Consider the following 57671-nt stretch of genomic DNA (forward strand, 5'->3'; position numbering starts at 1 on the left):
TGCTAGATGCTAGATGCTAGATGCTAGATGCTAGATGCTAGATGCTAGATGCTAGATGCTAGATGCTAGATGCTAGATGCTAGATGCTAGATGCTAGATGCTAGCTAAGGCTTCCTTTTATAAACAAGAAAGGTACGAAGCTTAGTCTTTAAATTGATTCAGTATCAATGTAGCTTTTAAGCCGCCCATCGAGCTTTCAGCTAGTTCGAGGCTACCACGGTAACTGTGCGCCATTTCATTCACGATATTCAAACCTAAACCCGTTCCAGGAGTGGTTTCATCGAGTCTCACACCTCGCTTAATGACTTGTTCAAGTTGTTCTGGAGGTATGCCTGTTCCGTCATCTTCAATAATGAGTTCAATGTTGCCATTTTCAAGATCTGTTGAATGAACTCTGATAATACTGTTTGCCCACTTATAGGCATTTTCTAATAAGTTACCGACCATTTCGTCAAGATCGGTCTGATCAACAGTGACTTCCAGTTCAGAATCTAGTTCATTAATTAATGTGATGTCATTGGCGGCATACACCTTATCAAATGCCATTGAAATCGCGTCTATGCGTTCAGAAGGTGAAGACTTTACCGATAGGATATTCATGGCGCCTGCCATACGAGCACGGCCTAAATGGTAGTCGATATGATCTTGCAATTGATTGGCGGGCTGTGACAGTTTTTGTTGCTTTTCTTCAGGTAGTGCAGCAATTTCATTTTTTAACACAGAAAGCGGTGTTTTTAAGGCATGTGACAAGTTTCCCGCATGGTTTCTGGCTCGTTCCAGTAATTCTTGATAATGGAAAAGGAGGGCGTTTAGGTCGGAAACTAGTGGAGAAATTTCTTTAGGGTAATTACTGCTAAGTACTTGTTGCTCTCCTTTTCGAAGCATAGCAAGTTCGCGCTGCATTTTATTTAAAGGTAAAAGAGACCAACTTACCTGTATTCCGATCAAAAGCAGTACGCCAATAAAGAGCAAACCTAAGATTATCCATACCTGACCCGTAAGTTTATGCAGTGTTGACTCAAGAGGATCTTCATCTAGACCGACAATTATAGTGACAGGGTCACTTAGTTCGGGTAGGTAAATGTTTTGTTCAACATAGATCAGGCTTTCACCTTTTGCTCCCTTAATAATCTTACGGATAGGCTTGTCAGTGACAGATAGGTTTTTATCCCATAAAGATCGAGATCTAAGAGTTTGATCTTGTGTGGCTGCGCGCCAGTACACACCACTATAGGGTTGATAAAATCTTGGGTCAGAAAGACGTTCAAGCATGACTAACTGGTTGTTTTTATCGACTTCAATATTGGCGGTTAATTCATCTAAGGTAAGATTCAGCTGCTGTTTAACATCATCAATCAGATAATCATTAACAAGCTTAGGTATACCGATACCTGCCGCTAAGATCATTGCCCCAAGCCAAAAAGCCGCTGCGAGAAGCAAGCGGCTTTTTAAGCTGATATTTTTTAAGTTTGGTTTACTGAGGGTGGCTTTCGGCACGATGAATCCTCTTAATCAGCGCAGAAGATAGTGAGTTATTGAGACCAATGAGCGCAATGTATCTATACGCTCACAGGTAATATCAAAACGGAATTTTTAAGCTTATTACTTTTAATCAACGTTGAGTTGATAGCCAAGGCCACGAACGGTTTTAATCACCTTAGGTGCAATCTTTTTACGGATACGACCGATAAAAACTTCGACGGTATTAGAGTCACGATCAAAATCTTGCTTATAGATATGCTCAACTAATTCAGTTCTCGAAATGACCTTGTCAGCGTTGTGCATAAAATAAGCAACCACTTTATATTCTAAAGCCGTTAAGCTTACCGCCTGACCTTGCCATAATACTTTTGAACTTCTTGTATCTAAGCTTAAATCACCCATTTGAAGAATAGGGGAAGCGTTACCTGAAGCTCTGCGTAATTGCGCACGGATACGGGCAATCAGCTCAACCATTTCAAACGGTTTAGTCAGGTAGTCATCAGCACCAGCATTGAGACCTTCAACACGTTGAGTCAAAGTGTCACGAGCACTTAAAATGACAACCGGGGTATTGATGTTTTCGTCTCGAATGCCTTTTAGTACAGTAAGGCCGTCAAGTTTTGGAAGACCGAGATCAAGAACAATCGCGTCCCACTCTTCAGAAGTCGCACGATAAAGTGCATCAATCCCATCTTGAGACAGTTCAGGTACCCAGTCAGCACCTTCCAGCGTTTTTATAATTTGTTGACCTAAACTTGGGTCGTCTTCAACTACTAAAATTTTCATATTCTTACCATTAATTATTGCTGATTGAGCTTTATTTTTATCGCTGATGGTTACGTTATTTTTTAATTACGTCTTGTAAATTTCGACCTTTGATTTCGAGCATTTCTAACGTTGTCGCGTTGTATTCGACTTTAATTACGTTATTGTCATGAACTAATTTGAGCTCATAAACCCATTCGTCATCATCTTCTTCTAGTTCAACTCGAATTACTCGCCCATTCAACTGAGATTCAATCGTTTCATAAAGCTCAGAAAAAGGTTTGATTAAGCCATCTTTGACGGCGTCATAGACTTCATCTTGATCTTCATCGAATTCAATTCGTGTACCTTCTTTATATACATCCTGTACGAGTTCATGACCATTATTATGATCTTTAGCCATTGCTAGGTTGGGAAACAGCAAAGCACAAAACAAAGATAGGGTCGCAATCATTAGCTTACTTAACATAGCTGATCCAAGGTTAGGTCGATATCCATTAGTATAAAAGAGCTAAGATGAATAGAAAGTGAATCTAGTCAGCTTAACGGTCTTGAAGCTCGTCTTCAAAAATTTTGTCTCGCATTTTCCAAAAACGTCCAGCTTTTCGTGCAATCACAAACTGGGGTGGGCGGAACCTGTGTTGGTTTGCAGCCACTTTACTTGGAGAAGACTCTTCAAAAGGTCGATGCCTGTCGGCTAAGTGTGGTCGAACGAATTGATCTTTGAAGTTCTGCTTTTGTTTTTTTGTTGTAAGTGACCAGAATTCATGAACTTGAGCTTGGTTTTCTCCTCGGTAGGTCACTTTGAGCTGCGACTTTCCTTTATCATCTTTGAAGACATTCAAATCCATCTCTAAGCATTCGAACACTAATGCGTCTTTTAGGTTTAATGCTTCTTTCAGCTTTTTATCAGGGTCGACTAAGGTTGCATCACATTCGTGACATATTCTTGCCGCGATGTCGTTATCGGCGCCACACTCATTGCAGTATTTGGCTCGAAATCGGTAGCCACAATGTTCACGTTCACCTGTATCTTCATCAGTAAAGTAACCTTGGCATTTTCGACCAAAGTGCTCTAACAAAAAGCCATTATTGTCTAGCTTTCCCCAGAAATTATTGTTGAAACCACATGCAGGGCAAGGGATGGTAATTATCTCGCTGTCTGAATCTGGCTTAGGATCACCAACTTCAGGTTGATATAAGTCGTAGCTGTTGCCTGCATAATCGAGTACTAAACATTCTTTTTTACCTTCCGAGAGCCTCAAACCACGACCAACGATCTGTTGATATAAACTGATTGACTCTGTTGGTCGTAAAATGGCGATAAGGTCAACGTGTGGGGCATCAAATCCAGTGGTCAATACGGATACGTTCACCAGAAACTTGATTTTACGTTGCTTGAAATCATTGATGATCTGGTCACGTTCCAGTGTAGGTGTATCACCTATAACAATCGAGGCTTCACCTTCAGGCAATAAACTCAGGATTTCTTGCGCATGTCGGACTGTGGCTGCAAATACCATAATGCCAAGTTTATCTTGAGCGAGGTGAATGATTTGATCGACGATTTGAGGAGTAGCTCGTTTAGACTGCTCAATCACCATATCCAGTTCAGCTTCTTTATATCGCCCTGTACTTGCCGGTTTTAATTGAGAGAAGTCATAACTTAATACTGGTGCGTCAACCATGCGTGCAGGGGTAAGAAAGCCTTCATCGAGAAGATAGCGAATGGGTAATTCAAAAATGCAGTCTTTGAAGAAGCGAGGTTCTTCACTGCGCACTTGCCCACGAGTGTGGTACTGATAAATCCAACCCATTCCCAGTCTGTAAGGGGTGGCGGTTAACCCAAGCACTTTGATTCCAGAATTATTTTCTCTTAAATGGCTGATGACTTTTTGGTAGCTACTGTCTTTTTCATCTGGCACGCGGTGACATTCATCAATAACAAGTAGTGAAAACTGGTTTGAAAATGAATCTAAATTTCGAACAACAGACTGAACAGAGGCAAAGACAACTTGTTGGTCAGTTTCTTTCCGACCAAGACCGGCTGAAAAAATAGACCCTTTTAAATCATACCCTTCATACTTTGCGTGATTTTGTTCAACCAATTCTTTTACGTGAGCAAGAATTAATACTCGCCCTTTGGCTAGGCGTGCAAGTTCAGCGATGACCAAGCTTTTTCCTGCACCTGTCGGTAAGACTAAAACAGCAGGCGTTTGGTGTTTTCGGAAGTAGTGAATAACCGATTTAACAGAGTCAGCTTGGTAAGGTCGAAGAGTGTACATACAGTATCTTGTAAGGTTGTTGGCAAGGCGATCAACAAATAATGTGAAATCGCTCAACTATTTCGGTAAAGGTGACTATAATACCTCACTTAAATCAGATGAGGTATTCATGCGTTTAGATAAATTTTTGTGTGATGCACTAGGTGCAACCCGAAGAGAAGCAACAAAAACATTACACACCAAGACAGTGACGGTTAACGGCGTCATGGTGAAAAGTGGTGCAACTAAGATCACTGAAGAGTGTGTAGTAGAGTGGCAGGGTAACGAGCTACGAGTCCATGGCCCGCGTTACATCATGCTTTATAAACCAGAAGGTTTTGTGTGTTCACATGAAGATGGTTCAAACCAAACTGCATTTGAATTGCTCGATGAAATCAAAATGGACAAATTGCATTTTGCTGGTCGACTTGATGTAGATACTACTGGTTTAGTTTTAATTACAGATGATGGTCAGTGGTCGCACCGTATAACTTCACCTAAGCATAAATGTCAGAAGACATATCGTGTATGGTTGGTTGAGCCAGTTGAAGACGACTATGTTGAAAAATTCAAAGAGGGCATTCAGCTTAAAAGTGAAACAGGGTTAACACTGCCTGCTCACTTAGATGTTAGAGCTGAGAAAGAAGTCTTGCTGACAATCCATGAAGGTAAATACCACCAAGTAAAACGTATGTTTGCGGCACTAGGTAACAAAGTGGAAGCATTACACCGTGAGAAAATTGGTGAGATTGAAATGGATGAAGAATTAGAGTTGGGTGAATATCGCTACCTTACTCAAGAAGAAGTCGATTCTATCTGGAAGTAAATGGTTTAAGTCTAAACCTTTAACGCCAATGATTAGTTGGGTGAGCAATTGTAAGTTTGATGCGATCATCAGTTATATGCACTTACAAGTTAGATAACAGTGACTCCCCAACTTTTTTATCAAAGTTTTTAACTGAAAGAATCTTGTTTTATTAAAGATACCTCTTCGCCTTATCAAGCCGACCAAGGATAGCGTCGGCTCGTGTTATTTGACTGGTACTAGGAAAGTCTCAGCCATTATGAATACCCGATACTCCATTGGGTTCTAGTATTTAGTCGGAGCTATATGCAAACATCGAATCAAAACGTTGCTTCTCAGCCTCAGCAGCCCCAATTAGGTTTGTTGCTATTCTTGATCTTAGGTGCCATTGGCGCACTGACTCCACTCGCCATTGACATGTATTTGCCTGCAATGCCAACGATTGCAAAAGATCTCGGTGTAACAGCAGGCGAAGTGCAAATAACGTTAACCGCTTACACTGCTGGTTTTGCTCTTGGGCAATTGCTGCACGGACCTCTAGCCGATAGTTATGGTCGTAAACCTGTATTAGTCATCGGTGTTGTGTTGTTTGGCATTGCATCGGTGGTCAGTGCGACAACTCAAGGCATCGATGCTTTAACCTATGTGCGCGCTGCTCAAGGTTTTGCAGGTGCGGCTGCGGCGGTAATCATCCAAGCTGTTGTACGAGATATGTTCGATCGTGAAGATTTTGCGCGAACCATGTCATTCGTGACGCTAGTGATGACAGTTGCCCCATTGATTGCCCCAATGATTGGTGGCTATCTTGCTTTATGGTTCGGCTGGCGTTCTATTTTTTGGGTTCTGGCAATTTTTGCTGTGATTGTGATTGCCGCGGTTGTTTGGAAGATTCCTGAAACGTTACCTGTAGAAAATAGGCAGCCGTTGCGCTTTAAAACGACCATGCGTAATTATTTCCGTTTGTGTCGTAACCCTGTGGCGATGGGACTGATTTTTTCAGGTGCCTTTTCGTTTGCTGGTATGTTTGCATTCTTAACGGCCGGCTCGTTTGTTTATATTGATGTCTATGGAGTCAGACCGGATCTTTTCGGTTACCTATTTGGCTTAAATATCGTTGCAATGATTCTGATGACAAGCATCAACGGGCGTATCGTTAAAAAAGTAGGCTCACATGTCATGCTTAAGGCGAGCTTGACTATTCAGCTACTCGCGGGGTTAGGTCTATTTGCTGGCTGGTATTTAGATTTAGGCTTATGGGGAATTGTACCTTTCGTCATGTTATTCATTGGTACGCTTTCGACGATAGGCAGTAACTCAATGGGGCTACTATTAAGCGGTTACCCAAATATGGCAGGTACAGCATCATCTTTGGCGGGTACATTAAGGTTTGGTACGGGTTCTGTTATTGGTGCGGTGGTTGCTATGTTACCAAGTGATAGTGCAGGCCCCATGGCTATTGTGATGGCGATATGTTCTATATTGTCAGCATTGTTATATTGGACATTAGGAAAGAAGGCATAATGTCGAACTATTATATTGAAATTCAAAGACTCGTGAACTCTGCACTAGGTGAACTAGCGGAGCTACACAAATCTAAAAAAGCGGTCGACGCACCCATTGCAAACAACCATTATTTGGTGCGTTGGGTAACGAAAGCCATGAAATCTCAAAGCTTTGATCGCAGTATCGTGGCTGATTTAACCCGCTGGCAAAAACAAGGGCGATCTAAAGGGAACAAAGCTGATTTAATGTTCACTTTTAAACGTATTTCTGCGTTTTATGCGCGATTCTTCCCAGTGGGTGAAGAACCGAAAGCGTTGAAAGACAGTGATGTTGAAGCCTTCATGGATAAGATGTATGAAAAAGGCTGGAGCGTTTCAAGCGAAGATGAATTAACAACAGGTGGAAAAATACAGTTTTTCACTGATGGTGACCATTCTTTCGCCTTATGCGCAAAGCAATGTGACGATTCATTTGATGGCGAAATCATGGCAAGACCAATGAATTGGTTTGTGCGAGGAAACCACCAAGAGTTTATTGAATCGGCTATGGAAGCTGGTTTTATGCTTCACAAAGTAACGGATTATAAATCAGCGGTTAAATACCATGGTGAATATATTGTTTACCCTGAAAATCGCGGTAGTCAATTGGCAGAAATGCCTCTCAGTTTAACTGGGAATTAAATAAAAAATATAAAAGTGCCGTTCGTTTGAACGGCACTTTCAAGCTTAAATCTGTTTCTGAACGGCTTTGGCTTGTTTCTCTATAGCTTTTACCATGCCTTTAAAAATGAATAGGTGTGCTGGCATCATCGCGAACCAATACATTAAACCCATGAAACCTTTAGGGTGCCACCAAGCGGTAATCGTTAACTCTCGGTGTTCTCCTAGATCCGTAATGGCAAGCTCTAATCGACCGAGCCCTGGACCTTTCATTCCAAAAAAAAGCGAAAGAAAAGCGTTGTCTTCAAATCGAATGACTTTCCAAGAATCAATATAATCTCCAACCTTTAGATTAGGTCCTTCAGGGATTTGTCTTATCGGACGTCCGCCACCAAAAAATATATCTAACCATTCTCTAGTCCGCCATAAAGCGTTAGCAAAAAAGTAGCCTTGTTTTGGACTACCAATTTGCTGAGCGATCTTCCATAAGTTTTCTTGGGAGACTGAAGTTTTGATTGTCGCCCCTGTTTTTTTGGGATAATAACCAAATCCAGCCTGCCAACGAGAGAAAGCGGTCGTGTCAAACCCCCATACATTACTTTTAATGAAAGTCCCTTCGGCGTTGATGGCTTTCTCCACCATACTTTCAAAGCTGACTAATGGTTGTGGGTACTTCTCTTGTATTGCTGTGGAATTGGCAATGAAATCGTGCTCTAAGCCTGCTAATAAAGCTCTACCTATACTTGAAGGTACAGAAGTTACTACGCCTAACCAGTAAGACGCCATTTTAGGTGTGAGTAGGGAAGTTGACCACAAACGAAGGGGGCGCTTGGCTATTTTAGCGATATGTTTGAATTGATTTCGGTATGAGACAATATTGGGTCCTCCGACTTCAAAAGTTTGGTGTTTTGAAGGCGGGTCTTCAGCCAAGCACAGTAAATAATGGTTTAGATTTGCAAGTGCAATAGGGTTGGCTTTGGAATCTACCCACTTAGGTGCGATCATTATTGGTAAGTTGTAGACAAAATCTCGCATTATTTCAAAAGCGGCAGAACCTGGTCCAATGATGACTCCAGCTCTTAACTCTGTGATTGGAACGTCTTTAGATCTCAGTACTTCACCTGTTTTTAAGCGAGCTTGTAAATGTTCAGATTGACCCGTTTGTGGTTGGAGAGAACTTAAATAAATGACATGTTTGTTTTTGGGACCCAACGCAGCAGCGAAGTTATTGGCTAATGTCAGTTCGTAATCAATAAAATCATGTCCTTCAGCCATGCCGTGAACAAGGAAAAAGATAAGATCAAAATCTGGGACTAAATCATTTGTTGCAGCTTTGTTTTCCAGATCAAGATAGATAAGCTCTAGATTTTTATGTGGAGTGGTGCGAGCTTTTAGATAGTCGATATGCCGAGCTGCTGCCGTTACTTGATAACCTTGCTCAAGTAGCAATGGGAGCAGTTGCGAGCCGACATAACCTGAAGCCCCTAAAACAAGAACTTTCTTCATATTTGCCCCATTTAGTCATGTGGTTAAAAAGCATTCGTTGATATAATAGCTTGAAAATTTTCTTTTATCATCAATGTCTTCCGTTAGGGTGATGCGCTCATGCTGCTTTCCAATATTCTTTATCACACCAGAGGCGATTTCCTACGCCGTCTTATCGCGATCGCGTTACCTATTACCCTTCAAAGTATTATGTTTTCCAGCCGAGGTTTGGTTGACGTATTAATGCTTGGCCAGTTAGGTGAAGCTGATATTGCAGCTGTTGGCGTGGCAAGCCGAGCGATGTTTGTTACAACTATTATGCTAGTTGGAGTGACCACAGGTGGCGCCTTGCTGACGGCTCAGTATTGGGGGGCAGGGGATAAACAAGGCGTAAGAGAGAGTACGGCATTAACTTGGATTGTTGCCATGTTTTTTGCTGCATTAACGGTCGCTTTTTTTGTGTCATTCCCTGAACAAGTTATGTCTTTAACAACCGATTCTGCTGAAGTGATCAGCTTAGGTGTTGAATACATGGTGATTACGTCTTTGAGCATGTTTGCTGTTGCCTGTGTGAGTAGTATGGCTGTTGGCTTACGAGCGATGCACAGACCAGGCTTAAGTACTTTCTTCAGTGGGATAGGGATCCTGTCTAATGTTTTACTTAACTGGGTGCTCATTTTCGGTAACTTAGGTGCGCCTGCGCTTGGAATTAAAGGGGCGGCGATTGCTACGGTACTAAGTGGGGCAATCGAAGTTGCGTGTTTATTCGGCTATTTATATTTTAAGAAGCACTTACTTGCTTTTCGTTTTTGTGACATCAACGCTGCGGCAACGATAGAAAAGGTAACGAGATTTTTGAAGTTGTCACTGCCAACAACATTCAACTTTTTAGCGTGGGCTGGGGGGTTGTTTGCATACCACGCCATAATGGGACAATCAGGTGTTCAAGGTTTGGCGGCCTTGTCTGTGATGACACCTGTTGAATCTATTTCTTTAAGCTTATTGATCGGAATGTCTAATGCTGGAGCGGTGCTAATTGGGAATCAGCTGGGTGCAAAACAGAATGAAGCTGTCTATTACCAAGCTTTAGGTATAAGTATTATCAGTTTCTTAACCGCTATTGTGGTTGCGGTTGTTCTGTACTTTATTCAAATTCCAATTTTGAATGCGTTCAGCGCCTTAACAGAAGAAACGAGAGCTCTTTCTGAAAAATTCATCGTTGTGCTAAGTATCGGTATTGTTATCCGTTCTATACCAATGACTGTGATTGTTGGTGTGCTTAGAGCTGGCGGTGATGTGAAGTTTTGCTTGTATCAGGATTTGGTCGCTCAGTGGCTCATTGGTATTCCGTTAGCTGCCGTTGCTGCTATGTACTTTGGGTTCAAGCCTGAATGGATTTACTTGTTGTTTTTAACCGAAGAAGTGATCAAATGGTTTGGCTCGTTGTACCGTATGAAAAGTAAGCGATGGATTAAAAACTTAATTGAAAATTAGAAGGAAAGCGTATAAACGGTGCAACATTATGCTTATGGTGTGATCTATCTGCCAAATTGCTTCCTACTAACAGTGAATTAGTGTAGATTCTCACTCCAAATTCTAACTAATGTGAGCTGTTTAATGTTAAAGCTGTCAGACCTATGTAAAGGCTATGTAGATGGGGGAGAATTCCACCCAGTTTTACAAGGTGCTGAGCTGACATTAAACCAAGGTGACCAAATTGCATTAATGGGTGAGAGCGGATCTGGTAAGAGTACCTTATTGAACCTTATTGCTGGGTTAGACATGCCAGATTCCGGTGAAATCGCGTTCTCTCATTTCGAGATGCACAGCTCATCTGAAACAAAGCGTACGGCTTATCGCAGAAACAACATTGGTCATATCTTTCAGCAGTTTAACTTGCTACCAACTCTTAATGTCGCAGATAACATTCGTTTTTGTCGCCAGTTAAAAGGTTTACCTGAAGACAAGGGATTATGGCGTCAAATACTGTCAGCTTTGGACTTAATGCCATTACTAGGGCGTTATCCTGAAGAAGTTTCGGGCGGGCAACAACAGCGAGCGGCTATAGCGCGAGCGCTTTATATGGAGCCTAAGCTATTACTTGCGGATGAACCGACTGGTAGCTTGGATGAACGTAATGCTGAAGCGGTAATGCGCTTACTTACCTCGCTGGCTCGCGAGCTAGAATGTACACTTTTTTTAGTGACTCACAGTGAAAAAGTGGCTCAGCATATGGATGGTAAAATCCGTCTTCAAGGAGGGCAACTGCATGTTATGGCCCGTAGTTAAAGCGCTATTAGGTCATTACCGTCGTCACCCTTTACAAATTATCCTTGTTTGGCTTGGTCTTACTCTAGGTGTTTCTTTACTTGTTGGCGTAACGGCAATTAACCACCACGCTAAGCAAAGCTATACCCATGGCGAAAAACTCTTTTCAAATCCTCTTCCTTACCGAATTCGCCCAAAACATAATGCAAATAAGATCCCTCAAGGCTTTTATATTCAGCTGAGAAGAGAAGGCTTCCAGCAGTGTGCACCATTTGATAACCATCGTGTTACTGCTGAGAATGGTTCAAATCTAATGCTTGTCGGGTTAGATCCTGTTGCCATGCTTCAGCTTCAGCCTGGAGTTGCACTTAAGGAACTGACGACTTTACGTTTAATGCGCCCACCTTACCCAATTCTTGTCAGCGATGACCTTGCTGAATATATGGATTGGAGTGATGGTAGCTATATTGATTTAGCTGATGGTTCTCAACTTGGACCGGTCGTCGTCGATCAGCAAAATCTGATCAATGGTACTCGCTTAATTGCGGATATTTCTTTATTAAGAATGCTGCAAAGAAGTTCAGGTTTATCCGTTATTGCATGTGGTCACATGTCTGCTGAAAAGTATGAAACGTTGAAAAATATGCTGCCTAACGGGCTTACAATTACGCGAAACTCTAAAGCTGAGCTTGAATCATTGACCAGCGCATTCCACATGAACCTGACTGCGATGGGTATGCTTTCATTTGTGGTAGGTCTCTTTATTTTCTATCAGGCGATGTCTCTCTCATTCATTCAAAGACAGCCGCTAGTTGGCATTCTTCGCCAAACGGGTGTCTCTGGCTGGCAATTAGCGAAAGCTTTATGTTTTGAACTTCTGCTTTTAGTCTTCATAAGCTGGATTTGCGGTAATGTGTTTGGTGTTATGCTAGCCAACCAATTGTTGCCAGCGGTATCGGCAAGCTTAGGTGACTTATACGACGCGAACGTAGGTTTGTCGATTGAGTGGAGTTGGGTTTGGAGTGGTTATAGTTTACTTATGGCTCTGACTGGCGCTTTCTTAGCGTGTGTATGGCCGTTAATTCGTCTTCTGCAATCCCAACCTATTCGTTTGTCTTCTAGGTTATCAATACTGCGTTTTGCTGGTTCGGAATTCATTTGGCAAGCGCTTATCGGTTGTGCATTTTGTGTTGCAGCTGTTGCGGTGTACCAAGCCCCTCAAACTCAAGAATCTGGTTTTGCGATAATTGCGCTCATGCTTGTCAGTGTGGCGTTGTTTACACCATTTATTATGTGGAAATTATTTAACAGCCTTTCATACTCATTACGCTGGGTTCGTGCTCGTTGGTTCTTTGCAGATGCTGCAGCCAGTATGAGCTACCGCGGCGTAGCAACGATGGCATTTATGCTTGCTCTTACGGCAAATATTGGTGTTGAAACCATGGTTGGCAGCTTTCGTGATACGACTGATAAATGGCTTACACAGAGATTGGCCGCTGACTTATATATTTACCCAACGAACAATGCAGCTGCTCGAATGAGTAATTGGTTATCTGATCAACCAGAAGTCGATTCTGTGTGGTGGCGCTGGGAGAAAGACATAGCAACACCTAAAGGCAGTGTTCAAGTTGTCAGTACTGGTCCTTCAGAAGGAGAGCTTGAGGCGCTTACGATTAAACTAGGTATTCCTAATTATTGGTATCAATTACACCATTCAAAAGGCGTTCTAATCAGTGAATCTATGTCTCTCAAGTTGAATATACGCCCCGGCGATTATATCGATCTGTATGATAATTTAGGTAATGGTTGGCAAGTGGTGGGTGTTTATTATGATTATGGTAACCCTTACCATCAGGTCATGATGTCTCACCGAAATTGGCTGTATGGATTTGCCGGGCGAGGGAATGTAGGTCTTGGTGTTGTAATTAAAGATGGCATAAACCCACAAGGCTTACGGGATCGTCTTGAGAATGTATTCAGGTTAAGCTCTGAACGCGTTTTCGATAATAATAATATTCATAACCAAGCCATGCGAGTGTTTGACCGAACTTTTGCTATTGCAGATACTCTTGGCAATATTACGTTGATCATTGCTGTCTTTGGTATTTTCTTTGCGACAGTTGCAGGTGAGGTTTCTAGGCAGCGGCATATCTCACTTCTACGTTGCCTTGGTATGTCTGGAAAAGAACTTATCTTAGTCGGTAGTTTACAGTTACTTGTTTTTGGTCTCATTGCATCTTTAATTGCTGTGCCGTTAGGTTTAGCTTTGGCGACCTTGATTGTTGATATCGTTATTAAGCAATCATTTGGTTGGTCTTTGGGCATTCAAGTGATTCCTTGGGATTACTTTGTTACCTTTGCGTGGGCAATGGCAGCTTTAATGCTGGCTGGAGCCTTACCCGTTATTAAAATGGTGAGAAATACGCCGATGAAATCTTTGAGGGATGCGCTTTAACTATGTCTCAACGATCTAAGTCTCAACGACCAAAACTCCGTATTTTATCTTACCTATTTGTGATTGTTTTCTTTGGAATCCTTCTCGGTATTGGTATTTATTATTCTTACTATGCTCAGGTTGGCGAGAAAGGCGTTAACGAAATTAATGCCGTCTTAATGAGCGAAAATAAGAAGGTATTCGAACCAGTTTTACCCGATCGCAATATATCATTACCTCAAGACTTCCAATTCCACCCAGATTTTCAGCATGAATGGTGGCACTACTTTGCTAACGTTGAAGATGCTAGTGGGGAACAGTACTCTATTCAATGGAGCTTCTTTCGAATAGCAACTGATGAAAGAGAAACTACAGGCTGGCAGAGTCCACAACTCTTTATCTCCAATGTTGTGATCACATCTAAATCACAAGTTTGGAAAGAGCAACGTTTAGCCCGAGGTGGCATTGGTCAAGCTGGAATGAATAATCGACCGTTTAGGATTTGGATTGATAATTGGAATTGGCGTACGCTGGGCTCTACTCCTTTCCCTGGTCGCTTGAGTATCAACACAGATACTTTTGGAATAGAGCTCAACAGCATAACCAAAGGTCCTTATGTCTTAAATGGAGAAAACGGATACCAAGAAAAGCATGACTTACTGCCCGTTGCTTCTTATAGTTTCAGCGCCCCATTTTTATCTTTGAATGGTTCACTTACATTAGAGGGTGAAACTAAGACTGTATCGGGCACTGCTTGGTTACAAAAGGAGTGGGGTAGCGGTTTACTGGGAGAAGGTCAACAAGGATGGGATTGGTTTGTCTTTAACTTGGAAGATGGATCTGCTTTAAGTATCAATCGTTACCGCCATAATCAGCAACTGCCTTATGTATTTGGTACCTTAGCGACACGTTCAGGTAAGGTATTCCAGTTGACGGAATCCGATATTGAGATCACGCCATTGAACAACACAACGTTGCTCAATGGACGTCGCTTACCGTTACAATGGATTATCAATGTACCAGAGCACCAAATAAACCTGACGACTCGAATACAACGGCGAGACATGTGGTTGCCTTTTGTCATTCCATATTGGGAAGGACCAATAATGGCGAGTGGTAGCCATGAAGCTAAAGGCTTTATGCAGCTCACCGGTTACTAATTTTTAAGGCCTTCTTTTAAGGCCTTTTTTGTTTCTGTTAGAAACGGTTACTTACAGTCTTATGGGCCTAAGCGGCACATTTCTCTTCTATACTTAGGCTATAAGTTGGATAAAGTGATAGTAAAAACGTTGTATTGTTTAGTATTTGTAGGAAAAACCGAAGTTAAACCTCTGAAGAAATGATTATTTCTTGGTATGAGTTAGCTATAGACTCTAGTCTATTCTTTGTTATTCGTTTATTTAAATAATAAATATAAGGGCGAAATCATGAGCGATGTCATTCGCGACTTTTTTAAAATGGAATCTGCTGGCGGTATTTTACTCGTTATTGCAGCAGCAATTGCGATGTTTGTTGCAAACTCTCCGATGAATGGTATGTACCAGGAGTTCCTTCATACATACGTGTTTGGTATGTCAGTTTCCCATTGGATTAATGATGGCCTAATGGCGGTCTTCTTTTTGTTGATCGGCCTTGAGGTGAAACGTGAGCTTTTAGAAGGCGCACTTAAATCGAAAGAAACAGCCATTTTCCCAGCGATTGCAGCTGTTGGTGGTATGTTAGCTCCTGCACTCATCTATGTGTTATTCAACTCAGGTGATCCAGCAGCAATTCAAGGTTGGGCTATTCCAGCTGCAACTGATATTGCCTTTGCACTTGGTATTATGGCGTTACTTGGTAAACGAGTACCTGTGAGCTTGAAAGTATTCTTACTTGCTCTTGCAATCATCGATGACCTTGGCGTTGTTGTTATCATTGCACTGTTCTACTCAGGCGATTTATCAACCCTAGCACTGACCGTTGGTTTCATTGCGACAGGTGTATTATTCATGCTTAATGCTAAGCATGTAACTAAGTTAAGCGTTTTCTTAGTTGTGGGTGCTATTCTTTGGTTTGCGGTATTAAAATCAGGTGTTCACGCAACTTTAGCTGGTGTGGTAATTGGTTTTGCTATCCCACTGAAAGGGAATAAGGGTGAACATTCGCCGTTGAAACATCTTGAGCATGCTCTGCATCCATATGTTGCGTTTGCGATACTTCCAATATTTGCGTTTGCTAATGCAGGTATCTCTCTTGAAGGTATTTCTATTTCAAGCCTAACAGGTATGTTGCCTCTTGGTATTGCACTAGGTCTGCTTCTAGGTAAGCCTCTTGGTATCTTTACCTTTAGTTGGGCTGCTGTGAAATTAGGCTGGGCTAAATTACCTGAAGGCGTGAACTTTATTCATATCTTCGCCGTGTCTGTGTTATGTGGTATCGGCTTTACTATGTCTATATTCATCTCGTCACTAGCATTTGGCTCTGCCAATGTTGAGTACGACACGCTGGCTCGCTTAGGCATCCTAATGGGCTCTACAACAGCAGCTATAATTGGTTATGCTTTATTAAGTGTTTCATTACCGAAAACTGGTGCAGCATCAACAGCTAAAACAGTATCGTAGTTTAGGTATAGACAATTTGTCTTAATGATAAAAAGCCGTGATAGAATTTATTCTTATCACGGCTTTTTTGTATTCTATTTTCATAGTTCATAGTTCATAGTTCATAGTTCATAGTTCATAGTTCATAGTTCATAGTTCAAGCGCAGGTGAAAATTTTTAAGCAGTTTGTCACTTCTTTAACGTAGTAAAAATTGTCCATTCTTCAGCGACTTCTTGGCTGAGCCCAATGACCGTTGCGGTAACTTTTCTGTTCAACGCATGGCTGATTAGATCATTATCTGATGCAGTTTGCTTTGTATCGCCATACCCAATCACTCGAACTCGCTTAGGGTTGATACCATAGTAAATTAAGCGGTCCTGAACACTATAAGCTCTCTCTTTGGATAAAGTTAAATTGTGTCTAGGAGAACCTGTCTTGCTGGCATACCCTTGAATCTCAATGGATGCGGCTTGGTAAGTGTTAAGGAAGTTTGCCATTGTTTTAATTTGTTCTACGAAAATTGGGTTAATTTCGGCAGAATTATTAGGAAACAGAATGTTTAATTGCCTTATTTCTTCTGATTTTAAAATCTCCCCGCAGCCGTCGTTGTCCACCTTGGATGCTCTTGGTGTATTTGGACAGGCATCTCTCGCATTTATTACTCCATCAAAATCTTCATCCTGCAGATCAAAACTTTGTTTCGATACTGGTACTTTTATGTAGGTTTGCTCTGTGTAGGCAAAGGCTTGATTAACAAAAACGGTGATTATCGCCACCATCAAAAATAGTATTCTCATTATCAGTACTCCATTTTTTGAGTCCATTCTTTTGGAATTTCTACAAGTAAGGCGTCAAGTAAAGAGCCTGTGGCATTGAGTACACGGTATTTTGCGTATTGCTCTGCGTAGTGGGCATCTAAATAATCTTTACGGGCTTCAAATAGCTCGTTTTCGGTATTTAATAAATCGAGAAGCGTTCGCTGACCAATCCTGTATTGCTTTTCATAAGCAATGACTGTTTCAGATGAGGAATCGACGTGATCAGACAAAAAATTCTTCTGTTGAAGAGTCAGGTCTAAAGCGCTCCAGGAAAGTCTTAATCCTTCCTCAACTTGTCTGTAAGCGCGATCTCGCAGATCTTTAGATTTATTTAGTTGATACGCTGCGCTATCGGAATTAGCACTGTCAGAACCTCCGTTGTAAAGGTTATATCTCATGCGGAGCATCGCTAACGTTTCTTGGCTAGAGCCCTTATTTCCAGCAGCATCTTCACGCCATGTTTGTGATGCTTCAATTGAGAAAGTAGGGTAATTCACCCCTTTAGATTGCTTATATTGAAAGTGAGCTGAATCTACATCGGCAAGAGATATCTTGATTACTGGGTGGTTTTGGAATGCATACACCACAGCATCATCGACAGTAAGTGGGATTTTTGTAATATCAGCTTTTGGGTAGACAAGACCAAGAGGAGCTTGACCCACTAAACGTTTAAATTGGATATGTGTGTCAAATAAATTATTTTGAGCCGCAAGAAGGTTACCGTGTGCCTTCGCTATCCGAGCTTCAACTTGAGAAAGATCTGCTGTAGATCCTAACCCTGACTCCGCTCTGCGTTTTATATCTTTAAAAATTTTCTTGTGTACAGATAGATTGCTTTCAGAAAGGGCGAGAACTTCATTTGCCTTGACTGCATTTAAGTATATCTGAGTGACCTCTAAAGCTTTGTCTTCTGCATCTGCGATTAGCTGAAGCCTAACCGATTCCGCTTCAGCAGCGGTTCGGTCTGTATCATAAAGAGTAGAAGATCCATCCCAAAGCAGTTGGGTCAAAGAGATAGTCGCTTCTTTTCGGGTTAAGTCGGTATTTGAACCATTGCCAGGGGCTGGGTTTATTCCTTCATACCCAATGCCTGCGTCAAGATCGATACTGGGTTTGTAAGCTCCTCCCGAAGCATCATGTTGATTCTTTACACTCATGAATTCATTAAAAATACTTTTGATTTCAGGGTTTGAGGAAAGAGTGGCAGCCACAGATTGCTCTAAAGATTGAGTCATTACTGGGGGGCTAGTCGCAATGAAAAAGCTGATTATGGACAAATTAAATAATCTCAAAGCAGTACTCCTTTCCGTTTAAGTTATAAGCGTACTTAGCCCCACTGCTATTTATTGCACCACTCTTTATTGATGGTTTGATTAGTAAGAAGAGTAGGTCATTAAACAAAAAGTGAAAATGAAATTAAAAGGCAAGAATAATACAAATATGAAGGCTTCATAGTGGTGATTCTACTGACTATTGTGCTTGTTAATGTTCGAATGACGGAGCAGGTAAATGCAATTCATAGATACTTACTTACTGTTTTTTATGTGAAAAACTAGTGTGTATTTTTTGATTGGTATAGTTTTATTTGAAACAGTCTAGCAGCGGAAATTTGGAAATTACATGTTTGAAACAAACGTTTGGTTTCAATGGTTATTGCATTGCTGTCTCATTGTTGAGACTGAGTTTTACGTGTGTGGAGGCTATTTTTGAAATGTAGGTGCTGGGTTTTATATGAATAGTAGAAGACCAGTTTTTAAGTGTTTTTTATGAGGAGGGGGACGTAAAAAAAAGCCCAAACCAAAACGGTTTGGGCGGATACAAATATAGGAGTTAATAAGGAAAAAGCAGTAAATAAAAAACAGATAGAAACAAGTTTGACGACCTGTAAAACCTCTAAATACTCTGTTTTCTATACTAAGTATGACCTACCATTCTGTATTCAGTTCCATTAAAAATATTATTTTTTAAAACTTTCCAGCAATTCTTTTTAATTCATAAGGTTGAGAAACCTAATTTCCAACTGGTTGGACCAATCTTTCAAAGTGTGATGTTGCTTGCTTGTTAATTAAATGTTTCGTGCGTATATTTCAAACAGTTGTTTAATACGAGTGATTAGAATGGCACCAAGAAGTAATACTAAAGAAAAAATCTTAGATGTTGCAGAGGCTTTGTTTGCAGAACATGGCTTTAACGACACTTCGCTAAGAACAATCACGAGTAAAGCGAACGTAAATTTAGCATCAGTGAATTACCACTTTGGCGATAAAAAGACACTAGTTCGTGCTGTATTAGATCGGTATTTAGAGGCTTTTATGCCCGCATTGCATGATGCATTGATTACTTTGAATCTAAATGAAACCTACACAATGGAAGATGTGTTTGAATCTTTGCGCATGCCTTTGAGGTCATTGAATGACGTAAGACCAAACGGGACAAGTCGATTCATGTTGTTGATTGGGCGTGGTTATACCGATGTTCAAGGTCACTTACGTTGGTTCATTACGACTCGCTACAGTGAAGTACTCACTCTATTTACCGATTCAACGTTAAAGGCAAACCCAAACTTAACGCCTGAGCTTTTATTTTGGAGACTCCATTTTACGTTAGGTACTTGTGTTTTCACCATGGCTTCAAGTCAAGCTTTAGCAGAAATTGCAGAGAATGATCACGGGAAACAAGTGGACGCCAAAGCTGTGGTTGATCTACTCATTCCATATTTGTCGGCTGGCATGTCGGCAGGTGAATAAAATTAGTAATTAGAAAAAACCGAATAATTAGAATAAATAAAAAATAATCACACCAAAATAGTGAACAAAAGGATCTGAACTATGAGCTCTCTAAGACAAAAATATGTAAGTGACCCAGCTTTTAAATTCTTCAAAAAAGTACTGCCACCACTTTCCAGTACTGAGAAAGAAGCAATGGAAGCGGGTAGCGTATGGTGGGATGGAGAGCTGTTTTCAGGAAAGCCTGATTTTAAAAAGCTCCATCACTATCCCAAGCCTCAATTAACCAGTGAAGAGCAGTCTTTCATTGATAATGAACTTGAAACTCTTCTGGCTATGCTGGATGACCATAAGATCGTAAAGGAAGATCGCGATCTTCCTGAAGAAGTTTGGTCATTCCTGCGTAAAGAGCGCTTTTTCTCACTGATTATTTCTAAGGAATTTGGTGGTAGAAACTTCTCTTCTTTAGCTAACTCAACAATCGTAACTAAAATTGCGACTCGCAGTATTAGCACTGCTGTGAGCGTAATGGTGCCTAACTCGTTAGGTCCAGGTGAATTGCTTTCTCACTACGGCACACAAGAACAAAAAGACTATTGGTTACCACGTTTGGCTGATGGTACCGAAATTCCTTGTTTCGCATTAACTGGACCTGAAGCGGGTTCAGATGCTGGTGGTATTCCAGATGTTGGAACGGTTTGTATGGGCATGCATGAAGGCAAAGAAGTCCTTGGTATTAAGCTTAACTGGAACAAGCGATACATTACTTTAGCACCCGTCGCTACTGTGTTGGGACTAGCATTTAAACTTCATGATCCGGAAAAGCTACTGGGTGATAAGGAAGATGTAGGAATTACTTGTGCACTTATTCCAGCTGATCACGAAGGTGTTGTGATTGGCGAAAGACATGATCCACTTGGTCTTGCATTTATGAATGGACCAACTCGAGGTCATGATGTGTTTATTCCGATGGAGTGGCTAATTGGTGGTGCAGACTATGCCGGTAAAGGTTGGCGTATGTTGGTTGAATGTCTTTCCGCGGGGCGTGGTATCTCGTTACCAGCACTAGGTACAGCGATGGGGCATTTAACTGCGCGTACAACGGGTGCTTATGCATATGTGCGTAAACAATTTGGAATGTCTATTGGTAAGTTTGAAGGCGTAGCAGAAAGCCTTGGTCGAATTGGTGGTCTTACGTATTTACTAGAAGCTACTCGAACCTTAACGACGACATCATTAGATATGAAAGAGAAGCCGGGAATTGTTACGGCTATCGCTAAATATCATATGACAGAAATGGCGCGTACGATATTAAACGATTCCATGGACATCCACTCAGGTCGCGCTATTCAAGATGGACCGATGAACTACCTTGTTGCGCCATACCTTGGCATTCCAGTCGCGATTACAGTAGAAGGTGCAAATATCCTTACTCGTAATTTGATGATCTTCGGTCAGGGTGCAACTCGTTGCCATCCATATGTTTTAAAAGAAATGGAAGCGGCTGCTAATCCAGATGAGAAGCAAGGCGCGAAAGAGTTTGATGAGCTTTTGTTTAAACATATTGGTCATGCTACGAAAAATACATTTGGCGCATTTGGTGCTGCATTAACAGGTTCTCGCTTTATTAAAGCTGACATGAGTGGACCAACTAAGCACTATTACCAAGATTTAACTCGATTGAGCCGAGCGTTAGCCGTGAGTGCCGATTTCGCAATGTTGAGCCTTGGTGGTGAACTGAAACGTAAAGAACTTATCTCTGCTCGTTTAGGTGATGGTCTTAGCTATCTATACATGGCTTCTGCGGCTCTTAAGAAATATGAAGATGAAGGTCGCCAGCAGTCTGACTTAAACTATGTACATTATGCGGTTCAACATTGTTTCTATCATGCGGCTAAGTCTTTACAAGAAGCGTACAGAAACTTCCCAAGTAAGTTAGTTGGTCGTACATTAAAAGCGCTTATCTTCCCACTAGGGAATAAGTTTGAACAACCAAATGATGATCTTACGGTTGCACTGGCAGAAAGCTTAATGACTCCAGGGGCTCATCGTGAGCGTCTAACTCATCTTTGTTACATTGGTAAGGAAGAAGACGATAGTGTAGGTCTAATGGAAGAAGCCTTTAACGCAATGTATAACGTGAAAGGGCTTGAAAGAAAGCTAGTACGAGCAGCGAAAGAAGGGAAAGTGGCGAGAAAAGGGCTACTTGCCGATAAACTTGCTCAAGCATTGGAAGCCGATGTGCTAACTCAGGCTGAAGTAGACCAGATAGTTGCAGCGGATAAGTTGAGATATACCGCTATCCAAGTGGATCACTTTAGCCATGACTTTAGTGAAACGCTGACGAGAAAAGAGCTTAAACCAAAGCTGAATAGCGTCGCTTAGTCACTTATAAACGGCTTAATTCGAGAAAGGTTAATACCTGTCTTTCAAATCTTGGCTGTTTAATCGATAAATAAACTTAAAGGCTCCTATTGAGGAGTCTTTTCATTTTTTATTGAGAGTAATTCTCTTTTTAAAGGGGAAATTACCTGATAGTGCTCCAACCACTTGCATTTTCACGACAAATTTAAAGAAATTAGATGCCTTTCGCTTACGAAACTTTTATCCTACGGAAGATTTTTTAAGGAAGTTGAATATGATCATCAAACCTCGAATTCGCGGATTCATCTGTACTACAACACACCCTGTTGGTTGTGAAGCGAACGTAAAAGAACAAATTGCTTACACTAAAGCTCAAGGTCCAATTGCTAACGCACCTAAGCGCGTGCTTGTTGTTGGTTCTTCAAGTGGCTACGGCTTGTCTTCTCGTATTGCGGCTGCATTTGGTGGCGGTGCTTCGACTATCGGTGTCTTCTTTGAAAAAGCGGGTACTGAGAAAAAACCTGGCACAGCTGGTTTTTACAACTCAGCAGCTTTCGATAAGCTAGCTAAAGAAGAAGGTCTATATTCAAAGAGCTTGAATGGTGATGCTTTCTCAAATGAAGCTAAACAAAAGACTATTGATCTGATTAAAGAAGATCTTGGTCAAATTGATATGGTTGTGTACTCACTGGCGTCTCCAGTGCGTAAAATGCCAGAGACTGGCGAAGTGATTCGTTCAGCTCTTAAGCCTATCGGTGAGACTTACACATCTACAGCTGTAGATACAAACAAAGATGCGATCATTGAAGCAAGCGTTGAGCCTGCTACTCAAGAAGAAATTAATGACACTGTTACAGTAATGGGCGGTGAAGATTGGGAACTTTGGATCAATGCGCTTTCTGAAGCGGGTGTATTAGCTGACGGTTGTAAGACTGTTGCTTACAGCTACATTGGTACTGAGCTTACATGGCCAATCTACTGGGATGGCGCTTTAGGTAAAGCGAAAATGGATTTAGACCGTGCAGCAACGGCTCTAAACAACCAATTAAGCCAAACTGGTGGTTTAGCAAATGTTGCTGTTCTTAAATCAGTTGTGACTCAAGCAAGCTCGGCAATTCCTGTTATGCCTCTTTACATCGCAATGGTATTCAAGAAAATGCGTGAAGAAGGCATTCACGAGGGCTGTATGGAACAAATCTTCCGTATGTTCAGCCAACGCTTGTACAAAGAAGATGGCAGCGCAGCAGAAGTTGATGAAGTGAACCGTCTACGTCTAGATGACCTAGAGCTACGTGATGATATTCAAGATCACTGCCGTAACTTATGGCCTCAAATCACAACTGAAAACCTGAAAGAACTCACGGATTACGTTGAGTATAAAGAAGAGTTCTTGAAACTGTTTGGTTTCGGTGTTGAAGGTGTTGATTACGAAGCGGACGTTGAAACTCTAGTTGAGTTTGATGTAGCGGATATCTAAACCAGTTTATCTTAAAGGTATTAAAAGAGGCGCTCATTTAGCGCCTCTTTTTTATTTGTAGCTTTGATAATCGAGCAGTTAATCAGTTAATCAGTTAATCAGTTAATGATTATGATAAACGTACCCGCAAGGGTCATTAATATATTGGCTATAGCATAAGTACCGGCATAACCTAGTGCTGGAATCGTTGACTTAGCGTAGTCGTTTACAATGTCCATTGCAGGGGCGCAGGTTCTTGCTCCGATAATCGCACCAAATAAGAGTGCACGGTTCATTTTTAGAATATAGGCACCAACTAAATAAGCGAAGATTACAGGTACCACACTGACCACTAGAGCAATGCCTAGTACCTGAGGACCTACTTGAGTCAGGTGCTCAAAAATTTTCCCACCGGCGCTTAGTCCAATTCCGACCATGAAGAACATCAAGCCAAGGTCTTTCACCATATTCAATGCACCCTGAGGTACATAACCGAAAGTAGGGTGGTTCGCTCTGAGGAAGCCTAAAGTGATCCCTGAAAGTAGTAGCCCGACAGCGTTGCCTAGCCCAAAAGAAACTTGACCAAATGTCATAGTGATCAGACCAAATAAAATACCTAGAATGAAAAAGCTACAAAACGCCATAAGGTCAGCCATTTGGCTATGAATCGAAATGAAACCAATTTTTTCAGCTAAGCCATGAACTCGGCTTTTTTCACCACTAACTTGTAGAACGTCACCTTTAGCTAGAACGATATTCAGGTCCATCGGCATTTCAATTTGAGCGCGTACTACTCGGTTTAAGAAACAGCCATATTCCGACATGTTTAGGTCTGATAAACGCTTGCCTGCAATGTTGTCACTTTTAACGACAATTTCTTCTTCGACAATGCGTAAATCAAGTAGGTTACGGTCGAAGACTTCTTTTCCGTTTCTAAAGCTAGGATCAAGTCGAGCGTGGCTATCAGGGAAACCAACCAACGCAATTTCATCACCTTCTTGCAAAATAGCGTCACCATCAGGGTGGGCTAGAATACCGTTTCTACGAATTCGCTCAATGTAGCAACCTGTTTGACGATAAATACCTAGTTCACGCAGGTTCTTACCATCAGTCCATGAAATCAGTTCTTGTCCGACTCGATAGGCTCTAATGATAGGAAGATAAACTTTACGCTGCCCTGAAGTACCAAGCCCACGTTCTTGTGCAATTTGTTCTGCAGAATCGTGAAGGTTTACTTTCTGTAGTTTTGGGATAAGACGAGCAAACATAATCATGCTAATTAAGCCGACTAGGTAAGCCATGGCGTAACCAACCGAAAGGTTCTCAATCACTAGTCCTAAATCCATATTTCTAGGGACTTCGGCTAAACCAGAGTTTAAGGCGTCTTGAGCACCCACCAGAATAGGTGTCGCGGTTAAAGCTCCTGCCATCATGCCTGCGGAGAGACCATAATCTAAACCAAGGTAGTGGCTACTGAAATAGGTGAGAGCCAACGCCGTAGAAAGAACCACTAAACTCAATATGAGATAGTGCTTACCATCTCTAAAAAAGATACCAAAGAAGTTAGGACCAGCTTCTATCCCTACACAATAGATAAAGAGCATAAAGCCAATGGTTAAAGCATCGGCATTAAAAGAAAAGCCTAAGTGCCCCATAACGAGTGATGTAATAAGAACACCAATTGAGTTACCAAGCTGTAAACTGCCAAAGCGAATTTTACCAATGGCAAGCCCTATCGCTAAGACAACAAAAATGAGAAGGATGGGGTTTTGTTCAAGCAAATAAACGACGTCGATATTCACAACAGCGGCTCAATTTAATCTGAGAAAGTAGAAAGGATGAGTGGTGAATTGTATCGGAATATTTCGAAAAGATAAGTGTTATTTCGATATTTTACTTTGAATTAACTTTTATCATTTGTACTTAAAAAAACAGCCCGCATTTACTAATGCAGGCTGTAAGAAATACATTTAAATCTAGCTCAATCAAATGAGCCAAATTGGGCTTAATCAAAAAGACCTAGGTTTTCTTTTGCGTAAGCTTCAAATTCATCACAGCCACCAATGTGGTCTTGGTCGATGAAGATTTGTGGCACTGTTTCAACTGGCTTACCAACTGTTTTTTCTAGGTCAGCTTTGCTGATGCCTTCTGCGTGGATATCTACATAGCGGTAGTTGAAATCATCACGTTTTGCTTTAAGAGTTTCAGCATGCTCTTTCGCACGAACACAGAATGGGCAAGCAGGACGACCAAAGATAACTACAAACATTTCATTTCTCCTAAATACGGGATGAGGCGCCAACAAATATTCTTCATGAATATGGCCTAATAATTCTTGAAACTAACTATGCCTTAATGCATTCGGGAAATAAAGGCGGAATTGCCTCTTAATGTAATAGGTAAAACCTATCAGATTAAATTGTAACCATAGCGTGGATTAATCGTTTCGAATTATTTGAGAAGCTAAAGAAGACAACGATAATGTTATTAGGACGACTTAACAGAGCATTGTGAGGTAACACTAAGATTCAGTAATAAGTAGGCACTTTTATGTCACAAGTTGCACCGAGTCAAAACATCAAATGGAAGTTGATGCCATGTTTGAATGTAGTATTAAGTTTGAGGTGAGTAGCCTCGATTTTCAGTTGTATCAGCAGAGTCAGTGGTATCGTTTGTTCTGTAGAGTAAAGGGAGAGGCTCCAATGTTTCAATTCATGACATCGACAAGGATTATATTTGGTGAGGGTGCACTTGCTTCATCGCTCTCTGTAATCAATCAATATGGTTATAGTGTTTTGCTTGTAACAGGCAATACATATACAAGAGCTTTACCCATTATTAATCACCTTGAATCCCAGAGCATGCGTTATCAGCATATGGCAGTCACAGGTGAGCCCAATATAAAAATGGTCGAAGAGGCCGCATTATCTGCTAGGCGTTTTAAACCCGATATGGTGATAGCCATTGGAGGAGGGAGTGCTATTGATTTAGGTAAGGCACTAGCTGCGGTTATTCCCAATCAAGGTGATCTCTATGATTATGTTGAAGTAGTGGGGCGTAATGTACCTTTAAAAACAAAACCACTGCCTTTCATTGCAATCCCTACAACGGCAAGTACTGGCGCTGAAGTGACTAAAAATGCAGTCCTTAAATCTGGTCAAGATCAGGTGAAAATCAGTTTACGCAGCCCTGATATGCTAGCCGACGTTGCGATCGTTGATCCAACGTTAACGTATAAGACCGATCTGTATACATCAGGTAGAGGAGCAATGGACGCTTTTACGCATTTGATGGAAGCGTATGTTTGTGGTGAGCCTAACTCGTTAACTGACATGATTTGTGAAGAAGGACTAAGACGCTTAAGCAACTCGGTATTAGCGGCTTGTATAGATGACGATAAAAAGGCTCGATCAGATATATCCTTTGCTGCAATGCTTGGTGGGATGGCGATTACTAATGCAAAATTAGGAGCCGCGCATGGATTGGCTTCTGCATTGGGAGGAAAACTCAATGCGCCCCATAGCGTAATTACCGCAAGATTGGCACCACTTGTCATGCAGGAGAACATGGATGTTGCAATGGAGTCCAAGAGAGTGGATATACTAGCTCGATACGAAAGAATTGCACAAATTGTCACTGGTGATATGGATGCGAAGCCTGACGATGGAGTCGTGTGGATACTCCAGATCCTGAATAAATTATCAATACCTTCGTTGTGCGCGTTTAAATTCAATGAAGTGAATCAACAGGAAGTTGTGAATGATGCTCTTAAATCAGTGGCAATAAAAGGTAACCCACTGCCATTAAACGAAGAAAGGCTCTTCCATATTCTTTCTCAAGTTGGTGCCGATTTACCTGGATTACACGCCCAAGATGAAGCAATAGAACCTCACTTATCTATTATTAATTCTTATGCATCGGAGAATAGTGTGGCTGAAAAAGGTAACAGTTGGACAATCTAGTTTTGCATGTTCAGATCTGGATTTTTAAATTTCATATGAAAAAACGGAGCGCTTAGGCTCCGTTTCTAGTGAGTATACACACTCATAGTTAACTGTTAGGCATAACTAAAACTGAGAATACTTTTCATATCGCGAATCTTTAATTGATTCTTTCACTCGTTTCAAATTCTCTCTGAAACCAGTCCCACGGCGTAGGGTAAAGCCCGTTGCTAAGACGTCAATCACTGTCATTTGAACAACACGACTCGCCATTGGCATATAAACGTCAGTATCTTCTGGCACATCCAAAGAAATAGACAGAGAACTTGCTTTATCCAGTGGTGAATCTTTCGCTGTAATCGCAATAACTGTCGCGCCATTTTCACGGGCTAAATTAGCAATCTCAACTTGGCTTTTCGTCCTACCAGTATGAGAAATCAAAACAATTACGTCGTTATCACTACAGTTAATGCAGCTCATTCGTTGCATCACAATATCTTCAAAGCAAGTAATTGGTATATTAAAACGAATGAACTTGTTTTGTGCATCTTTTGCAACAGCAGAGGATGCGCCTAAACCAAAGAATGAAATTCGTTTAGCTTGGGTAAGTAGATCGACAGCTCGATTAACTTGCATAGCATCTAAGCTGTTCTTGGCTACATCTAAACACGCCATAGTAGATTCGAAAATCTTATGTGTGTAAGCGTCCGGTCCATCATCCTCTTCAACATTACGGTTCACATAAGGTGTGCCGTTTGCCAAGCTTTGAGCAAGATGAAGTTTAAAATCCGGAAAGCCTTTAGTATCTAAACGGCGGCAGAAGCGGTTAACAGTGGGCTCACTTACATCAGCCATTTTAGCTAATGTAGCAATGCTAGAGTGAATAGCAGTTTGAGGGGATGCCATAATTACTTCGGCAACTTTGCGCTCAGACTTACTGAAATTTTCTAGATTTTTTTGTATTTTTTCTAATGTATTCATAGTGTTCACAAGGGTATAGAGAACAACTTGCTAATCAATATCTAATGACTTCGGGGTAATGCCTGAAAGAACAAAAACAGTTAAATTTAAGCTCCTATTTAAATAGGTTACTCAAATCAATACTGCAGCTCTAAATAGATATAAGCTAACTAGCACCATGTACTTAGTATAAACCTATCAGGCGCTTTGCTAACACTAAAAGCAGGGATGAATGCTTAAGAATTTGACAAGCCTCAACAAATTTTTAGAAAACTACAAAAATGGAAGTGTTTTGAGGCGGAAATAGCCAATATTGAAGATAAATTGATAGGGGAATTACACCAAAACGAAATTAATTTTCATTTTGGTGCAATTTTTATTCATTTATGAGGTGATTGAATCCGCTAAAGTATTTATTGCTCGCATTAAGTTTGGAGCGAGTTTAGAAATTTCGCGTTGCTCATCAATAATAGCGTTGAGTATATCATGCCCTGTTAGAGGGTTCGCTAATACAACTCTAAATACGATAATTGGCTGGTGGTTCCATTTCTCAGGTGTGAGCTGAGTTCTAGACACAAACGACTTACCTGTTTCACGCTGTTTTTTCTGAATGAACTTAGTGAGCTCGTTGAGTAACTCGTTTAATTTCACTTTATCGTTAGAGTTAGCTTGTTCAAGGGCTTTTTGAACATGCTCCGGTATATAGCGATAAGTAAGTAAACAAAGCTCAGGCTCAGATACCAATTCGAAATCACTTTGCTCAGTGATCAAGTCAGCGAAATAACGTGCTTTATCAAGACTCTCATCGATTAATAATTCATAGCCTGGTCTGCTAATGATATGCATGCTTGCATAAACGAGCATAGCCATACCTGAACGCGAGCCTTCTAAAGTTCGGCTGCCTAAATCTTTAGAACCTTTACGCAATATATATTGAGCATGGTGTTCGATGGCAGTCATGGCGTCTGGATTTTTGAAAAGCACCATACCTGCACCCATTGGCACATAAAGTTGTTTATGTGCATCAATCGTGACAGAGTCAGCAAGCTCAATACCATTCAGAAGGTGACGATGGTTATTCGACATTAAAGTCGCGCCGCCCCAAGCTGCATCAACATGGAAATGACAATCCGTTTGTTGACACACCTCTGCAATCGCTCTCAATGGGTCAATATTGCCAGTTTCAGTGGTACCCGCCACACCTATCACAGCGAAAGGTTTTATGTTCGCTTGCTTAAGTTGCTCAATCTTTAGTTTGAGGTCGTCTGTACAGATGCGGTTATTGTTGTCAGTTTTTACCGCGACAAGACTTTCTTGGCCAATACCGAGTACATCAGCCGCTTTTTTCAAAGAATAGTGACCACGTTCAGAAACAAGAATCGCTAGACCTTCATAGCCATAATGTTTCATTGCTTTGAACAATCCTTCCTTCTCAACACCTTCGAATGCACCTTCCGCTTTAAGAGCGTTATTCCTAGCAACCCAAAGCGCTGTAATATTAGCAATGGTTCCGCCGGAGCAAAAAGCGCCTAAAGAGTGGTTAGCACTGTGCATCCAGCGAGAATAAAACTGGCTATTATCTTGATAGATAAGGCGATGGAGCATACCTAACACTTGGCGTTCAAGAGGCGTAAAAGCTTTCGACGTTTCAATTTTTACTAAGTTCTGATTAAGAGCAATCATGATCTTAGAAAGGGGCATTAAAAAGTAAGGGAGGGCAGACGTCATATGACCAATGAAGCTTGGTGATGATGTATGCACAGAGTGTGACACCAGAGAATCAAGTAGATGCTCGGTGTGTTCAGAGACAAACTCTGGCTGCTCTGGAATTTGAGCATTAGAGAAGTCTTTCTCAATTTCACGAAGGGGCTTTTCTTCAGCCACGATATGTTCGCGTAAGAATTGATTTAAGTTCTGAGAGAGTTTGTCTTCGATTTGAGTCAGGGTTGAATCCGGACCTTCAGGTACCGTAAAGATACGTAGTAGGCTTTCAAAGCTGACATCTACTGTTTTTTGTTCCGTAACCATAGCAAGCGAGTTGTTTTTCTAATATTAACGCGAGCGGGATAATCTAAATGAAAACGGGCACAAAGTCCCGTCTTAATTATGAAATCCAACTTTGCAAAAAGGGCACAAATAACAGGGTTATTTGCATTTAATAGTCTCAAGCTGGGCTATTGATTGGTTATAACGCTGAAGTGCGGTGTCGATTTCTTTCGGGTGACTCAGAAGTTCAGCTAAAGCTGAACGTAATTCATAGTTCTGCTTATGAGGCGTTGATTGGCGATCTTCAAACGTTGCTCTCGCAGCTAATCCTAGTTCGTCATCTCGAGTTGATAGTTCTTTAACATCATGCTGCTCTAACTGTAGCCAAGCTTCTACAGGCTGTGATGTTGCAACTTTACTTGAATCATTATCTAAATAGTAATGAACAGCAGCACGGTTTAGTTCAAAGTGATGCTTACGACCTTCAAGAAACCAAGCACTTACTTCAGTCAGATCTGGATATTGCTCAGAAGTTAAGGCTGCTAAGTCTGAATACCAAGTTAATGAAGCGTCGACATACGCATCATATTTTCCAGATAAACATTGGTTGTCAGCGGCTAGAGACACGGTCGACGTAGAAGCTAGCAGTAAAGCGACACAAAGGCGTTTCATAAAGGTTCCTTTTAGATATTATTCTTGTTAGAGCACTTCTCTTTTAGAAGCTTACCGTGGTTTCTGTTTATTGAGCAATAACAGATAATCTATTTTTTATACGGTAATTGTATGGGCATGCATTCTAGACTATGTGATTCACTAATCCTGCGATCTAGCTAGCTAATTCAATGAAATCTAATATACCAAAGTGTTAATTGGTGAGTGATACAAAGAAAAGCATTAACACGGGAACTAAGATACTCAAAATAAAGCCACTAACGATCGCAACAGGTACACAACGAACTCCACCAGTAGTCTGAATCACGGGCAAAGTGAAATCCATAGCAGTTGCACCTGCATAACCAATAGAAGTAGCAGGGTGAGTTCTGATTAATAGAGGGATGACAACAAGAGCGACGAGTTCTCGTAGCAATTCCAACATAAAAGAAGCGCCGCCATAAACGGGACCGAAAGCATCTCCCATCAATATTCCTGCCAATGAATACCAGCCAAACCCAGATGACATTGCTAGAGCATTGAATAGAGGAATATCAAGAATGAATGAGGCAATTACTCCTCCTAGCAGGGAGGTAATAATAATCGTTGCAGCGATAACCATTCCGTGTTTATTCAGAAGGATTTGCTTAAGTGTTAAACCACTGTTTCTTAACTGGATACCAATAAAAAACAAGAGGATAAACAGGATCCATTCACTTGCAGAATCGACCCAATGGAGTTCGAAAGGTAGCAATAAGCCGATGATAAGACCTGAGCCAACTACTAGAATTAATTTTGCGGATTCTAAAGCCATGGAAGATAGAGGCAACTTATTTTGGCTGCCATCGGTTTTTAAAGGCATGGCTTTATCGATCAGAGGCAAAGCCAATAAGTTGCAAGTGCTCAGACAAATAAAAAACGTAAAAGTATAAAGAAGGATCGTTTGAAGGTTGCTTCCTAAATTATCTAACGCTGCAAGGCTAAGCCCCATTAAACCTAAGATCACATAGATAAGTTGAGAGGTAGCACGGTTAACCGTCTCAAGCACTTTAGCGTTAGATATAGAAAACAAATACCCCACAATTAGTGGAGCAAAAATAAAAATCATCCCTGTAAACATGAATCCCTCATTATTCCTTTATAAACCGCTGGTATTGATTACGTCATTAATCTGTGACTGAAATTCCGCATCACTTAAGTTGCTGAGTTTATACAATACTTCGGCACCAGTTGCATTAAATTCCACCTCATGCTCATCAATTCTTTCATCCTGATTTCTGAACATTAATAAATGGTTAGCAATACGTGCAATGGCTAAATAACTTAGTACGTCTTCATCTGCGGGTTTCGCTTCATTACTACATACTTCAAGGAAGTCGTCATCAAAGCCCCAATGTCCAAGAACGAGCTTGCTGGTTGCAGAGCACTGACCTTGGAAGATTTGTAAGGCGATCTCTTGATCGAGGTAGTTACCTTTTTCTAAATAAAGGTGGTATTCGCTCACAAGGCAAAATAACCCTATATCAGCTAATAAACCAACAAGTAATGACTTTTCATGCTCAAGGTATTTATATTCATCAGGACGCAAGCTCTTGAACTCATTCGTCACGAGTACCATCGCTGCGCCTAGTTCACGAGAGACTGCAGCACTTTGAACCAAAATATCATTACACACCTTATTTAAATTAACAGAGTGCTTTAATTGCTCAATGGCTTGTGCGGTCACAATATCTCTCACTCGTAAAATCCCAAGGCGAGATACAGCAGTAACAAGGTCCATACAAGTAATGTTACGACGGTTAAAGACAACAGAGTTCGCGACTCTTATGACAATGGCAGTCAAACCAGGATCTTCTAAAAGACAATCTGCGACATCGGCAATGCCCGTTGATTCTTGAGTACAGAGTTGCTGAATTTTCAAAACAACATCAGGAATTGGAGGAAGGCTAATTTTTCCTGTTGCAATCGAGTTACCGACTAATTGTGAGAATTCAGTTTCGATACCTTGAAGAAGGAGAGCTTTGTTCTGTGGTAACCAAAAAAAAGATAAATGATTCATATAAATACTAGAGAGTATGCAAGTCCTGTCATTTTACTAGTAGGGGTATTGAGAGGCAATATACTTTATGCAAAACCTTATACTTCACAAAAATAGTAACTAGTTGCATACATATGCGAGCTTATTGACGTCAAAAAAACATCGAAATTAAGAAATAATGTGAACCTCATCATTAAAATGTTTATTAATTCATCAATTGATGTGAAGTAAATCCAGACTTATTTTTCTTTTCAAAGTATGATTTATTTAACGGTGAGACACACAAATAATATTCACCGACTTAAAAAATAAAGTTTCATTTTTCGCATAAATATAGCTGCTTATCTGGTGATCATACTAATCGGGGTAATAAGATTAAGGATCAATGGATATGACGGATCAAGCATTTTATAACTACATGGGTAAATTCGGTGAATACCAAAATCGTTCTATGTTTGGCGGTATAGGTCTATTTCAAAACGAAGCCATGTTTGCACTTGTCAGTGATGGTTGTTTATATATTCGAGGTGGTAATACTCTAGATAAAAAATTGACGGATTTAAATTGCGGAAAATACCGACACGTTAAAAAGCAAACAACAGCAACTGTTAACTATTATGATATTACTCAATTATTTTCTAATGAACATCCTGGCTTAGATGAAATCATTAGAATGTCTATTGATAACTCAATTCAGCAACGCAGCTTTCAAAAATCAACCGCAAGCAGGCGCTTACGTGATTTACCAAATATGCAATTGACGCTGGAACGTATGGTTAAAAAAGCAGGCGTTGATGATGTGTCTACTTTTATGCAGTTAGGTGCTTCAGAAGTTTTTGTAAAAGTTCGCAAAGCGTATGGTAATGATGTTGATGTTAAACTGCTTTGGAAATTTGCAGGTGCAATTGACGGGATTCACTGGAAACTTCTTCAAGAACCACGTAAACAACAGCTACTTGAAAATTGTCAGTAAAAGCTGAAAGTATTCATAAAAAAACCGAGGATATCCTCGGTTTTTTTGTATCTGATACTTCTAAAAGATTGTCTTTATTAACCTAGAACTTAAAGCGAGTCGTGAACATAATCTGATCACCGTAGAAGTCATTGATACGTGCTTCTGCACCTAAAGAAAATAGCTCAGTTGAATGGAAACGAGCATAAACCGAACCGATCCATTCCTCATTATCATCAATTGAAACGAATCCACCTTTACCGCCCACTTCTAGTTGTGGACCTAACCATTGGCGAACACCTACATTAAGCTCCATACCAATCTCAGTCGATGTACTTGAACCTTGACCATCAACAATGCGCATTAGCATTTCACCCGTTAGGTCTGCCCAGTTATTGATTGGAGAGTGGAAGCCAAGACCAACCGCTGAATCGTAGTCGCCTTCAAATTCAGAATCGATACGAGCTACTGCATGTGCGTTAGGGTGAATAGACTTACTCATCGCGCCACCGAACGTTACTGGGCTTGCACCAATACGAGCTTCAAAATAGTCATAGCTGAAGTTGCTCATCACTTCTGGTTGATTCGGGTCTGTAGCCGCTAGAGTTTGGCTAGATGCCAATAAAATAGCAGTTGTAAGTAGTATTTTACGCATAATGACAGTAAACCTTAATTGATGTTAATTCCTTTGGTTTGAACATGATGGCAAACCATAAACTTTAGACAGTTTAATATAACTAGAGAAAAAGTAATCCATTAAAATGTCATTACTTTGTCGCTTAGTCAAAATAGAAGCAAATTGAATGCCATATTCATAAAGGTTTACATACTAATTAGAGATTATTCTCCAAACTTTCCTCTGCGATCAGACATAGCGCTTAAAATACGCTCTGTATCTAGAATGGATGTCCAATTGAGTAATTGTTTATCGTTCTCGATGACATAATCGGTCAGTTGCTGGGTAAGAGTTTCTCTAAGCTCGTTACCGCGCCAAGGTTTAGAAATATAAAAATCCAAAGCTGCGTGATTAATGGCGTTAACGGTATCTTCGAGCCCAGCTTGACCTGTTAATAGTAGTTTTCGAGTTGCCACTGTTGAGGGGCGTTGATTGAGTTCGATTAAGAAATCGATACCTGTCTTACTTGGCATGATGTGATCGCATAGAATTAATGCAAGAGGTGTGTGTTCGTCTTCCATATCCTGAATGACGTCCATTGCTTCATCTACCGATTCAGCCCCTTCAACAATAAAATGCTCTTCAAATGGGGATAAATCTTGCAGTACGCTATTAAGCACTTCGGGTTCATCATCAACACAGAGTATTAAATACTTATTCATAAGAAGTTCCTTGAGGATGTAAAGGGAGCCAAACTTGGATTTTTGTATAGCTGTTTTGTTCGTTATCTGGAGTTGCAGGAGAGGATTCAGCTTTGATGAACCCTTGATGTGCCGCTACGATTTGCTGAGAGATAGATAACCCAATACCAAGCCCGAAATTACCTTCTTTTTTGGTTGTAAAATTGGGTTCAAATATCATTGCTAAATTCTCGGCTTGTATTCCATGCCCGTTATCTTCAATTTCAATAACCACAAACGGTGTACCATCAAATTGAGTTTGGAAGGTTGAAATGATAACTCGACCATTTTCAGACAAGGCATCTAGAGTATTCGAAATCAGGTTTGTCCAGACTTGCTGCAATGCTAATGACTGACAGTATATTGCTGGGATAGTAGAGTCATAATACTTCTCTATGCGATGCCGTTTTAATCGGTTTTCAAAAATGACTAAAGTGTCTTCAATCCCTTCATGTATATCCGCAAGGTTGAGCTTTTCATCATCTTCCCGCGCATAACTTTTTAAACTTTTAACCATATCTGCAATACGGGCACTGCAGACTTGAATTGAGCGTATCGAGTTTCCAACTAAATGATATCGTTCTAAATCGTTCAGTAACTCTTTGCCAGCTTTTGGTGAGTTCTTTAAAGTATCAAGGGTCGCTTTATCATTTGCCAATTGCAGCTTAACTGCTTTTTTAGCTAAAGCTCGGTTACCGATCATGCTAATAACGGTATTCACTTGTTCACGTTCTTGGCTGGTGGATAAAGGTTGAATGTTCTTTGCCGAGTTGAAGGTGTTCAGCTGTTTTGAATAGTTTTCATGACCTGCATTTTCTAAGATGTTTTCAATGTTGACTGATAAAGTTTCGATACTGCGTAATATTGCGGCAATAGGGTTGTTTAGCTCATGAGCCACCCCCGCGATAAGTTGACCTAACATCGCCATTTTTTCTTTATCAAGCAGTTGCTCGTGGGCAGACTCTAGTGATTCTAGCGTTTCTTGTAACGTTATCTTGGTGTTGATACTACGCTGTAACCGACGGTTAAAATGACGTAAAAGCAAATTAGTGAACAATGGCAATAAACTGCTATTTGAATGCATAACTTGGCTAAACACATCTTTATCAAGTTTAATGACATCGGTTGGAGTGAGCGTTATTGCGGTTGAAAACGAAGGCTCTCCGGTAACAAAAGACATTCCGCCAACGAGGTTTCCTTTGGTGTGTCTCACTACTTCTCTTTGCTGACCTAATTGATCTTTTTTGTATAGGGCGACTTCACCTTGCGTAATTAGCCATAAAAATCGGTTGTCTTCGCCTTCTTTGGTTAACAAGTGATCTGAAGAATAGTGGCGAAGCGCTTTGGTTTCATCTGTTTTTGAGAAAAACTCGTGCAATGCTGAGACCACTTTTTCAGCTAATTCAGAATCGGTAAGATCATGAAAGTCATGTATAAACCCAGATTGATATGTCCGTATTTTATTTTCAATATGCGATCTTAATAACCTTTGGTGATCGAGAACTTGGCTATAAGAAAGCAGGTCATCTTGTGCATGCTTTATTATAAAAGAGGTGAGTTCTTTTTGGGCAGTTTTAAAAAGCAAGTTGTCTTGCAAAGGTTTCGTTAGGCAGTGATTCAACCGACCTTCATTAACCGCGGTAAGAATAGCTTGAATGTCTGTAGAGCTGCTGACCAAAATTGTATGTGCAGTTTTCGTATGCGGTAATTGTTCTAGCTCGACTAAAAATTGTACACCACTGAAACCAGAGTGATGATGAGTGACAACCAAAGCCACGGTTTGATCGCGGCTTTGTACATACTCTAAAGCTTGATGGGCATCTTCTAAATCATCAACCGTGTAGAGATCAAACATCGGAGCTAATGGTGCTAGCTCTTGTCTAATTTGTTCAATGCTTACTGGATTGTTGTCTAAGCAGATAACAGCGTATTGATTCACGGTAAGGCTCTCAGAGTGATGTTACCTCCAGATTACCAACTTAAAGATAGGAGTGATGAGAGCTACCTTTTAAATTATTGTCTAAAAATGTAAATCAACCAATAGGCTGATTTAACTCAATGTTTCTTGTTTCTTGCTGATAGGCTAGACTGTCACAATATTAGCCAAAGTATAAAGAGAGTTCATGGAACAGTTAAGAAAGATGGGTGCAATAGGTGGTGCTGTTGCATTGGCACTGTGTTGGCCACTCGCAGTAGGGCAAATTGGTCAAAATGTTGTGACTGACGGAGTTGCTAGTCTCAATAATGCGAGCGTAGAAGCGGAGTTATTAAATTATGACCGCGGTTACTTATCATCAACCGTTCAGACTCGATTTACTGTTGTAGATGAAAGCCTAAAAGAACAATTAGAAATTGATGATTTACCGACTGAATTTGTCGTTAATAGTGATATTAGCCATGGCTTACTGAGTTTAAGCGCGGTTTCGACGCTTGTAGATGCAGAAAAGCTACCTCTGACACTTACGACGAAGACAGAGCTTAACGGAAATACAGATTTTAATTTTGTATTGAGCCAGTTGAATCACCAAAGTTCTGGTGAAAACAGCACGTCAGTTTCTATCACTAAGTCTACTTTGTCTGGACATGCTACGGTACTCGGACAAATCAATTACGAACTTTCCATTCCTTCAGTTCAGATTAATTTCCCTACCGGTGAAGAGATTACTCTATCGAATTTAACGGGTACAGGTGAAGGGAAGCAGGCAAAAGGCTATTGGCTTGGTAATCAAGATTTTTCGATTGAATCGTTTTCAGTTTCAGATGCGAGCATGCAACCTTACTTAGCTATTGATGGCTCTACCTATAAGTTTGGTTCACACCTTGATGAAGTGACAAAGCGTTTACAGAGCAATGTGAAACTAGGCGTTGAAGCAATCAAAACCAGCGATGGCGAGGTAAATAACCTTGATGTTGATTTTGAACTGTCAAATTTAGACAGCGAGTCTTTTGAAAAAGTATTTGAGATTTATCAAAACAACCCAGTTATGACGCAAGAAGATATTGAGAGTATTGTGCCTTACATTGATATCTTATTCGCAAAAGGTTTTGACTTATCGATGAACAAGATGTCACTGAACTTGGGACAGGGTGAATTTGAGTCAAAATGGTTAGTGAGTGTTCCTGAGGGTACTGAAAATGTTAGTAGTAACCCTGCGACAATCGTTCCTGCATTAACCGGTAATTTAAGTACTTATTTTTCAAATGAATTGGTACAAGAGTACCCATTTATACGCGAAGGTATTGATGAACTTATCGTTATGGAAATGATTAAAGAAACGGGAAGTGGCTATGAAATTAAAGCTGAATTATCAAAAGGGAATCTAGTCTTTGAAAATGGACAAGAAATCCCGCTGATAACACTGCTTATGCCAGTCTTACTGCAATAATCAAATTAAATGTTTAGCTGATCTTCTGCTGTATCGGAAGCGAAGCTTAGTATTTCTATCCATACACAACAAAAGAGGTCCTAAGACCTCTTTTGTTGCTTTTTATGTGACGTAAAACATGATATTACTTGCACAGTTATTATTTAGCAGGAGCAATGTCCCCAATGGAACCGAACGTAGAGAATATATATAACTTTAGTGCTGGCCCCGCTGCATTACCAAAGCCAGTAATGAAGCAAGCCCAAGCTGACTTTATTGATTGGAATGGTCTTGGTACTTCAGTGATGGAAATCAGTCATCGCAGTAAAGAATTTATTAAAGTTGCTGATGAAGCGGAACAAGACTTACGCGATCTTCTGAGTATTCCTGATAACTATAAAGTGCTTTTCTGTCATGGTGGCGCACGTGCTCAATTTGCAGCAGTTCCGATGAACCTACTTGGTCAATCCAAAAAAGCAACGTATATCGATGCGGGTTACTGGGCTGAAAGTGCAGTAAATGAAGCAGAAAAATACTGCGAAGTTGATGCGTTTGATGCCAAGACAACCATTGATGGCAAGGTAGCAGTTGTTCCTGCAAGCGAGTGGAAAATAGCAGCCGATTCTGCCTATGTACATTTCTGTCCGAACGAAACCATCGATGGAATCGAGATTAACGAACTTCCTCAAACTGATAAGCCAATTGTCGCTGATTTATCTTCTACGATTCTATCTCGCCAAATTGACGTGTCTAAATATGGCGTGATCTACGCGGGTGCTCAAAAGAACATTGGTCCTGCTGGTATTTGTATCGTTATTGTACGTGATGATTTATTGGAACTAGCAAGCGAGGCATTACCAAGTGTATTGAGCTACAAAGTGCTTGCTGAAAAAGATTCAATGTTTAATACACCACCAACATACGCATGGTACTTATCTGGTTTAGTGTTTAAGTGGTTGAAAGAGCAAGGTGGCGTAGAAGCGATTGAACATGTTAATCGTGAAAAGGCTGAATTACTTTATAACTATGTTGATGAGTCTGACTTCTATAAAAATGATGTTCATACGAATAATCGTTCTCGTATGAATGTGCCATTCCAACTCGCTAAGCCTGAGCTTGATGCTCAATTTTTAGAGTTAGCTGATAAAGCTGGTTTGAAGTCTTTGAAAGGGCATCGAGCTGTTGGCGGAATGCGAGCGTCTATTTATAACGCGATGTCACTTGAAGGTGTTCAAGCCCTTGTTGATTTCATGAAAGCATTTGAAAAAGACAACGCATAATTGCATTAGTTTAATGTCATTATGAACTTGACATACAATAAAAAAGCTCCTAATTAGGAGCTTTTTTGTTAGCGAATTTTCAAGCTAAATTAATTTCTAAGCAATATCATTTTAAAATTATATTGCCTACAAAGCTTGGTGCAGCTGGTGGTATCGTCCTTTTTCAGCTAATAGCTGAGTGTGCGAACCCTGCTCAATAATAGCGCCTTGCTCTATTAGAACAATTGAATCCATTTTTGAGAGTCCAACTAAACGGTGTGTAATAAATATAACCGTTTTACCTTCAAAGTGTTCTTCGAAGAGTGACATGATACTGCTCTCAGTCTGCTTATCTAATCCTTCAGTCGGCTCATCTAACAATAGAATTGGTGCGTTATGCAAAATTGCGCGGGCGATACCAATTCGACGTTTTTCACCACCAGAAAGTTGTCTGCCGCCATCACCTAACCATGCATCTAATGCTGTATCATCCAGTAATTTCTCAAGCCCAACCTTAGTGAGTAGCTCGTTCAATTCTATATCTGAGGCATCAGGCTTCGCGATTAGTAAATTATCACGCAGTGAACCGTTCAGAATATCGACACGTTGACTCACAACACTGATTGAATCTCTTAACTGCTTCTCACTCCACAGTTTTAACGAAGAGCCAGCAATAGAAATATCACCGTTTTTCGGGTCCCAGTAACGAGTCAGTAACTGGATTAATGTTGATTTACCTGAGCCTGTTTGTCCTACAATCGCCATCTTACTTTTTGCTGGTATAGACAGTTCAACTTTCGAAAGAACATTATGTTCAGAGTCTGGATAGCTGAACGTCACATCAGAAAAACGGATATCTAATTCTGATGATAGTGAAGCCGCTTGTTCTGGAAACTCAACGTCTGGTTTTGTCAAAATAACTTCATTTAATCGCTTAGCTGAAGACAGTGTTTGACCTAGGTATTGGAAAGCGCCTGCAATTGGCATTAATAACTCGAAACTTGCCATAGTTGCGAACGCCATTAAAGCGATAAATGGGTCTGGCGCATTGCCACCAACACCATCAGCGGATAACCAAAGGATCAGTACCAGTGTCCAACCGTTAAGCAGCATTAATAGCGCAGAAGCGAGCCCAGTTAAGTTGGCGTTAACATATTGGTTGCTCATCAACTTTTGCTGAGAAACTAAGATTGCATTACGGTAACGTTCTTCTGCACCAAACAGGGTGAGTTCACTGTAGCCTTCAATCCAATCTAGCGTCGTGATTCGTAAGTTCGCTTTGTTTTGGGTGAGTTGCCCGCCGTTACGTTGTCCTAACTTGTAAAAAAGCACCGGCCAAACCGCAAGGAGAACAACTAAAATTCCCCCAAGTAGTAGACCTAATGAGCTGTCAAACCACATTAAAAATGAAGTTAAGCAAAGAATTCCAAGGACACCAACGGTGACAGGGCTAACAAGTCTTAGGTAGACATGATCCATTGCATCGACATCGGCGACTAAGCGATTTAACAAATCGGCATCACGTAGATTGGATATGCGTCCAGGGATTAACGGAGTCAGCTTCTGGAAGAAGAAAATTCTAAGATCGGTTAGTAGCTTGAATGTAGCATTGTGGCTAACCACACGCTCACCCCAGCGACCGGCGGTTCGGCTCATTGCAAGCCCACGGACACCGCCTCCGGGTAACATGTAGTTGAATGTTTCACGTGCGATGGTGAGACCAGCTACTGCTGATGCGGAAATAAACCAACCAGATAAAGTCAGCAAACCGATTGAGGCAGAAAGCGTAGCAAATGCCAGTAGCATGCCTAGCGATAAGCCAAACCAGTGTTTTTTGTAGAGTTTAAGGTAAGGCAGTAAATCACGCATCTAAATTACCCTCATGGTTATGTTGAGCTAAATTCGCGCTGAGCATTTCTTCAAATAAACCACCAGCTTGAGACAGTTGCTGATAATTGCCTTCTTCAAGCAACTCTCCGTTTTGCATGACAAGGATTTTGTCGACGGCTTTAAGAGGTTCGAGTTGATGGGTCACCAGTAATGCTGTTTTTCCATCAATATTAGAATTGATGCCTTGCATAACCAGTTGCTCACTGCGAGCGTCTAAACTTGCTGTCGGTTCATCCAATAGCCAAAACTGTCCGTTTTGAATCATTGCACGAGCGAGTGCTAGACGTTGAGATTGACCGACGGATAAACCACCTGAACGATCTGAAATCATGTATTCAAGACCGTGTTGGTTGACGAATTCATCAGCGTGAGATTGCGACAGTGCTTGCTGGATATCAGATTCGGAAATTTCTGGTTTACCTAGTGTGACATTGTCTCTAATACTTCCATGCAGAAGTAATGGGTTTTGACCAACCCAGCTGATTTGTTTTCGCCATGAAGCCAAATCAAGCTCTCGTAACTCTATCCCATTGATCTTTAAACTACCTTCATAGGGCATAAAACCTAAAATAGCATTGATCAAGCTGGTTTTACCTGCACCACTAGGACCAACCAATGCAGTTGATTGTGTAGAGTCTAAAGTAAATGAAATTGGACCGACAAGCTCAACACCTTCCGGGCTGATTACTTTCAGATCGCTAGCTTCAACCGAGATACTGTTAGGAGATGCCAAATCAATATCGCCTGACTTAACTTTAGTAATATCAGTATCTAAAAATTCCACAATGCTTTCAGCTGCACCAACGGCTTGCTGTTTTGCATGATAGAAGGTGCCCAAATCTCTTAGAGGTTGATAAAACTCAGGAGCCAAAATTAATATAAATAAGCCAGCGAATAGAGTGACACCCACACCATAGTGACCAAAGTTAAGTTCACCAATATAACTAAAACCGAAATAAACAGCAGTCATTGCTATTGAGAGCGAAGTGAAGAACTCAAGAACAGCGGATGATAAGAAAGCAATTTTCAAAACATCCATTGTACGGGTTCTGAATACTTCAGATGCACCGCGTAGGACTTCGGTTTCTGCATCTGCTCGGTTGAACAGGCGAATCGTCGTCATTGATTGCAACCGATCGTAAAAATGACCAGATAAACGTTGCAATGCTTTGAAGTTTTTACGGTTAGCATCGGCCGCCTTCATTCCCACAAGTGCCATAAACATTGGAACAAGAGGAGCGGTGAGAAGGAAGATTAAACCTGCAGCCCAGTTAATTGGGAAAACAACCACTAAAATGATGAACGGGATAAAAACCGAGAGGGACATTTGAGGGAGATAACGAGAGAAGAAATCTTGCATGTCTTCAACTTGTTCTAAAAGCAAAGTTGCCCAGCTACCAGCGGGTTTACCTTTGATGTAGGCAGGCCCCAACTCTCTGAGTTTGTCTAAGATCAGTTGTCTTATATAGATTCGTATTTGCTCACCACATCGGTAACCAGCAATTTCTCGTCCCCAAGTACAGCCCGCTCGTCCAACAACTGAAAGTGCTAAACCAATAAAATGCATGACAAGTTCGGACTTATCGACATTTTCAATAATGAGCTGATGAAGAATAGAGGCAAGTAGGGCAGCTTGTACCAGCAAAAATATGCTTGAAAGTACGCCAAGGCCAATAGCAATCATAAGCCAGCGCTTAGCTAACTTACTTTGCTGTTTAAGCCACTTATTCAAGGTGCGTTGTTTTGTCTTATCCATTATGAAGGCTTAATGATAATTATTCTTAGGTTTGAAGTCGGGTAGTATACAAAAGAAAGCCCAGTGGATATACCACTGGGCTGTATGGATTTATGACAATTTTGGATAATTGTTACATAAACATGAATTCGATTTTTTATTTATCCGTCAGTGCGTCAAGAAATCGTTCTGCATCAAGAGCAGCCATGCAGCCAGTACCAGCTGAAGTAATGGCTTGGCGATAGTTATGATCCATAACATCACCAGCAGCGAATACACCTTCAACACTAGTCTGTGTTGCGTTACCTTCTAAGCCTGATTGAACAATGATGTAATCATCTTTCATTTCTAACTGACCTTTGAAGATAGCAGTATTTGGTTGGTGACCAATAGCAATAAACGCGCCCATAACTTCAATATCTTCAGTTTTATCAGACTGAGTATCCTTAATGCGTACTGCTGTAACGCCCATGTCGTCACCCAGCACTTCATCTAAAGTTCGATCTGTATGAAGAATGATATTGCCATTATCTACTTTATCCATGAGACGCTTGATTAAGATCTTTTCAGCACGGAAAGTATCGCGGCGGTGAACTAAATGAACTTCAGATGCGATATTAGAAAGATAAAGTGCCTCTTCAACAGCCGTGTTACCACCACCTACAACTGCAACTTTTTGATTGCGGTAAAAGAAACCATCGCAAGTCGCACATGCTGAAACGCCACGTCCTTTAAATGCTTCTTCTGACTCTAAACCTAGATACTTTGCAGAAGCACCAGTAGATATAATCAATGCATCACAAGTGAACTCACCAGCATCGCCTTTTAATCTAAATGGACGCTGAGACAAATCCACTTCATTGATATGGTCGAATAGAATTTCAGTTTCAAAACGTTCGGCATGCTCTTTCATGCGTTCCATTAAATCAGGACCAGTTAAGCCTTCTGCGTCTCCTGGCCAGTTTTCTACTTCAGTTGTTGTGGTTAATTGACCACCTTGCTGCATACCAGTCACAAGCACTGGATTTAAATTAGCGCGTGCTGCATAAACAGCAGCAGTATAGCCGGCAGGACCAGAACCAAGAATTAATAAATTACAATGCTTTACGTCGCTCATGAGGACTCCAAACTTGAATACGTTTTTATTTTTTATAGCCTAGGATTGTATGGAAAATATGGAGGCAATAAAAGTTTAAACAAGACCTCGATTGTAATTAATGGTTATAGGTTAGAACGTAAGGTGATTTTTATGAGCCTAAACACATCGAGGAGTTGTTTTTTATCAATGGTTTAGCTGATAGTACTCACTGTATATATACATATAAAGGTTCATTTCGTTAATCTCTGCCACCATTTTGTCATCACTATTTATTGAAAGTCTTGATTAAGCAGGCTCCATGTTCAACGATTTTTTCTGGCGTCTTTTAAGTTTCTAATAGACGTTAAAATAACTGTATATAAAAACAGTATTTCAATGTAAGCTTAAATCTAATGTTTGATAGGCAAAGTCATAAACATGAGGAACAAGTATGAACTTACTCCCGACAGGAACACAGCTAGGAAAGTTAGAGCTACTTGAAATATATGAAGATTTTTTAGGACCTAAGTGCTTTTCAGTAAAAAATGAACACACTCAAAGGTATTTGGTGTATTGGAGTGGGGATTATGATGAAGGTACTTGCATTAAATGGGCTTACATACCTGTCACTAAGCCTTTGTTGGCAAGTTTATTAAATAACAAAGTGAGCTTTCATGATGCCTTTCACCAAGCTGCTGAGTTATATATTGCTTCAATTTATTCAGATGGAGTAGGGAAATCTGCGAAGGTAGAACGGGTAAACGGTATGAATAGACACTTGGTAAATTTGCCCCCGATAAACTACATAATTGAACCTGAAGAAGCTTGTATGATTTAGCTAAAGTCGAATTCACTAGTTTTTCGTGCTTTGTATTGGCTGTAAATGACGCTTGGTTAACGTAAATGGCTTTGTGAGTATTGGCAACAATGGGGATTCATTTAACCAAAATAATCTACTGCAATAATTGATATTGCTAATTAATTATACTGAAGTAGTGAAGTGTTCTGGATTTTGATGTCGCCTAACTTTCAGCCTGGAGAGAGTGACTGGTTTTTTGATGATATTCGGCTATTAATGTTGTTTTAACTGTAAAAGTGAAATTTTGAGCTGTGTAATCTTGTTTTGGTGGAGTTATTGCGTATCCTTTTTATGTAAATCAAATGTTAAAATGACAATCATTAAGGAGTCGATGATGTTACATGCTCGCGAAAATACCTTACATATCACACACCTAAGTAACCATGCTATAGAGGAACTTTCACCTTCATTTTCTCAGCTTCCAAGTACTGAACATGCTGATGGTAAATACCGCTTACGCCGATATTCTGTTGTCCGTTTTTGTGAAGGTAAAGTCGTAGAGCAGAATAAACATAACTTTGTCCAATCAGATGACATTAACCATTTTCAAGGCAACGTTGTTAGGCAATTTGAAGCTATTGAGCCGCAAATCCTTAACGGTGTGGGTATGCAAGAAATGTGTGCGCTGTTTACCCAAAGTAATGAATTGCAAGATGGTCAAGAAATTGAAATACATCAAATGCGTATTTCAGCCATTTATGAAGAAACTCAAGTTGCACCAGAGGGTGTACACCAAGATGGCTTTGATCATATAGCTTTAGTCGGTATCTCTCGACATAACATCGTTGGGGGAGAAATCATGTTGTATCAAGATTATAACGAAGCTCCGTTTTTTAGAAAAATACTGAATAACGGTGAAGTGGCGATTCTAGCGGATAGTAAACTATGGCATAACGCTCAACCTATTCGAACCGTACAATATGATGAGGCTGGTCATATGGATGTATTTGTACTTACGGCAAAGGATGCTCGAAATGCACTTCAATCTTAATGAAATTCGCCAACAATTTAGCGCTTTAGGTCAGTATCACAATAATAAGCCAGTGACCTTTTTTGATGGTCCGGGTGGTTCTCAAGTGCCTGAATCAGTCCTTTCTTCTATGACTGAATATTTGGGACACTTCAATGCTAATTTAGGTGGTCATTATTTCTCAAGCCAGAAAACAACAAGCCTAATGCAGCACGCTAGAGAATCTGCGCAAGCCTTATTGAATGCTGAGTCTTCAGGGAATATTGTATTTGGTGCGAATATGACGTCTCTTACTTTCCAGCTAAGTCGTACAATCAGTCGAGATTGGTCGGAAGGGGATGAAGTGATTGTCACGGCTCTTGATCATTACTCTAATGTATCGAGTTGGAAACAAGCAGCAGAAGATAAAGGTGTTATCGTTCATCAAGTGCGTGTTGATGAACGCGATTGCAGCCTAGATATGGAACATTTTGAATCTTTACTTAGTTCCAAGACTAAGTTGGTCGCAGTGACGTTTGCATCTAATACAACAGGTTCAATTGTTGACGTAGAGAAGGTAGTTAAACTGGCTCACGATGTTGGTGCCCAGGTGTATGTTGATGCGGTTCATTACGCTCCGCATCATTTAGTTGATGTGCAGAAATTGAATTGTGATTTTTTAGTTTGTTCGGCGTATAAATTTTTCGGTCCTCATATCGGAATTGCGTATATTGCTCCTCAGTGGTTGCACACTTTAAATCCCTACAAGGTTGAACCCGCAACCAATGTTGGACCTGGCAGGTTTGAAACCGGCACTCAAAGTTTTGAAGCGCTTGCTGGGTTGGTTGCTGCTATCGAGTACCTGGCGCAATTAGGTGATGCAAATGCATCACTGAGAAGAAGGTTAGAGCAAAGCTATAAATTGTATAATCAGCATGAATCTAAGCTAAGTGAATACTTTTTGACTCGCTTAACTGAGCTTGACGGTGTGACGTTATATGGTCGTACAGAGCATAATTCTGATTGTCGAACTCCCACTTTCGCGATTACATTTCCTAAGCACTCAACGGAGTACATAGCTCGTGCTTTAGGTGAGCATAATATATGTGTTTGGAATGGGCATTTTTATGCATTAGGTCTTGTACGTCAGCTAAATATTGAAGAGCAAGGTGTCGTCAGAATTGGCTGCATGCACTACAACTCAATTGAAGAAATTGATCTGCTATTTAATGTACTAGAAGGGATAACTAGAAGTTAACTCTTTTTCAATAATGATTAAATTAATGACGATCTTTGGGTCGTCATTTTTATTTATTGCTATCACTACTTTCTGAATCTACTTTTGATAGATATAAAGCGATGAGCTTGATTTCTTCAACGGTATACTCATCAATGACCAGCTCCATCAAAGGGTATAAGCCACTTTTTCGTGTTTTATTAGAAAATGCGAGTAACTGATTCACTAAATATTCTTCACTTTGTCCATTAATTTTAGGGTAAGTAGAAATTAAGGGCTCTGATCCTGTTGAACCATGGCAATTTACGCAGCCACCTTTTTCTTGCATTGTATAGAGTTGTTTCCCTAGTTCGAAGTTGCTTGTGGCATAACAGCATAATGAGAATAGAGATAAGCATATAAAGATGAAGATCTTCATAAGGACTCCTTTTATCGTATGTAATGATTAACTAATGTTAGCAGTTAAGCATTCTTATGCATAATATGAGTGGTGGTAAATTACTATGAAGTCTCATTTGCTAAGATAAAATTACTTAGGCGTTACACGGTTCAAGAAGTGAAATTGATGGGAAAGAGTTAAGGAACTTCAGCGTGTCCACGCATGATGGTAAACACGCTGAATTAAACTTATCCTTAAGGCAATAACATTTAAGCCGACACCTCAACTTCGTAAGAGCTAAATTTACGAATATTGATAACCCCAGTATCTAAGATTAGGTACTGACCTTTTATACCTTGTAGTATTCCGGTTACTTCAGGGTTCTTATCAAAATTATGAGAAGTGATTTTCACAGGGTGTTGCTCTACTGGGTAGCTTAATGGCGTGATGTTTTCACTTAAAACTTCTACTGCATCATCCCCATGTTTTGCTTTTACTTCTGAAATAGTATCTTCTACTAATGGCAAAAGTTCCTTAGCTCGTTCGACTAATTCAATATCGTCCCCATCGCCTTTTAGTAGTGTTCTCCAGTTGGTTTTGTCTGCTATATGCTTCGCTAGCTCAATCTCAATCAAACCAGAGATATGACGAGTTTTTACTTTCAGAATAGGCAAACCCTGAGTGGCGCCTTGATCTATCCAGCGCGTTGGGATTTGAGTATGGCGAGTGATGCCTACTTTTAAACTAGAGGTATTCGATAGGTACACAAAGTGATCTACCATGCAGTTATCTTCACCCCATTGAGGTTCACGGCATGTGCCTTCTTCATAGTGACAAGTTTCAGGCTTCATTATGCACATGTCGCAGCTCGCCAGTTTTCGCATACATACGAAGCAGTGACCTTGAGAATAACTTTTCTTGGTTTTCTTACCACAAGCGCTACAAAAAATGTTGCCTGTATGGGTAAGAGTAATGGATTGACCGATGAGTGGATTCAGCTCCACAAATTCATTCCCTACAGGTAGGCGGTAAGAGACGGTACCATCAAGAGAAGCACTCATTTTTTTGAGTGTCCCTGTTGCTAATAAAGACATGACATTACTCGAAATAATTATATTTACGCCCAGAACCCTACATTCGTTCGATGCTTAATAGTTGCTGAGCTAGTTTGTTCAGTATATCAAACCGTTGAGGCTTTTTGCTTTAGTTATCTGCCGTTAGGAGGATTTAGTGTGTTTATAGCCATTAATTTGATACGTGTACGAGCTCTTATATTTTAGTGTATGACATATTAAAAAACTCGTGATATAAAGTTAATGATAATAGACTGAATAAAAGTAAGTTCATTGGTTTTATTCGATTCAGTCACATAATAATTAACTTAATATTTTCAGGAAGCTACAACCGTGAAATGGTCACATAAAATAGTCATATTTTTAGTGGTATCGACGCTCGCAGCCGTTCAGTACTATAGGCTTAATGGCAATACCGTTTTAACTGCGGTCAACCCTGATGAGTATGCATTTGTTGCAACATCCGACCGAATAGATCGTGGAAAAAGCACTTCCAAATTATCTATAGAAGATGGCTTATATACGTTAACCTGTGAGCTGGTTAAGTCGGAGTACCCTTGGCCGTATTGTGGGCTGTCTATCCATATCAATCCAGACCCCTCTATTGGTTTGGATCTGTCTCGCTATCATACTTTTCGCGTTAATATTGATTACATCACAGATGAAAAATCGAGTGGGCGATTACGCACATATTTACGTAACTATAACCCTGCTTACTCCACTTTAGATGATGAATACACTCATAAATACAACGGTATGGAGTTTTCCCCTGGCGTAAGCCAAGGAGTGCTTGAAATCCCGATAGCCAATTTGCAAGTTATGACATGGTGGTTGGCGGATAATGATATTGCTATGGAATACTCTGCCCCTGAATACAGTAATGTGAATAAGGTTGAATTTGCTACGGGCTCTGGAGCAAAACTTGGGACACATAAAATCATTATTCGCAGTATTGAGTTTGAAGGCTCATACATAGCCGCCGACAACTTTTTCTTGCTGTTACTGGGCGTTTGGGTCAGTACTGGCGTTATATTCATTATTGTTGAGTTAAATCGTTCCCGTAAAGCAGTTGCCAAAGCTGAAAGGCGGCACCTACACCTTAAGCATGTGAATCAAGTACTTCGTGAACAAAATTTTGAATATTCAGAGTTGGCTCACCGCGATGAATTGACCGGTACTTTGAACCGACACGCGGTGCGAGATTGGCTAAAATTACAAGCTCAACAGGTAAAAGCAGGGCAAGGGCAGTTGGTCATGCTCTACTTCGATATCGATTATTTTAAGCAGATTAATGATAAATATGGTCACCAAATGGGTGATGATATTTTGCGTGAGTTTAGTATGGTGATGGGGAGCGGAATTAACCAAACCGACAAACTGGTTCGCTGGGGAGGGGAGGAGTTTATTATATTTTGTCCGGAAACGAGTTTAAGTGAGGGGCAAAATAAAGCAGAGAGAATTCGGCATTTAGTTGCTCAGCATTTGTGGGTTCACGGTGACAGCATGACGTGTAGTGTTGGAGTGGCAGCGATGAGGCATGAACGAGTGACAGAGACGATTGCTCGAGCGGATGAGGCTTTATATCAAGCTAAACATTTAGGCAGGAATAAGGTTGTTACCAGTTATTAAGCTCACGTTTATCATTCTCATGTTTTATTGAGAATAAAAAAAGGTGGCGTAAGCCACCAAAAGGGAAACTGTTGGAAAGGTGTATTCAAATCATCGGGGGAGAAGCTTTGATGTTTCCAGCAGAGTAGTGCTCGTTAACGCCGTCGGTTAAACGGCGTTTTAATGTTATCTATGATTTAGTTTAAGGCATCAGCCATAGATAGATGGCTATCTATATCTAGCTCTATACCACTCTATGGCTTAAGTCTTACCAGAAGATCCACGCGAATAAAGTAAGTACCAAGATACAAACCACATTAAGAACCATACCTACTCGCATCATCTCATTTTGCTTGATATGACCTGATGCAAAAACAATGGCATTGGGTGGTGTCGCGACTGGGAGCATAAAGGCGCATGATGCAGCAACTGCAATAAGAGCTGAAAGGATCACAGGAGACATCCCTAAAGCTTCTGCTATTGTTGCGAATACAGGGACAAGTAACGCAGCGCTTGCGGTATTACTTGCAAATTCTGTTAAGAAAACGACAAACGCAACGACGGCTAAAATAGTCAGCAATATTCCTGCTTGCTCTAAAAATCCGCTTAATGAATGCGCCAAGAAAACACTGGTTCCAGTCGCCTTCAGAATGTTACTTAGGCAAATACCACCACCAAACAGAATTAGCACACCCCAGTCTGTGGTTTTTTCAATGTCTTTCCATTCAACAGCTCTAGAGGCACCAAGTAGTACAATAGCGCCAATAGCGACCAGGCTATCAAACTTAGAGAACCCACCAATCATGGCGTTAATCGGTTTTCCGAAAATCCAGAGCGTGACGGTGAGTAAGAAAATTGAAAGCGTGATTTTTTTGCTGTTTGTCCATTCGACTGGTTTGTGGTCTAGCTCAAAAGTATGGTTTAGCTGAGGCTTCGTCATTGCATAAAGGATGAACATCGCAATCGGCATTAAGACTAAAGATATAGGTAATCCTAGCGCCATCCATTCCGTAAAGCTTAAGCCTACTTCTGCAGCTGCAATAGCATTGGGTGGGCTACCGACTAAGGTTGCGATACCACCAATTGAAGCACAATAAGCGATGCCTAACAGAACAAACACATAAGTATTTCTGTTTTCTCTTTGATCGACTTTGCTCATCACACCAAGTACTAGAGGCAACATCATTGCGGTAGTTGCGGTATTCGATATCCACATAGAAAGCCCAGCACTTACACCAAATAGCATGAAAATGGCAACGGACATTTTACCTTTAGCTATGATCAGTACCTTATCGGCAATGGCTTTATCTAATTCTTGTTTATTCAACGCGGCAGCGAGAGCAAAGCCACCCAAGAATAAGAAGATGATAGGGTTCGAAAAGTTTGACAGTGCCGCTGATGTATTGAAAACACCGAATAGGACAGCAAGTAACGGAACAAGTAAGGCGGTGATACTGACATGTATGGCTTCTGTTAACCATAAAACAGCAACGAACACCAAAATACTTAGTCCCGTATTGACACTAGATTCAAAGGGTAATGTGGTTAAAAGAATGGTAAACAAGAGTATGTTACCGATTAAAATCATGCTGTTTCGGGTAAACAGCCAGTGCTTCAGTGTGGTGACCAATGCCGTCATAAGACGCTCCTTTTTCTAGACCTCGTTCTGCCTTTACAGCTTATTATTGACGAGGTCGACCATGGTTAACTTTATGTAGGGTGTGAATTTGTTGAAAGAATGTTACTTAGGTTAAGGAGTGTGTGTTGGTGTGTTTTAAATGGAAGGTGAGAAAGTGTGAAGCGACAAATTTAAAATGTATAGGAATCTACACATCTACTTTTAAAGAAAGCTCAGATGCGGGTGGTTTAGCTTGAATTGGTTCTTTAGGACCCAAAAATTTAGGCATGGTACCAATGATGTATAAGTCTAAAAATGCTTTACTTCGTGCGAAAACTTCTCTTAAACGAATAGTTATACCTGAATGCTTTGTCGGGCCCGAGACCGCTAAACATTGCGCATTTATATCAAATGAGTGAGCAATAAAGAGGGCGCGTTCACAATGAAACTTTTGAGTAATGATTAAAAAGTTATCCGTATCAAAAATTTCTTTAGCTCGAACAATAGAATCTAATGTCCTGAAACCAGCATAATCTAAGTTTATACGTTCTTCAGGTACCCCTGCTTTTAATAAGTCACGTTTCATTGTCCATGGTTCATTGTATGAACGATGGGCATTATCGCCACTAAGTAAAAACTGATGGATCTTGTTTTGTTCAAATAAAGCGATAGCTGCATCTATACGGTGGGAGTAATATTCATTGAGAGTTCGACCCAAGTATTTACTGGTGCCTAATACCACAGCGACTTCTCGCTCCGGAACCGATTCCAAAGACATGATAATGCGTCCTTTCGCCTGCCAAGAAACCCAGAGATCAATAGCCGTAATAGCGAAAACCATGGTAAGCAACAAAATACCAAACACCACCGAAAGCTCACGAATTTTCGCGCGCATTCTTAATAGAGGGGAGAAGTCGTTAGGCTTAAATGATTTCACTCTTTGAAAATCCTTATCGAGTCGTCATGGTAAATAGGAAATGGCTATTATAAGAATCGAATTGTCGTTGTTAAAGGCCTAATAACAGTTACATCCTTTTCTGAAGTAACTTTTCAAGCTGATGGGCTTGCCGTGAATCCTAACGCTAAACATTCAGCATTGGTGGGTTAGGGCGCTACCGCTTTGGTCGCTGATGACTGCAGTTAACGCAGCACAAGAAGCTTTTGGCGATGATGACGAACCGTTTGATGCTGAGACTGAACTGAAAACGCATGTTAAGTCGTTTATTTGGTAAAGAAAACGCTCGTCGCCGTTCTTCGTTAATGAATGCTTATAACACGGTATTTAGAATTAAAGACTGAACACTATTAAATCTGTTTATCTATGGAACGAAAGTCAATCCTGAATATATGGACATATGGTGATCTAGATGTTCAATTTGGACCGCATGAAGAAGCTCCTACTTACAATATGAGTCTTATGGTGTATTTTTTTCCGTTGGTTATTTAACATCAGGAGAGTTTGCAACTCTTATCAATACTTTTGAACAGGCAGCTCTGATTACGGGGGATTAGATACTTCTCATCCAGGGGCGGGAGCTGATTCTTGGAATCCATATTAAGGATGGTTTAATGAAAAAATTAATATTCATTTTGTTAACTTGTACTCTATTTGGTTGCTATGATCGTGGGTATGGACCATCCATTGTAAATAGTTCAAGTAGTGAAAAAACAGTAATTATTAATTATGAAAGTAAAGAGAGTTTAAAGAGAACACTTAAAAAGTGTGGGGTAATATTAAGTGGAAGAGAGTTCGATCCTGTAGAGTCCATTATAGTGGACGGGCTTACTTATGACACAAGATCTCTTGATAAGAAAAGTGATAGAACTATTATAGTTCAGATATTTGATGAGACAGTCTTATTTCTTAATTCAAACAGGTGTTTAGCACCATAAGTATTACTAAAAAGATTTACGGTGTGTATCGCCAATACTACTGATTTTTTGTTATTGGATTTAAACTGAGCACTGGAATATGTTCTAGTGCTCATAAATAGCTCGCAGGTTTCCTCTCTAATGCTAGTTTATGAGTAGATTAATCAGTGATCTACATTTTACATACTACTTAAAGATGGCACTCTTCCTCAGCCTAGTGTTTATTACATTATTGTCATTTCATGTTAATTCGTTACAATGCCCTTGGAATAAATGAGGATGCATCTGTATTTGTACCTGAATTTGTACCAATTCTTACATATATCCCCATCAAGTTATCTAACTTGTTGAATTAAATATATTAAATAATTTTCATGTGTTGCTTGGTGTGCAACACCACTGTAAAGGACAAATAATGCCAATTATTACTCTTCCTGACGGCAGTCAGCGTCAATTTGACAACCCTGTATCAACTCTAGATGTTGCCCTATCAATCGGTCCTGGTCTTGCGAAAGCAACCATTGCTGGTCGTGTAGACGGCGAGCGCGTTGATGCTTGTGATCTTATCGAAAACGATGCAAGCCTAGAAATCATCACAGCTAAAGATGAAGTTGATGGTCTTGAGATCGTTCGTCACTCTTGTGCTCACCTTTTAGGTCACGCGATTAAGCAGCTTTTTCCAGAAGCGAAAATGGCGATCGGTCCTACCATCGATAACGGTTTCTACTACGATATCGACCTTGAGCACTCTCTAACGCAAGAAGATCTAGAAAAGATTGAAAAGCGTATGAAAGAGCTAGCGAAGACCAAGTATCAGGTTGTTAAGAAGAAAGTTAGCTGGCAGGAAGCGCGTGACGCATTCGAAGCTCGCGGCGAGACTTACAAAATCGAAATCTTGGATGAAAACGTTTCTAAAGACGATCGTCCAGGTTTGTACCACCATGAAGAATACATCGATATGTGTCGTGGTCCACACGTTCCACATATGGGTTTCTGCCAACACTTCACTCTACTTAACGTAGCGGGTGCTTACTGGCGTGGTAATAGTGACAATAAGATGCTTCAACGTATCTACGGCACTGCATTCCACGATAAAAAAGCGCTTAAAGCTCACTTAGTGCGTTTAGAAGAAGCAGCTAAGCGTGATCACCGTAAAATCGGTAAGCACTTAGACTTATTCCATATGCAGCAAGAAGCTCCTGGCATGGTGTTCTGGCATCACAACGGTTGGACTATCTTCCGTGAGTTAGAAGTATTTATTCGTCAGAAGCTGACTGAGTACGATTACCAAGAAGTAAAAGGTCCATTAATGATGGACCGTGTGCTTTGGGAGCGTTCTGGTCACTGGGATAAATACGCTGAAGCGATGTTTACAACTTCTTCAGAGAACCGTGAATACGCTATCAAGCCAATGAACTGCCCTGGTCACGTTCAAATCTTTAACCAAGGCTTGAAATCTTACCGTGATCTACCGCTACGTATGGCTGAGTTCGGCTCATGTCACCGTAACGAGCCGTCAGGTGCACTTCACGGTATCATGCGTGTTCGTGGCTTCACTCAAGATGATGCACACGTATTCTGTACTGAAGACCAAGTTCAACAAGAAGTTAAAGCTTGTATTGAAATGGTTTACGATACTTACACAACTTTCGGTTTCGAAAACATTGTTGTTAAGCTATCTACTCGTCCAGAACAACGCGTAGGTTCAGACGAAATGTGGGACCGTGCAGAGGCTGATCTTAAGCAAGCGCTTGAGGCGATGGAGATTGCATACGAGATTCAGGAAGGCGAGGGTGCGTTCTACGGACCTAAGATTGAATTTACTTTGCATGATTGTTTGGACCGTGCATGGCAATGTGGTACAGTGCAGCTCGATTTTGCATTACCAGAGCGTTTAGGTGCAACTTACGTAGGTGAAGATAACGAGCGTCACACGCCAGTTATGATCCACCGCGCGATTTTAGGTTCACTTGAGCGTTTCATCGGTATTCTTATTGAAGAATATGCTGGCTTCTTCCCAACGTGGTTGGCGCCAGAACAAGCAGTTGTGATGGGCATTACAGACAAACAGTCTGAATATGTACAAGAAATTACGAAAAAACTGCAAAAAAGTGGATTTAGAGTCAAAGCAGACTTGAGAAATGAGAAGATTGGCTTTAAAATCCGCGAACATACTTTGAAACGTGTACCGTTCATGCTTGTGTGTGGTGACCAAGAAATGGAAGCCGGCGAAATTGCAGTACGTACACGTAAAGGTAAAGACCTTGGCAAATTTAAAGTGGATGACTTTATTTCATACATCCAAGCCGAGGTTTCAAGCCGTAAGCTCAATCTGGAGGAATAGCTATTAAAGGCGGAAGACGTGGCCAACAACCGGCCAAACAAAACCAGCACCGTTTAAACGGTGACATTCGTGGCGTTCGAGAAGTACGTCTAACTGGCGCTGACGGCGAAGCTGTTGGTGTGGTTTCAATTGCGGAAGCACTTGAAGCAGCTAATGAAGCTGGTATGGATCTCGTAGAGATCAGCCCTAACGCCGAGCCGCCAGTTTGTCGTGTGATGGACTACGGTAAGTTCCTCTTCGAGAAGAGCAAAGCTGCGAAAGAGCAGAAAAAGAAGCAAAAACAGGTTCAGATTAAGGAAATAAAATTCCGCCCTGGAACTGATATTGGAGACTATCAGGTAAAACTACGCAACCTGACAGGTTTCCTAGAAGACGGCAACAAAGTGAAGGTAACAATTCGCTTCCGTGGCCGTGAAATGGCCCACCAGAGCATCGGTGTTGACGTTCTTAATCGTTTGAAAGCGGATACTGAAGAATTTGCAGTAGTCGAATCTTTCCCAACGAGAATAGAAGGTCGCCAGATGATCATGGTATTGGCGCCGAAGAAGAAGTAATTAAAGGCTTCACAAGTAATAATAGCGCCACTGCTGTTTTACAGCGGTGGCGTTTTATTCGCCCTAATTACTATGTTATTAACAACTCAACAATGCGGAGTTATTCATCATGCCTAAGATGAAAACCAACAAAGGTGCTGCTAAGCGTTTCCAGAAAACTGCTGGTGGTATTAAGTTTAAGCACGCTGGTAAACGTCACATCCTGACTAAGCGTACTACTAAGAACAAGCGTCAGCTACGTCCGAACTCGATTCTTCCTAAATGTGAAGTTGCTCAAGTTCTACGTATGATGCCATACGCTTAATTCTTTTTAGTTTATAAATTCGTTTAGTTTAGGAGAAGCATAATGCCTCGCGTA

47 protein-coding genes and 1 pseudogene (1 of these 48 running past the window's edge) are annotated in these 57671 nt (G+C 40.7%); 24 read left to right on the forward strand and 24 right to left on the reverse strand.

Annotated elements, in window-relative coordinates; genetic code table 11:
- Positions 1-141: 141 nt before the first annotated feature.
- The 4 genes from F0226_RS17165 to F0226_RS17180 all read right to left on the reverse strand — a co-directional run bounded on the left by F0226_RS17165 (position 142) and on the right by F0226_RS17180 (position 4532).
- Positions 142-1497 carry an ATP-binding protein gene (locus F0226_RS17165; RefSeq protein WP_345776529.1) on the reverse strand — a complete coding sequence of 452 codons (1356 nt, stop codon included), beginning with the start codon at positions 1495-1497 and terminating at the stop codon, positions 142-144.
- A 111-nt stretch (positions 1498-1608) separates the two neighbouring features.
- Complete coding sequence (locus tag F0226_RS17170; protein ID WP_137373074.1) at positions 1609-2268, reverse strand: response regulator transcription factor; 660 nt, start codon at positions 2266-2268, stop codon at positions 1609-1611.
- Between the two features lie 55 nt (positions 2269-2323).
- Positions 2324-2716 carry a PepSY domain-containing protein gene (locus F0226_RS17175; RefSeq protein WP_171736790.1) on the reverse strand — a complete coding sequence of 131 codons (393 nt, stop codon included), beginning with the start codon at positions 2714-2716 and terminating at the stop codon, positions 2324-2326.
- 73 nt (positions 2717-2789) lie between these two features.
- Entirely contained in the window at positions 2790-4532 is a 1743-nt protein-coding gene (locus F0226_RS17180) for a DEAD/DEAH box helicase (RefSeq protein ID WP_171736791.1), read from the reverse strand.
- A gap of 109 nt (positions 4533-4641) precedes the next feature.
- On the opposite strand from F0226_RS17180, the gene rsuA reads away from it, so the two are divergent.
- From rsuA to F0226_RS17195, 3 genes are all read left to right on the forward strand, one after another.
- Positions 4642-5337 carry a 16S rRNA pseudouridine(516) synthase RsuA gene (gene rsuA, locus F0226_RS17185; protein ID WP_137373077.1) on the forward strand — a complete coding sequence of 232 codons (696 nt, stop codon included), beginning with the start codon at positions 4642-4644 and terminating at the stop codon, positions 5335-5337.
- Positions 5338-5622: 285 nt separating this feature from the next.
- Positions 5623-6837 (forward strand): Bcr/CflA family multidrug efflux MFS transporter, encoded by a 1215-nt coding sequence (locus tag F0226_RS17190; protein WP_171736792.1) that lies wholly within the window; start codon positions 5623-5625, stop codon positions 6835-6837.
- Positions 6837-7499, forward strand: coding sequence for a DUF2913 family protein (locus F0226_RS17195; protein ID WP_171736793.1), 663 nt, complete (start codon positions 6837-6839; stop codon positions 7497-7499). The genes F0226_RS17190 and F0226_RS17195 overlap by 1 nt, the downstream gene beginning before the upstream one ends.
- Positions 7500-7544: 45 nt before the next feature.
- Here the strand turns inward: F0226_RS17195 and F0226_RS17200 are convergent, their stop codons facing one another.
- On the reverse strand, positions 7545-8984 hold the full coding sequence (locus F0226_RS17200) for a DUF2867 domain-containing protein (protein WP_171736794.1): 1440 nt from the start codon (positions 8982-8984) through the stop codon (positions 7545-7547).
- Positions 8985-9083: 99 nt separating this feature from the next.
- Between F0226_RS17200 and F0226_RS17205 the strand changes: the two genes are divergently transcribed.
- From F0226_RS17205 to nhaA, 5 genes are all read left to right on the forward strand, one after another.
- Complete coding sequence (locus tag F0226_RS17205; protein ID WP_171736795.1) at positions 9084-10457, forward strand: MATE family efflux transporter; 1374 nt, start codon at positions 9084-9086, stop codon at positions 10455-10457.
- Between the two features lie 123 nt (positions 10458-10580).
- Entirely contained in the window at positions 10581-11252 is a 672-nt protein-coding gene (locus F0226_RS17210; protein ID WP_171736796.1) for an ABC transporter ATP-binding protein, read from the forward strand.
- Positions 11233-13686: an ABC transporter permease gene (locus F0226_RS17215; RefSeq protein ID WP_171736797.1), complete on the forward strand. Its 2454-nt coding sequence runs from the start codon at positions 11233-11235 to the stop codon at positions 13684-13686. The genes F0226_RS17210 and F0226_RS17215 overlap by 20 nt, the downstream gene beginning before the upstream one ends.
- A 2-nt stretch (positions 13687-13688) precedes the next feature.
- Complete coding sequence (locus F0226_RS17220; protein WP_171736798.1) at positions 13689-14825, forward strand: lipocalin-like domain-containing protein; 1137 nt, start codon at positions 13689-13691, stop codon at positions 14823-14825.
- A gap of 267 nt (positions 14826-15092) precedes the next feature.
- The gene (gene nhaA / locus F0226_RS17225; protein WP_171736799.1) at positions 15093-16265 is read left to right on the forward strand and encodes a Na+/H+ antiporter NhaA; all 1173 of its coding nucleotides are present in this window, start codon (positions 15093-15095) and stop codon (positions 16263-16265) included.
- A gap of 168 nt (positions 16266-16433) precedes the next feature.
- Here nhaA and F0226_RS17230 read toward each other — a convergent pair whose 3' ends face one another.
- Together F0226_RS17230 and F0226_RS17235 are read right to left on the reverse strand one after the other, a co-directional pair.
- Entirely contained in the window at positions 16434-17045 is a 612-nt protein-coding gene (locus tag F0226_RS17230) for an OmpA family protein (protein WP_171736836.1), read from the reverse strand.
- Positions 17045-18355, reverse strand: coding sequence for a TolC family outer membrane protein (locus F0226_RS17235; protein ID WP_171736800.1), 1311 nt, complete (start codon positions 18353-18355; stop codon positions 17045-17047). Before F0226_RS17235 ends, F0226_RS17230 begins: the two co-directional genes overlap by 1 nt.
- An 825-nt stretch (positions 18356-19180) precedes the next feature.
- Here F0226_RS17235 and F0226_RS17240 point away from each other — a divergent pair.
- The 3 genes from F0226_RS17240 to fabV all read left to right on the forward strand — a co-directional run bounded on the left by F0226_RS17240 (position 19181) and on the right by fabV (position 23630).
- Positions 19181-19810, forward strand: a complete 630-nt coding sequence (locus tag F0226_RS17240) for a TetR/AcrR family transcriptional regulator (protein WP_171736801.1) — start codon at positions 19181-19183, stop codon at positions 19808-19810.
- An 81-nt stretch (positions 19811-19891) separates the two neighbouring features.
- Positions 19892-22174: an acyl-CoA dehydrogenase gene (locus tag F0226_RS17245; protein ID WP_171736802.1), complete on the forward strand. Its 2283-nt coding sequence runs from the start codon at positions 19892-19894 to the stop codon at positions 22172-22174.
- 253 nt (positions 22175-22427) lie between these two features.
- Positions 22428-23630, forward strand: coding sequence for an enoyl-ACP reductase FabV (gene fabV / locus F0226_RS17250; protein WP_171736803.1), 1203 nt, complete (start codon positions 22428-22430; stop codon positions 23628-23630).
- 98 nt (positions 23631-23728) lie between these two features.
- Here the strand turns inward: fabV and F0226_RS17255 are convergent, their stop codons facing one another.
- On the reverse strand, positions 23729-25411 hold the full coding sequence (locus tag F0226_RS17255) for an aspartate:alanine antiporter (RefSeq protein WP_171736804.1): 1683 nt from the start codon (positions 25409-25411) through the stop codon (positions 23729-23731).
- A gap of 203 nt (positions 25412-25614) precedes the next feature.
- The gene (locus tag F0226_RS17260) at positions 25615-25878 is read right to left on the reverse strand and encodes a GrxA family glutaredoxin (RefSeq protein ID WP_137373092.1); all 264 of its coding nucleotides are present in this window, start codon (positions 25876-25878) and stop codon (positions 25615-25617) included.
- 433 nt (positions 25879-26311) lie between these two features.
- On the opposite strand from F0226_RS17260, the pseudogene F0226_RS17265 reads away from it, so the two are divergent.
- Positions 26312-27451 (forward strand): annotated as a pseudogene (locus F0226_RS17265) (iron-containing alcohol dehydrogenase); the annotation flags it as partial.
- 225 nt (positions 27452-27676) lie between these two features.
- Here F0226_RS17265 and F0226_RS17270 read toward each other — a convergent pair.
- The 5 genes from F0226_RS17270 to F0226_RS17290 form a co-directional block, all read right to left on the reverse strand.
- Positions 27677-28531 carry a MurR/RpiR family transcriptional regulator gene (locus F0226_RS17270; RefSeq protein WP_137373094.1) on the reverse strand — a complete coding sequence of 285 codons (855 nt, stop codon included), beginning with the start codon at positions 28529-28531 and terminating at the stop codon, positions 27677-27679.
- A gap of 363 nt (positions 28532-28894) precedes the next feature.
- Entirely contained in the window at positions 28895-30538 is a 1644-nt protein-coding gene (gene panP / locus F0226_RS17275; protein ID WP_171736806.1) for a pyridoxal-dependent aspartate 1-decarboxylase PanP, read from the reverse strand.
- A gap of 117 nt (positions 30539-30655) precedes the next feature.
- Positions 30656-31168, reverse strand: coding sequence for a hypothetical protein (locus F0226_RS17280; RefSeq protein ID WP_171736807.1), 513 nt, complete (start codon positions 31166-31168; stop codon positions 30656-30658).
- 193 nt (positions 31169-31361) lie between these two features.
- The gene (locus tag F0226_RS17285) at positions 31362-32267 is read right to left on the reverse strand and encodes a lysine exporter LysO family protein (protein WP_171736808.1); all 906 of its coding nucleotides are present in this window, start codon (positions 32265-32267) and stop codon (positions 31362-31364) included.
- Positions 32268-32285: 18 nt separating this feature from the next.
- Positions 32286-33206, reverse strand: coding sequence for an HDOD domain-containing protein (locus F0226_RS17290; RefSeq protein ID WP_171736810.1), 921 nt, complete (start codon positions 33204-33206; stop codon positions 32286-32288).
- Positions 33207-33576: 370 nt separating this feature from the next.
- On the opposite strand from F0226_RS17290, the gene F0226_RS17295 reads away from it, so the two are divergent.
- Positions 33577-34158 carry a TfoX/Sxy family DNA transformation protein gene (locus F0226_RS17295; RefSeq protein WP_171736812.1) on the forward strand — a complete coding sequence of 194 codons (582 nt, stop codon included), beginning with the start codon at positions 33577-33579 and terminating at the stop codon, positions 34156-34158.
- An 82-nt stretch (positions 34159-34240) separates the two neighbouring features.
- Here F0226_RS17295 and F0226_RS17300 read toward each other — a convergent pair whose 3' ends face one another.
- The 3 genes from F0226_RS17300 to F0226_RS17310 form a co-directional block, all read right to left on the reverse strand.
- Positions 34241-34792, reverse strand: coding sequence for a hypothetical protein (locus tag F0226_RS17300; RefSeq protein WP_171736814.1), 552 nt, complete (start codon positions 34790-34792; stop codon positions 34241-34243).
- Between the two features lie 185 nt (positions 34793-34977).
- A complete protein-coding gene (locus tag F0226_RS17305) occupies positions 34978-35475 on the reverse strand; it encodes a response regulator (RefSeq protein WP_171736815.1) in 498 nt (165 codons plus the stop codon).
- A complete protein-coding gene (locus F0226_RS17310) occupies positions 35468-37432 on the reverse strand; it encodes an ATP-binding protein (RefSeq protein WP_171736816.1) in 1965 nt (654 codons plus the stop codon). The genes F0226_RS17305 and F0226_RS17310 overlap by 8 nt, the downstream gene beginning before the upstream one ends.
- Before the next feature lie 184 nt (positions 37433-37616).
- On the opposite strand from F0226_RS17310, the gene F0226_RS17315 reads away from it, so the two are divergent.
- Both F0226_RS17315 and serC read left to right on the forward strand, forming a co-directional pair.
- The gene (locus tag F0226_RS17315; RefSeq protein ID WP_171736817.1) at positions 37617-38879 is read left to right on the forward strand and encodes a DUF945 family protein; all 1263 of its coding nucleotides are present in this window, start codon (positions 37617-37619) and stop codon (positions 38877-38879) included.
- A 164-nt stretch (positions 38880-39043) separates the two neighbouring features.
- Positions 39044-40138, forward strand: a complete 1095-nt coding sequence (gene serC, locus F0226_RS17320; protein WP_171736818.1) for a 3-phosphoserine/phosphohydroxythreonine transaminase — start codon at positions 39044-39046, stop codon at positions 40136-40138.
- 126 nt (positions 40139-40264) lie between these two features.
- Here serC and cydC read toward each other — a convergent pair whose 3' ends face one another.
- The 3 genes from cydC to trxB form a co-directional block, all read right to left on the reverse strand.
- Positions 40265-41986 carry a cysteine/glutathione ABC transporter ATP-binding protein/permease CydC gene (gene cydC / locus F0226_RS17325; RefSeq protein ID WP_171736819.1) on the reverse strand — a complete coding sequence of 574 codons (1722 nt, stop codon included), beginning with the start codon at positions 41984-41986 and terminating at the stop codon, positions 40265-40267.
- Positions 41979-43763 (reverse strand): cysteine/glutathione ABC transporter permease/ATP-binding protein CydD, encoded by a 1785-nt coding sequence (gene cydD / locus F0226_RS17330; protein WP_171736820.1) that lies wholly within the window; start codon positions 43761-43763, stop codon positions 41979-41981. The genes cydC and cydD overlap by 8 nt, the downstream gene beginning before the upstream one ends.
- 136 nt (positions 43764-43899) lie before the next feature.
- Positions 43900-44859: a thioredoxin-disulfide reductase gene (gene trxB, locus F0226_RS17335; protein WP_171736821.1), complete on the reverse strand. Its 960-nt coding sequence runs from the start codon at positions 44857-44859 to the stop codon at positions 43900-43902.
- Between the two features lie 412 nt (positions 44860-45271).
- Here trxB and F0226_RS17340 point away from each other — a divergent pair, with 412 nt between their 5' ends.
- The 3 genes from F0226_RS17340 (at position 45272) to F0226_RS17350 (ending at position 47886) form a co-directional block, all read left to right on the forward strand.
- Complete coding sequence (locus F0226_RS17340) at positions 45272-45658, forward strand: DUF6575 domain-containing protein (RefSeq protein ID WP_171736822.1); 387 nt, start codon at positions 45272-45274, stop codon at positions 45656-45658.
- A 355-nt stretch (positions 45659-46013) separates the two neighbouring features.
- Complete coding sequence (locus tag F0226_RS17345) at positions 46014-46670, forward strand: 2OG-Fe dioxygenase family protein (RefSeq protein WP_171736837.1); 657 nt, start codon at positions 46014-46016, stop codon at positions 46668-46670.
- Positions 46654-47886: a cysteine desulfurase-like protein gene (locus tag F0226_RS17350; protein WP_171736823.1), complete on the forward strand. Its 1233-nt coding sequence runs from the start codon at positions 46654-46656 to the stop codon at positions 47884-47886. The genes F0226_RS17345 and F0226_RS17350 overlap by 17 nt, the downstream gene beginning before the upstream one ends.
- Before the next feature lie 49 nt (positions 47887-47935).
- On the opposite strand, the gene F0226_RS17355 is transcribed toward F0226_RS17350, so the two are convergent.
- Entirely contained in the window at positions 47936-48283 is a 348-nt protein-coding gene (locus F0226_RS17355) for a c-type cytochrome (RefSeq protein WP_171736824.1), read from the reverse strand.
- Positions 48284-48513: 230 nt separating this feature from the next.
- Positions 48514-49338 (reverse strand): DUF2797 domain-containing protein, encoded by an 825-nt coding sequence (locus tag F0226_RS17360; RefSeq protein ID WP_171736825.1) that lies wholly within the window; start codon positions 49336-49338, stop codon positions 48514-48516.
- 312 nt (positions 49339-49650) lie between these two features.
- Here F0226_RS17360 and F0226_RS17365 point away from each other — a divergent pair, with 312 nt between their 5' ends.
- The gene (locus F0226_RS17365) at positions 49651-50946 is read left to right on the forward strand and encodes a GGDEF domain-containing protein (protein WP_171736826.1); all 1296 of its coding nucleotides are present in this window, start codon (positions 49651-49653) and stop codon (positions 50944-50946) included.
- Positions 50947-51193: 247 nt separating this feature from the next.
- On the opposite strand, the gene F0226_RS17370 is transcribed toward F0226_RS17365, so the two are convergent.
- Positions 51194-52564: a DASS family sodium-coupled anion symporter gene (locus tag F0226_RS17370; RefSeq protein WP_171736827.1), complete on the reverse strand. Its 1371-nt coding sequence runs from the start codon at positions 52562-52564 to the stop codon at positions 51194-51196.
- A 187-nt stretch (positions 52565-52751) separates the two neighbouring features.
- On the reverse strand, positions 52752-53438 hold the full coding sequence (locus tag F0226_RS17375; protein ID WP_171736838.1) for an ElyC/SanA/YdcF family protein: 687 nt from the start codon (positions 53436-53438) through the stop codon (positions 52752-52754).
- Between the two features lie 674 nt (positions 53439-54112).
- Here F0226_RS17375 and F0226_RS17380 point away from each other — a divergent pair.
- The 5 genes from F0226_RS17380 to rplT all read left to right on the forward strand — a co-directional run.
- Positions 54113-54436 carry a hypothetical protein gene (locus F0226_RS17380; protein ID WP_171736828.1) on the forward strand — a complete coding sequence of 108 codons (324 nt, stop codon included), beginning with the start codon at positions 54113-54115 and terminating at the stop codon, positions 54434-54436.
- Positions 54437-54830: 394 nt separating this feature from the next.
- The gene (gene thrS / locus F0226_RS17385; protein ID WP_137373116.1) at positions 54831-56759 is read left to right on the forward strand and encodes a threonine--tRNA ligase; all 1929 of its coding nucleotides are present in this window, start codon (positions 54831-54833) and stop codon (positions 56757-56759) included.
- Positions 56760-56761: 2 nt separating this feature from the next.
- Positions 56762-57313, forward strand: coding sequence for a translation initiation factor IF-3 (gene infC, locus F0226_RS17390; RefSeq protein WP_102403379.1), 552 nt, complete (start codon positions 56762-56764; stop codon positions 57311-57313).
- A gap of 109 nt (positions 57314-57422) precedes the next feature.
- Positions 57423-57617, forward strand: coding sequence for a 50S ribosomal protein L35 (gene rpmI / locus F0226_RS17395; protein WP_004738430.1), 195 nt, complete (start codon positions 57423-57425; stop codon positions 57615-57617).
- A gap of 42 nt (positions 57618-57659) precedes the next feature.
- A protein-coding gene (rplT, locus tag F0226_RS17400) for a 50S ribosomal protein L20 (protein WP_004733517.1) crosses the window boundary here: on the forward strand, positions 57660-57671 show its start. The gene runs 342 nt beyond the window's last position; 12 of the gene's 354 nt are visible here — the first part of the coding sequence; its start codon is at positions 57660-57662; its stop codon lies beyond the right edge, outside the window.

The sequence above is a fragment of the Vibrio sp. 99-70-13A1 genome, assembly GCF_013114625.1.
Classification (GTDB): Bacteria; Pseudomonadota; Gammaproteobacteria; order Enterobacterales; family Vibrionaceae; genus Vibrio.

Bases quoted from the DNA above. Each gene is read 5' to 3' on its own strand.
- F0226_RS17170 (WP_137373074.1), bottom strand. From the start codon at position 2,268: ATGAAAATTTTAGTAGTTGAAGACGACCCAAGTTTAGGTCAACAAATT.
- F0226_RS17175 (WP_171736790.1), bottom strand. From the start codon at position 2,716: ATGTTAAGTAAGCTAATGATTGCGACCCTATCTTTGTTTTGTGCTTTG.
- F0226_RS17180 (WP_171736791.1), bottom strand. From the start codon at position 4,532: ATGTACACTCTTCGACCTTACCAAGCTGACTCTGTTAAATCGGTTATT.
- rsuA (WP_137373077.1), top strand. From the start codon at position 4,642: ATGCGTTTAGATAAATTTTTGTGTGATGCACTAGGTGCAACCCGAAGA.
- F0226_RS17190 (WP_171736792.1), top strand. From the start codon at position 5,623: ATGCAAACATCGAATCAAAACGTTGCTTCTCAGCCTCAGCAGCCCCAA.
- F0226_RS17195 (WP_171736793.1), top strand. From the start codon at position 6,837: ATGTCGAACTATTATATTGAAATTCAAAGACTCGTGAACTCTGCACTA.
- F0226_RS17200 (WP_171736794.1), bottom strand. From the start codon at position 8,984: ATGAAGAAAGTTCTTGTTTTAGGGGCTTCAGGTTATGTCGGCTCGCAA.
- F0226_RS17205 (WP_171736795.1), top strand. From the start codon at position 9,084: ATGCTGCTTTCCAATATTCTTTATCACACCAGAGGCGATTTCCTACGC.
- F0226_RS17210 (WP_171736796.1), top strand. From the start codon at position 10,581: ATGTTAAAGCTGTCAGACCTATGTAAAGGCTATGTAGATGGGGGAGAA.
- F0226_RS17215 (WP_171736797.1), top strand. From the start codon at position 11,233: ATGTTATGGCCCGTAGTTAAAGCGCTATTAGGTCATTACCGTCGTCAC.
- F0226_RS17220 (WP_171736798.1), top strand. From the start codon at position 13,689: ATGTCTCAACGATCTAAGTCTCAACGACCAAAACTCCGTATTTTATCT.
- nhaA (WP_171736799.1), top strand. From the start codon at position 15,093: ATGAGCGATGTCATTCGCGACTTTTTTAAAATGGAATCTGCTGGCGGT.
- F0226_RS17240 (WP_171736801.1), top strand. From the start codon at position 19,181: ATGGCACCAAGAAGTAATACTAAAGAAAAAATCTTAGATGTTGCAGAG.
- F0226_RS17245 (WP_171736802.1), top strand. From the start codon at position 19,892: ATGAGCTCTCTAAGACAAAAATATGTAAGTGACCCAGCTTTTAAATTC.
- fabV (WP_171736803.1), top strand. From the start codon at position 22,428: ATGATCATCAAACCTCGAATTCGCGGATTCATCTGTACTACAACACAC.
- F0226_RS17260 (WP_137373092.1), bottom strand. From the start codon at position 25,878: ATGTTTGTAGTTATCTTTGGTCGTCCTGCTTGCCCATTCTGTGTTCGT.
- F0226_RS17270 (WP_137373094.1), bottom strand. From the start codon at position 28,531: ATGAATACATTAGAAAAAATACAAAAAAATCTAGAAAATTTCAGTAAG.
- panP (WP_171736806.1), bottom strand. From the start codon at position 30,538: ATGGTTACGGAACAAAAAACAGTAGATGTCAGCTTTGAAAGCCTACTA.
- F0226_RS17280 (WP_171736807.1), bottom strand. From the start codon at position 31,168: ATGAAACGCCTTTGTGTCGCTTTACTGCTAGCTTCTACGTCGACCGTG.
- F0226_RS17285 (WP_171736808.1), bottom strand. From the start codon at position 32,267: ATGTTTACAGGGATGATTTTTATTTTTGCTCCACTAATTGTGGGGTAT.
- F0226_RS17290 (WP_171736810.1), bottom strand. From the start codon at position 33,206: ATGAATCATTTATCTTTTTTTTGGTTACCACAGAACAAAGCTCTCCTT.
- F0226_RS17295 (WP_171736812.1), top strand. From the start codon at position 33,577: ATGACGGATCAAGCATTTTATAACTACATGGGTAAATTCGGTGAATAC.
- F0226_RS17300 (WP_171736814.1), bottom strand. From the start codon at position 34,792: ATGCGTAAAATACTACTTACAACTGCTATTTTATTGGCATCTAGCCAA.
- F0226_RS17305 (WP_171736815.1), bottom strand. From the start codon at position 35,475: ATGAATAAGTATTTAATACTCTGTGTTGATGATGAACCCGAAGTGCTT.
- F0226_RS17315 (WP_171736817.1), top strand. From the start codon at position 37,617: ATGGAACAGTTAAGAAAGATGGGTGCAATAGGTGGTGCTGTTGCATTG.
- serC (WP_171736818.1), top strand. From the start codon at position 39,044: ATGGAACCGAACGTAGAGAATATATATAACTTTAGTGCTGGCCCCGCT.
- cydC (WP_171736819.1), bottom strand. From the start codon at position 41,986: ATGCGTGATTTACTGCCTTACCTTAAACTCTACAAAAAACACTGGTTT.
- cydD (WP_171736820.1), bottom strand. From the start codon at position 43,763: ATGGATAAGACAAAACAACGCACCTTGAATAAGTGGCTTAAACAGCAA.
- trxB (WP_171736821.1), bottom strand. From the start codon at position 44,859: ATGAGCGACGTAAAGCATTGTAATTTATTAATTCTTGGTTCTGGTCCT.
- F0226_RS17340 (WP_171736822.1), top strand. From the start codon at position 45,272: ATGAACTTACTCCCGACAGGAACACAGCTAGGAAAGTTAGAGCTACTT.
- F0226_RS17345 (WP_171736837.1), top strand. From the start codon at position 46,014: ATGTTACATGCTCGCGAAAATACCTTACATATCACACACCTAAGTAAC.
- F0226_RS17350 (WP_171736823.1), top strand. From the start codon at position 46,654: ATGCACTTCAATCTTAATGAAATTCGCCAACAATTTAGCGCTTTAGGT.
- F0226_RS17355 (WP_171736824.1), bottom strand. From the start codon at position 48,283: ATGAAGATCTTCATCTTTATATGCTTATCTCTATTCTCATTATGCTGT.
- F0226_RS17360 (WP_171736825.1), bottom strand. From the start codon at position 49,338: ATGTCTTTATTAGCAACAGGGACACTCAAAAAAATGAGTGCTTCTCTT.
- F0226_RS17370 (WP_171736827.1), bottom strand. From the start codon at position 52,564: ATGACGGCATTGGTCACCACACTGAAGCACTGGCTGTTTACCCGAAAC.
- F0226_RS17375 (WP_171736838.1), bottom strand. From the start codon at position 53,438: ATGCGCGCGAAAATTCGTGAGCTTTCGGTGGTGTTTGGTATTTTGTTG.
- F0226_RS17380 (WP_171736828.1), top strand. From the start codon at position 54,113: ATGAAAAAATTAATATTCATTTTGTTAACTTGTACTCTATTTGGTTGC.
- thrS (WP_137373116.1), top strand. From the start codon at position 54,831: ATGCCAATTATTACTCTTCCTGACGGCAGTCAGCGTCAATTTGACAAC.
- rpmI (WP_004738430.1), top strand. From the start codon at position 57,423: ATGCCTAAGATGAAAACCAACAAAGGTGCTGCTAAGCGTTTCCAGAAA.